Origin of the sequence: Mesorhizobium sp. M0088 (assembly GCF_040322895.1) — a bacterium.
Classification (GTDB): Bacteria; Pseudomonadota; Alphaproteobacteria; order Rhizobiales; family Rhizobiaceae; genus Mesorhizobium.
In genome coordinates, this window is the sequence record NZ_JAMYUI010000008.1 from 173,015 (window position 1) to 227,714 (window position 54,700).

Genomic DNA, 54,700 nt, shown 5'->3' on the forward strand with positions numbered 1-54,700 from the left:
CCGACCCTCAGAAAGCCCTTCCACACCGCGCGTGGCGCAACCATGCCGTTTCTCCTAGACCTCGATCTCGGCACAACGTCAGGCACACGGTTCTGTTCCGCGACGTGCGCCGGCATCTTTCCACCCGATCGCAGGAGCAGACGTCGCTTTCGCAAGCACACGAGGTGCTTAAGGGTGCTTCAAATGCATCGGAGCTCTGGCTCAGTGCGACAAAAAGCGTTCGCGTAAGGGAGTCGGCAGGATCAAGCGGACCAAGCTCGGGTTGAGTGACCGTGCCGACCTTAACTGGACACAAGCGTGGGCCGAATGACCTGACGCATACGCTACCGGCACAAGGGAAATGCTACAATTAAGACTGGAGGACTTGTTGTGAACATGGCGCTATTTATACCCGAGTTGCAACGGTAATCACGTTCCGGACCGAATAGTATCACGGCGAAGCCGTGCTACTCTGGCGTCCCAAGCCCTGCCAACTATTCCCCGTAGGCCATCGGCCGATTCCTCCAAGACATAGCAACTCAGTCGACATTCCGCCCGCAGGATCTCCCCTTGCGCAGAAAGCTCCTTGTGCTGGCGAATAAGATCATCCAGGCGGTCCAGATAAGGTGCGCGGCTCATCAGCCTTCACCCCGCAGCATCTCTTCGAAAGTAGCTTCATCGAAGTAGGCTCCGGAGTGCTGGAACAGCCACATCAGACGGGCGCTCAGTGCCTCGGCCTCGACGCTGCCTTCTGCTAGCGCACGCTCTTTGCAGGCCCGCTGAAACACCTGCTGTAGGAGGGCGAGTTCTTCGGGATTTGCAACGCCGATGGTAGCGGGAGCGGTCATGGCTTCCTCCGTTGGGGCGGAAGCATGTTCTTCGCTCACAGCCGGCGGTGCCCTGAAACTACCGCCGATGAGAGTAGACTACGCTCATATTGGCGAGAGTCGATTGAATAATAATTTAGTCACGACAGGCAGGAGCATTCTAATGCCGCTCTTTCAAAAAACGGGCTTCACGAAGCAGCGAATTCCAATCCGTGCCGATAAGCTTGATCAGACCGCGCGCATCCGGCTCCGAAATGCCGACTTCTTCAGACAAACGTCGGGCAAGCAATTGCTCATTGCCCTTCTTCACACGGCCGTCGCCATCCTTTTTCATTGGTTCCTCCTTGGGAAGCCAACTTACGGAATGACCTTTCGTTTCATGGAATAAGAAAAAAGCCCGCCGTCCCATTAGCGGCAGCGGCGGGCCGTCCCTGGGATAACGGGACTCGCTGGGGTGTTGGTTTCCCCTGCTGTCGCGGGCGGTGCAAAGCAGGTGCCACCTAGGGTGAACCAACACGGCACACCTCGCGTGCGACTCGCCGCGAAACGACAAGACCTTGGTCTGGTATCGACCGCCGTGCCGACCTAGCACGACGGGCGTTCGAGAGCGGCTACACCCTGAGAGTCGACCCCTTTGCATCAATCTGGAACAGGGCAACAGTTCCAAGACACGTCAGCAGCCTTCCGTGGTCTTTTTCATCTGGCCAGGAGCAGCCGAGTTAGCATCGGTATCCTGTTGACCTGGCGCGGCCTGCTTGGCGCTGCCAGTTTGTTGACCTGGAGCGCAGTCCTTGGCGGAGTTCGAGTTAGAGTTCGTTCCACTCGTGGTGGTCGAATCCGTTCCCTGATCGGTCGTAGTGCTCGGCGTTGTCTGGGTCGTCGAGGTCGACGATCCGCCTGTGGTCGTGGTGGTCGATTGCGCAACAGCGAGGCCAGTTGACAGTACCATAATGGCTGAAGCCAAAAGAACCTGTTTCATGATCAACTCCATATTGGAATGTCCCTTCGGTACCGAACTTCGCTGCGAAAAGACGGTTCCAAGAAAAAATTCGCAATCGCATGCACCTCACGTTTGGACGGGCCCGCACCACTTGCGCGCGTCGGGGCGAGCGTCAGCGGGTAAGCGACCTAGCCCTTGGATCGACCTTTCTTGAATGATTGCGAAGCCTTGGCTTCGGAAGCAAGGCGTTGTTCTCGAAGTCGCGCAGTTTTTGTATCTCGCGCCTCTCTTTCGGCCGCGTTAGCAATCTTTGCCTCACGGTCTGCGCGCTCCAATCGGTCTTTGTCGACGCTTCGCCGGGACACATTGGCCTCCTACCAGAAGACCGTTGAATTTACAGTTTGCTAAAATGTTCCCCGCGATACGGCATGTTCCACGCAATGTGGCGGACTTCCCGGCTCTTCCGGGGAACCAGCAATGCAAAAGCCCGCTACCGGGAGGCAGGGGCCTTGAGAGACAGGCAACTTGGAGAAGGGCCGGCCCCAACAAGCTTCCTTTTGTAGTACCAATTAGTGCCGCCTTTAGTCAGTCGGCCCCGAGCTGAGGGGCGATGAGCTGGGCGAAGCCCTCACCGCCGACAGTCGCTCACGCTTGTCAAAATGAGCCTCCTGATAGGTCTTCTTCATTCGCTATCTCCCTTCGGCTACCGCATAATCACATACCGCGTTGCCTCGGCTTGGGTGCGTGTCAATCGCAAGCCAAACGCGAGATGGCCAAGGGATTATCACCCCCTTCTCGCCTGCCGCTTTCTTTCTTGTGGCTTGTGCGGAATTCTGGCGGGCTCAACGGAGCTGGAGCCCCTGATGTGACGTCAAAAATTCGAACCCAGCCTATGTCATAGGTTAATGCGCGGCTCGGGCGGCTCCCTTAAGGGTGCGGCATATTCACGTCGGGAGCGTTGCCGCACCCCAAGCGAGCAACCGAACGGGGCCTCAACCCTCTGGCGCTGGGCATTGAGGTCCCGGCCAAGGTCCTGGGTGCGTTCGCGTCTTGAGTTCCCAACTGCCGACCATCAGTCCGGCGCCTCTTTACGGCTACCCGGAACTTTTGAAGCGAATGCAAGTTCGATAATCAACATCAGCTAGGTAGCCAATTTGTCACCCACCTCATCCTTGGATGTACTTATTCGCAAGCTCCAGAGCATCTCGGATCTCCGAGAGGGCGATATCGAGGTTTTGAAAGGCATCCAGATTCAGGAGAAGGATTTTTTGGCCAACTACGACCTGGTGCGTGAGGGTGACCGCCCTGTCAATTCGTTCGTGGTTTTGGATGGCCTGCTCGGTTCAACCAAACTTACCGGCGATGGCAAACGGCAGATTACATCCTTCTTTGTGGCTGGAGATATTCCCGATCTGCACGGACTGCATCTGTCGGTCATGGATTGCAATTTTACGACCCTGACAGCAGCCAGACTGGGCTTCATGCGACATGACGCTCTTCGCGCCATTTGCGAACAGCATCCTCGAATCGCGACGGCTTTTTGGCGGTCGACGCTGATCGATGCAGCGATTTACAGAGAATGGGTAACGAATGTGGGAAGACGCGAGGCCTATACGCGCATGGCTCACATCTTGTGCGAACTGATCTTTCGCTTGCGCTCGGTTGGACGCATCCAGGATCACGTCGCGGATCTTCCCATTACCCAGGCAGCACTTGGCGATGCATTGGGCTTGTCTACAGTCCACGTCAACCGAATGCTTCAGGAACTTCGACGTAGGGGCCTCATCGCCACGACGGGGTCAAGAGTGCATGTTCTTGATTGGCCCGGCCTCACTCGTGCAGGTGATTTCGACACGACCTACCTGCACCAAAGGAACCCCGCAGCTTAGTGGTGACGGAAGCTCTCGGATGGCGCGATTTTTCTTTGATAGTGGCGATCACGACGTGGTCGTCGAGGACGAAATCGGCATCGAATGTGCCGGTCTGGAGGAGGTGCGCCGCGCGGGCTTCGAGGGCCTTATCGATCTTACGAGAGATGTGCTTACCGAGGTGGACGGGCAGCAAGTATTTGTTGAAGTGCGGAACGAAAACGGCGACAGGATTCTGAGGCTGAGCATCTCGCTTCAGATCAAGTCGATGAGATAACGTGCCTGACTTGCTGCGTCAGAATGCTGCCGACCGGCGAACAAGCTCGGGTTCCCCCACATCGAAAAAAACGGCAAGGCACAGCAGCAGGTCATGGCCCGTCTCATACATGGCCCATCCGACCGATTTTTAATCGGTGTCGCGTATTTTTGTATGAAGTTCTGGAACGCGCATTCTCAGCGCTCGTTCATGTTGTCTCAGCAGTGGGTGTCGACGTGCAAAGAAAAGCGAATGCAAGCCGGGTTGCGAAAGGCCAGGAGCTTGAGGTCGAACATCTTGTCGAGGTCACGGAAATTGACCCCAGGCAGGCCCGAACGCTGCTTCGCAAGCATGGAGCCGATTGGCCGAAGCTCAAAGACGAGGCGGAAGCTCTGAAGAAGGAAGACTAGCCGTCACCGTCCCAGCGGTTGGCGAGAAAGCTGTTCCAGCTCATCCTCATCCGCGCCTGGTAGCAAGCCAGAATACGTGATGCGCGCCGTTCCCTCTCGGTTGCGGTTTCGTTTTTGCTTTTGCTGCGTGCGAAGACGCGACTGAGCAGGGCAAGTTCTGATGGGGTGAAGGCGTCTCTGTGCATCGCATCTCAACTCCCGTGCGTCACCGTCTCTAGAGGGGCCGAGGCGGGCTGAAGCTTGATTGCAGCCTCTGACGCCGGCCAACAAGAGATCGCAGAACGGGTCGTCCGGCGCGCGCTAACGCTGGATAAGAAAGAATGTTCCGCGCGTTTTTCGGACACTAAACAAAAAGGCCCATCCGGCCCCGAGCCAGCAAGGCCTTTTACCGGTCTACGTGTGATCTCCTTCAACTATATCCGGAAAGCCTCTTCCTTGACGGGAATTTCTGGCCTTGGCTGTGCGTTTAAAGTTGAGAAATGGCAGTTATGATCTTGGACAGAAAGAATGGCTTGTCGCGCCGAGTTGCCAGAGCCACGAAAGCCCGCCCCAGACAAAGCCGAGACGGGCCGAAGCTGCTTCGACAGCCTCAAGGCCCAGACAATGAGGGAGGATTGTAGGCCTGCAGCCAAACCTCTTACCGGAGGGAATGTTCCGCGGCTGTAAACTGTCGCTGGGAGTATCATGACCTTCGGGATCGACATTCTCGGCCAGTTACGGCAACTCCTTGTCGGCCGGGTCGAGATGTTGGCACGCGCCATCAAGGCAGCCAGGAGCTCGATCAGCCGCGTGGTCTTCATGTCCGTTGAGAAGGCTGATCTGCAAATCCAGTCCGCTCGGCGCTCTCAAGCTCTCTATGGGCATGCGACGCGGCAATGGCAGCCTGTCCAAAAGCGACGGCTATCTGGTTCAACGCTTTGACAACGTCACCAACGGCGTACATGCCTTGGATGGAAGTCTGCTGATGCTCGTCGACTGTGACATAGCCCTCTTCACAACATCTTGCGCCTACCGCCTCGGCGAGTTGAGAACGTACCTTGCACCCCAGTGCCAGATAAATGGCATCGAAGCGGGATGACGTCCCATCTTTCAAAATCGCCTCGCAACCGTCTGCTGTCGGGCAGAGCGTATCGAGAGCGTCACCGATGACTATGCCTCTTGCCCTCGCCGCACGACGAGTGCTGGGCGAAAAGTCGGATGCGTCGCTCCCAAGCATCGTTATGAGCGATGTAAACCGACTGAGGAAAATGGCCTCTTTAAAGGCTCTCTCGTCGTGCCCGACGACCGCAATCTTCTGGTCGATCGCCTCATACCCGTCGCATACGGGGCAGAGTCGAACGACACCTGCGGCAATTGCCTCGCGTAGACGCGGAATGACGGGTGTCGTATCCATGATCCCTGTCGCCACAAACACCTTGCGTGTCCGGATTGCGCCGATCGAGGTCTCAGCGACGAACCCCCGATAGGCAGCGGCGAGGGAATGGACCTGCCCTCCAACCAGAGTGGCTCCATACAAGGTGGCGTGACGTCGAAGACGATCCAGAATATCGGCTCCACTTATCCCTTCGGGAAAGCCAGGACAGTTATGGCTCGTTGGGATCAAGGCGGCACGAGGATCGCCGGCATCGATCACCAGCACGCGATGGCGAAAACGCGCAAGATATTGAGCGGCGGTCAGTCCCGCCGGCCCGCCTCCAACGATCAGGACATCTTCGGTCTCGGCGGTCGGTCGGCTGACGTGGCTGTTGTGCATGGTTGGGCGCATCACCGGCGAACGATTTGGTTCGTGCGATGTTCAAAGGGCGGTTTTCGGGACATCTGACTCGATGGCAACAGCGTAGAAATCAGGCTTCAACCCGATCGCAAGACGCCAGGCTCCTCTGTTTCCTTGAGCTCTTCCGTATCCTTGGGCGCGGCGACCAGATCCTGGAATCCGAGAGTAGCGACGAGATAGCCTGCCTCATCATAAACCTTCGTCACCCAACTGGTCGGATCCACGCCATCGACAATTCCGTCGAGCATGGCCTCCTTGGCAGCGCGCTTGGCCTCTCTGATAGCCTCATCTCGATCAGCCATATCTGCAAAGATTGCTGGCTGCGACATGCCTTCGATAAACTCGAAGCGAAATTTCGGCATCGGTTGCTCCAGTCACGTGCCAGCGGATCGGCCATTTCTGGCAGGTTTGATGGTCAACGCGGCGGTGTCGAAAAGGATGCAGCGGGTGGTGTGCGCATCACCATCTACCGTCAGGCAGCGTTGCTGCCTGCCATCTCCCAATCGTCCCGCCAACGTGCTCGCACGGCCATCATCAGCGTGGCCGCTTCGGTCATTCCTGTTTGGAATAGCCTGATCAGCTCTCTAGCCACGGCATAGGCGGCCGCCGTGTCAGGCAAAATAGCAAATTCCTGACACAGCGTGTCAAATGCCGCGCGAAGGATGTTCAGGTCACTGGGGTAGAGAGCGTCCGTGTTCATGCGGATGGTTCGATTAAGCATCAGGCTCCTCCGAATGGGCGAGAGTGCGATCGTCGCTCCCAAGCAGCGAAACCCGTTACACAGCCGCTGACCACGGCTTTATGCGGGGCAGCCCACCAACTGTCATTAAACTATGATGCACTCGGCCGGTGTTCATGCATGAAAATCGCCATACGGCCCATTCGTCGCTTAAATCTTCGCGCAAGGATGTAGACGGCGAAGCCCTATACTCCAACGCCTATAACTCTTCGCGACTGGCCGCATTATTTAGTCCGACCAAACCGCGGGCAAAATGGGGGCAACTCACGCGATCGTTCATGCTGCTGACACTCATGCTGAACAACGTGACATAGACGAAGTTGCCGAACGAAAGCAGAAGAGCACCCGCGTCAGACACAGGAGATGGTGTCGGACAGCTCACCCACAGCATCGCGCAACAATATGCCAGCCGTCATCATCGGCGGCTTGGTCCTTGTGCGGCGCAAGCTCAGAAACAGCAATAACAACGTCCACCAACTCGTAACCGGCGCGATTGATGGGGAACAACGCGCAGCGGAACTTACCAAGCGACTGCTTGCTTTTTCTCGCCAGCAACCGCGGGGGCCGAAGCGGCCGAATCCGAATCGCCACGTATCGGACATGAGCGAATCGCTGAACCCACCGCTGCGAGACTATCCAAATCGAGACCGTGCTCGCTGAGAGACTATGGCATGTGAAGGCCGATGCAGGACACCTGGAAAACGCGCGCTGCTCAACTGTACCTTTTGTTGAATCACGGCGGGGCGGTATGATGCCTCGTGGGAACCAGGGGCACTGCCGCGAGTTCTTTGGAATGGCAAATCATCCGGTCACAAGCGTGCTTACCTCAATTGGCACATTGACCTCCCGTCCCGCTGCATTCCTGGTCTTGTTGGCTTACGCAATCCTTTGGATGATCTCCGAGCGACAGAGCTTGGATTGGCACGGAGCCGCAACATTGTTTACTTGGGCGATGACGCTGTTCATCCAGCGCGCGGAGCACCGCGACACTCAAGCGATCCACGCCAAGCTTGACGAGATTCTGCGGGCAGATCACGCGGCTTCAAACATCACGCGGATCGATGATGAAGAGCCCGAGGAGATCGAAAAGCATCGTCATCGCCAGCAGCGGGGCGATTGACGTGCAGCCTTTCGGTTCCGTCGCGTCAGGCGCCCGCAAGAAGACCTCCGGCATTGAGCTTTGGCGAAAGGTGCTCATCTATCTGGCCATCGCCACCATGGCCAGCCTGCTCACGGTGTTGATCATAAATCTTACTCCAGAGCCGCGCGTTCTACGATCAATCGTTCCCCATCGTTTCGACGCTACGGATCCCCAATTTTCCAAGACGATGAGCAGCTATTCGCAAGGGCAGATGTTCGATTCCAATGCGGTCCAAACTCTCATCAACGGAGACGAAATATTTCCGTCTATGCTGCAAGCAATCGGGACGGCTCGATCCAGCGTCGACATGGAGACATATATTTATTGGTCAGGAGCCATCGGCTACGAGTTCGCGATCGCATTGGCGGCGAAGGCCAGCGAAGGCGTGGAAGTCCGTGTGAACGTCGACTGGGTTGGCAGCCTTCCCTTCGACGAGGACTTGATCCACATCATGACCACTGCCGGTGTGAGGTTCGAACGCTATCGGCCTTTACGCTGGTATACGTTGGACCGTGTAAACAACCGAACTCATCGCAAACTGCTGATCGTCGATGGCCGGATAGCATTCACTGGCGGCGTCGGCATTGCCGATAATTGGCGCGGGAATGCACGGAACTCAAATGAATGGCGCGACACGCACTACAGGATCGAAGGACCCGCCGTGTCCGCATTCCAAGCGGCGTTCGCGGAAAACTGGCTTGAGACGACCGGCGAGACATTGCAGGGCGGGAAGTTCTACCCTGCAGTTGCGCCCGCTGGTGAGATCGACGCCCAGTTGATACTTTCTTCCCAGCCAAACGGCTCGGAAAACATGGAGTTGATGATGTTGGCAGCAATAGCCGCGGCCAAGGATCATCTGCGCATCGGCATGGCCTACTTCGTGCCCGACGACATAGCCCTGCAGCAGATTCTTGATGCAAGGAAGCGAGGCGTCTCGGTCGATGTCATCGTTCCCAATTGGCTGACGGATGTGCCCATAGTGCGAAAGGGTTCACGTTATTTCTGGGGCGAATTGCTCAAAGCCGGTGTGCGCATTTTTGAATTTCAACCCACAATGTACCACCCGAAGCTCTTGATCGTCGATGAGGTCTGGGTGAGCGTTGGCTCGGCCAATTTGGATGAGCGTTCCCTGCGCCTCAATGACGAGGCCACCCTGAACGTCTACGGCATGGAATTCGCGCGAACGCAAATAGACATCTTCAACGAGGACCTGAAACGATCAAGGCCAGTCAGTCTGGAAGAATGGCAAGCGCGTCCACTAAGCGAAAAGGTCACCGACTACTTTGCCAGCAGGCTACGCTCGCAGCTCTGACGATGGCGAGCTTGCAGAGATGCAGAAGTCTCCGCGAGATCGCGCGGCATCGTACGCTTAAGACGCTCGCAAGTCGCCTTTGAACGCTGCGCCGTGGATCGTGAAATGACGGTGAGAAAGACTAGCCGACCGCCAAGACCGGCCTTTTTCGCAGCCGCGCCCGCATGATGACAAGAAGAACCGTTTCGTCTTTCATGCCACTCTGGAATAATTTTATAAGCTCGGCCGCAATCTGCTCGGCGTTGTAAGAGATCAGTTGAATCTCTGCTTCCCCGCAAAGCTTCTTTAGGACCGATTCCAGCAATCTCAACCCTTCAGGATAGATAGGTTGATCACTGGCGGTGTCGTAGGTCATGTACGCCCCTTTGACTCGACTTAAATCAAGGCCGCAGATGCTGGGCGGCAAGCCCATGCATGACTCGTTTCTGGGAAGAGGTCATTAACCTATGCAAGTTCGAACATGGCGCCGGATTCACCAACTGCAGGGGGGATGAACCAACAAAGGGCAGCATGTGCACGGATCGAGCTGGAGCAAGTCGTGAAAGCCCCTGCCGCCAGGCCTGTTAAGTCCCGACGGTGTTCCTGCATGGTGCTGTAGGCGAGCGAGAGAGCCTAAAAGAATTCACTCACCTTACGGCTTCTCTTTTTGAGAGCCGGGATGGGTTTGCGATGCATTCGCGGCTGCGCCGGCGGTGACTTCACCGGATGCTGTGCAAGCCTTGCTTGTCTCAGCCGCGCCGTCTTCTCGGCGCGTTCGGCTCGTTCAGCGTCCAGCATCTCTTGGCTGATACGTTTGGCGCGGTCGTATCTTTCCTTGTCGTGATTGCGAGTCACGGACACCTCCTAGCCAGCAACAAAAATCCTGCGAACCTTTTTGGTGACACGCGGCTTGCGTTGGCTGGGACCGGGCGTGATGGCTTGGGCGAGGCGAGCCTCCTTCAACCGCGCCGTCTTGGCGGCGCGCTCAGCACGTTCCTTGTCGATAATGATTGCTGCAGCTGATGTGGTATTCTCGTTGCGACCGTCATGATTGATCCGCGGCATCTCAGTGCCTCGCCCCGATTCTTGTCGCCCGTAGTGCCATTTTGCACCTGCGTCCCGCCCTAAACTGGTCTATCGCCGCTTTGAGTGAGGTTTCGGTTGCATGTTCCGGTTTCTCGCCCGGCTGGTGGTTGTCGTTGGCAGCTTGTGTGATGGCCATCTTTGTTCTCCTACGAGGCCGAACTTCGATATGACACAAGTGTTCCAAGGCAACTCGCAAGCTGCAGGGCTATTTTCGATGTAGGGGCACGCGCGGATGCTCAGGCGCGTGATCGGAGCATTGTGTTGGAGGGCCGTAGCTGGAACTATGAGAGCGCAGATAGCGTGGTCGCCTGAACATGAACGGCGGCCTTCCCCCCTCTCGCAAAAAGCTGTCAGCGCGATATTGTTACCAGGAGCAAAGGAGCCTGGTGTCGACGAGAACTTTTCTCGCGACGAGATCGTTCAGACTTTGCTGCAGTACAGGGCCCCCGCAAGCGCATCAGCTCGGTATTGTAGGGAATTCGGGCGTTAGGGCCGTTGAACCGCTACGGGTGTGTCAGTAGCAAACTTACAGACAGCCGCAGGTCCAAACGAGCAGCACCGTTCCAAGCGCATACGGGACCAGAAGCAAACCTATCGTCACCCAGAAAGCTGGCTCTGCCAAGGCGGCCATGTCCTTGCGAAACTGCTCCATAGGGCTACCCCGGCAACTTCGACAAACGAATAGAGCTAATCTGGTAAGGCCTACGGCCCGCTTTTGGCATCTTCGACCTCCAGCGCATCCATGAGGGCTGCCACGTCGGTGGGTTCGCCATCGGCGTCACCATGCACGCCAGTTCGGGCGTTCTTTAGCGCTTGCTCGATCGCATCTTCAATGTTTCCGAGCTCGTCCTCACGCACCTCGCGACCATAACCGGCCGCTTCGGCATCCTGCTCGAATTGCTGGACCAGCACGGCGAAGCTCACTTCCTCTTTGCCAGCAAGAGTGCCGACATTCTCCTGCAGCCAGGTTTCAAAAAACTCTTTGGTCGCGTTCATCGGATCACTCCTTCGCCGGATTAAGCGCGGCGGCGATCCGAAGTTCCGCAATGCCGTCACTTTCCCAATCAGCAAGGGGATATGCTCATGGTGGGCTTGGCTGATAATCCCGAAAATTCGTCTGCGCAGTGCTGGCTCCGTACCGGGAGCAAGGCCGCCGGATGAGTTCACGCCCACCGAGCGCTCGTCGATCCGCATGCTCTTCGATCGGTCTGCATGGAACTATTGCCCGCTCGGTTGCGCAAGGCTGCCCCGGCGGTGGTTGTTCGCCTTCCCGCTATTCTATCCCGACATTCCGGATTGTATCACCTCATCGGCCGACAACCGGTCAGACATCGCTGCACTGTTGGTCTGGTCCATCCCGAACTGAGCGACCTGAATCATCATAGCCTTGGCCTTTGCAATGAGTTGGTCGTCGGGAAGAGTATGCCCGGCCTGCAGGGTGACTGTAATACACTCGCCTCCCTCTCCGCGGAATTCCACGATCGGAGCCTGGTCTCGGCTGACAACAATTCCCATCATCTGCATAAGAACCTCCTTCGACTGCAGCGGGCAGCGGGCAGCCGAAACTCAACCCAGCTCGGCCGTCTAATCCTTGACATAAGCCCCAGGCTGACGACCGCCTCTGGGCGCCTTGGCGTCTTTCGAATGCTCGGCCATCGCAGGGCCTGCTCCGGAGACTTTCTCTGCGGCCGGTGACGGTGTCGCCGGCTTAGACGAGGTCCTGCCGCCCGATTTTTCGGGGCGTGGTGATATGCCAGTTGAAGAATTGTCTGAAGAAGTCATGGCTCGTTTCCTTAGCTGCGAAACTTCCTTACCAACCTCCGAAATGCCCTGACGTTCCATTGCGATCCCTTCGTGAGATAAGATCTCCGCAGGTGAACATGCCTCGTCCCTGGACGCGCATCAGGTAGGGGTTGATTTCGCAAGCGAACGGTAAAATGCGAAGCCGCTCCGGCGAGATACAGCTTAGCCCTACATGGCAGCGCGGGCATCAGAATACGAGCCGACGCGAAACAGAGGTCCATCCGTCGCCGAACCCGCGACAGGCAGCAGGTTCGGTCATTTCTGCAGAAATGGGTTTGCCAGCTTGGACACAGCGGCAGTGCCCGTACCGCGCTATTCTCTCCTGGTGCCGAGAGCCTGATTGCAGCGCCGACTGGGAAAAGCCTGCGACACAGGCTGACTCCGCAGGTCAAACTATGAGGAACAATATCTCCCTTTGAAAGTTCTGGCCGACCCATGAAGGAGATATGAAATGTCAGAATCGCGCGAATGGCTTGTCCAATGGCTCAGGGATGCTCACGCTATGGAGGAGCAGGCCGAGACCATGTTGAATGGGCAGCTGAACCGAATTGAGAACTATCCTGAGCTCAGCGAGCGGATTCGCCAGCACATCCAGGAGACCAGACAGCAGGCTGCTCGGCTGGAGACCTGTCTCGACCGCATCGGACAAGGCTCGTCCACACTGAAGGATGCCGGCGGCAAGCTGACGGCAATGGCGCAGTCGCTCAGCGGTGTCTTCGCCGGTGACGAAGTGATGAAAGGATCGCTTGCAAGCTACACGTTCGAGCACATGGAAATCGCCTCCTACACAATACTCATCGCCGCTGCCAAATCGCTGGGTGAAGCAGAGGTCGCCCAGGTCTGCGAAGAGAACCTGCGTGAGGAAGTCGCAATGGCGGACTGGTTGAAAAGCCATATTCCAACGACAACCGAGCAGTTCCTGGCGCGGGCCGACTCGGAGAGTGAAAACGCCAAGCGTTGATCAGCCGGTAGCGTATCGCTAAACAAGCTCGCCCCTTGCGCCGAAGCTCGGCGCAAGGCGCATCGAGGTTGAGCCGTTACCGCTGAAAGGCACTTCAAAGTAGGCAGTGCGTGAGTAAGTTTTCCGATTAGCTCTCCGTGCCGCGATAGTATCCTTGGCGCCAATTGAACTTGAAATTCCGGACGGAATTCTCTGCCATGTGCCGCCGCCGAACTGCCCATCATACGGATGTTGCTATCGCCCACTTTTTGGCGACAGTTCCCCATCCCCAACCATCTCCGCCAGCCGGCTGAGGAAGTCCACCAAAGCAGCTTGCGGCTCGTCGATTTCGCCGACCACGACCGAAATGCCCCAACGTCCAAGCACGGCCTCCTCCACAGGGTTTCGGCTGGTCATGAAGATGAACGAGGGCGGGCGATCTTTCTCATAGCCGGACCGATGCCACGTCTGCCAGAGACGGTGCAGCAACAACCGAATGTTTGGGTCGGAAAGGCTATAGCCAATGAAGAGGATCGTGCTGCCGAGCGCATCCGAGCGAAAACGCACGTCCAGCGGAGAATTGAAGGAGAGACGATCGAGGTAGTCCGTTTCGGTGAGGACGAGGGACGAATCCTCGTCGAAATCACCATGGAACTTGACGATGTGGGTAATGCCTTGGCGGGCCTGCGCCACATCGCGTGCATTGGCCACTTTCACGTAGTCCCGACCGTATATCTCATAAGCCAGTTCCAGATTCCGATCATAGTTAGTTGTGTAGATGACAGGGAAGTCGAGCCTCACGATGAGACGATGCAACTCGGATTTCTCGATCCGGTCCTTGGGGACGGACCAGTTTCTGTCCATCCAACTGCGAAGTGGCCCGATGCTGCCATGCTTGATGCGATAGTACTCGGCCAGGGTTTGAAAACGATCGCGTCTCGTGGAAAATTCGTCGTCGACGCCGAGCTCCTTTGCCATTCGCTCTATCAGCTTCTCCCAGGAGGGTAATCCAACGCTGATCGAAACCCCTGCCCCAACAAACAGAATTGCGCTGCGATGCCGAATTGCGTTGGCGAGCGAATCTACAGGGTCATCGTTCATCACGTCTTTCGAGGCCACCCGCGCAGGTGGACCTTCCTCCCTCACATCTGGTCGTTATTAGGCTCCTTGGTGATCCCCACCTGCCTGGCCAGCTCGGAAAACGGTGGCACACTCGCTTCGAACTGCTCGGTGTTAGCCAGCCGCAAAAGCCGCAAAGGGAAACACACTGCGTCGCGGTTAGCCGGCGACATATCCTCGAAGAGGCGCTCATCAACCGTGAAGGAGGCTTCCGCGTTTTTCAACGCCGTGTCGATATCATCGACCGAGAGAAGGCCTCTGCGGACCAAGGCGTTATTGACGGCCGCGACCGCCATAAGCAAACCTTCCAATTGCAGGTTGGCGACGTTCATGGGCCATTGTCCTTCATACCATTGGGAGCCCGTCGATAGATAATCCTGCTCCGGAGGCCTTGTGCCGTGCCGGTGATGGAGTTGCCGGCTTGCTAGAGCGTTTCGGCTGCGCGGCGACGCCGGGATTGGCATCTGGTGGCGCCATGGCTTGGATCTCCGCTGGGCTGCTGGACAACTCTCCACATGCCTCGAGGTTCCGGATCGCCATGGCAACCTTGCAAAGGCAGAGGCAAGGCTTCTCGCTGTCCTACCGTCGGGCGCACTAGGTGATCGCGGTTGGGTCTTCAGACTGCGATTCAAAAAGCGCGTTGCATGGTTCCTCCGCGAGCGCGAGCCGCCTTCGGCAGTAGATGCCTGCCGCGCCCGCTCGTAGCCAAAAGCAACCGCCGCAAAGCGTTCGGCAACTTTAGAGCTCCGACAGTGCCTCCCAGACGGGCCACATAGAAACGACCAAGCTGATGCCTGCTACAGGTCTCGGGATCTCGTTTATCGGCGACATCAGGCAGCGGCGCTCCGCAGGTCAGCAGATCCGATGGATGGGAACAACCCGGCACCGTGATGGTTCGGTGGCATCAAAAGGTGATAGAGAACGATGGGTGAAAAGCTTAAACAGCACACAGAAGCCACAGATCGTGAAAAGGCGATCGAAGCTCTCTACTTTGCGCGCAAGTGCGGCCTCACCAAGGAAGAGGCACTCAAGATGCTCAGGGAAGCCCAAATCAGGATCGATGATGGACCCAAAAGCCGCTCCGGCAACCGAACTTAAAAGCGATCGTTGAGCGCTCATCTCAGCCAGCGGCGGCGCATGATCTTCTTCACCTCCGACACGCATTTCAACGATCCCCGCATTCTGCGGCTCGACCCCCGCCCCTTCAGTTCATTGGTGGCGCACGACCAGGCACTGACTGAACTTTGGAACGAGACTGTTGCTCCAAATGACGAGGTTTGGCACCTCGGCGACTTCGCCAAGGGATCGGCCGAGACAGTGTCTTCGCTGCTGTCCTGCCTCCACGGCACCAAACACCTGATCATCGGCAACAACGACGGCATGGTAACGCTCCGCGCTTCGGCTTGGGCTAGCGTGCAACACTACAAGGAGCTAACTGTCGAGGGCAGTTTCTTGGTTCTTTGCCACTACCCGTTCCGCACCTGGAACAAGATCGGCAAGAAATCGATAAACCTGCACGGCCATTCTCATGGCCGGCTGAAGCCAATGACGCGCCAGCACGACGTCGGCGTCGACGCCTGGGATTTTCGCCCAGTCACCTTTGCTGCCATACAGGCCAGGTGCCGCCGAGATTGAGGTTAGCGCAGCAGATGGCGAACGATCGATGTCTTCACGTGGTGATGCTAGCCGCAAACAGGATTCCAGAATCCTGCCCCTGGAGTATTGCAGCCATGCTGGAACGCACCGCGAGTAAACTGGGACCGAAGAGCGCCCCACCCGTCTGCACAGCCGTGGGACAGGCGCCGACCCCCGTCGTCAACACGGCGCTCCACTGGCGCCCCAATCGTTCATCCACCTCGCTTGAAACGAGCTTCAATCGCCGTCCTTGGCGACCTCAGTGCCACACACTCTCTCTAAGCCACTTAAGAAACCTGTTCCCTCCGATTGCCCGGCGGACTCTAGCGGCAGCCCACTGCCCTCTGAACGTGGTTCCGACATGGCAACTGCAGACGATGTCATGCAACTCCCCGTCAGACAGTTCGAAGAAGCGCTTTGCTGCCCCATAGGTGTCATCCTTCAGGCCTAACGCACGCAGTAGCGGGTCCTCGAAGGCCACAGTAATTGGCGAGCCCTCACCGCGCGCTGCGTCGCGAGCTTCCCGCTTCAGATACTCAGTGCCGGTAAGCGCTGTCAGGCGTCGCTCGGGATGTTGTTCCAGCAACTCTGCCCAGCGCTCAATGCGCTGTTGCCGGGTCATGATCGGGTATGTCGACAGGGGTTCTACTTCTGCAATTGTCTGCAGTTGGCTTAAAGTTTGGTGTTCCATCGTCGGCTCCTTTGGTCGAAGTCCCTTCCCCTCAAAAATTATCGCGCGCCAACGCGCTGACAAGAGCTGGCAAGGCGGCCACTTGCCCGACAATGATTGCGAAACAGCGCATTGCTCCGCCGGCGCGCGAAACGATATCTCATCCCAAATCAGACCGAAGCCGTTCAGAACGAACAGCTCGCCACCCGCCTGCAACAACAAATTAAATTAGTAATGCCTTATGGAACTTTGAGGCTGGCGTTTCATTTGATCGGCATGGAGGCCTCTGTAATCCAAAGTGCCGGGATGAGAGCGAACGTGTCGCTGCGCTACTCACTGGTTCTGCCGATATACAACGAGGAACAAGTGCTGCCTCGTCTGATCGAGCGGATCAGGTTGCTAATCCACCAGCTGGACGGTGAGACAGAGGCTATTTTCGTCGATGACGGAAGCAGCGATGGCAGCGTCACTTACCTTCGGCGTGTGGTCGCCGCCGAGCCTCGTTTTCGGCTAATCGAGCTTTCCCGCAATTTTGGGCACCAGATAGCAATCACAGCCGGTATGGACGCCGCCCAGGGGGATGCCGTCATCGTCATGGATGCCGATCTCCAAGACCCACCCGAGGTGGTTCTCGATCTGGTGGGGAAGTGGAAAGAAGGTTTCGAAATTGTCTATGCCCGGCGCGTCAAACGCGAGGGCGAATCCTGGTTCAAGCGCTTCACGGCAAGTCTCTTCTATCGCTTGCTGGAAAGGATGACGACCGTTGACATTCCGCGCGACGTTGGAGATTTCCGGTTGGTCGGTCCCAAAGCGCTGAGAACCTTCAGGCAGATGCCCGAACAGGATCGCTTCGTCAGGGGCATGTTTGGCTGGATGGGATTCAAGCAGGCGTCGGTGCCGTTCGAGCGCCCGGCACGAGCCCATGGCCAGACCAAATACCCATTCTGGAAGATGGTGCATCTTGCTGTGCACGCCATCGTCAGCTTCTCGGAGCAGCCGCTGCGCCTGGCGCTCTGGGGCGGCTTGGCTATTTCTGCGCTGGCCGTAGCCTTTGGTGCCTACGCCATCTACGCCTGGGCCTTTGAAACCGGCATTGTTGCCGGCTGGACATCCACCGTGATGATCGTGTCGCTCCTGTGCGGCATCAACCTCTTCATGACCGGCGTGGTCGGATTGTATGTCGGCAGCATCCACGCCGAAGTAAAACGGCGCCCGCTTTACGTGATCGATCGCCTCACCGGCTTCGACCGGGCCATGTCTGCCGTCCCCGGCAAGAGCCGCCGCCCGCCTCGAAAATCCCGGATTGGAGTCCCGGCCAATGTCCGAACCCTTCGACAGCTATAGATTCAATTATGGTGAGACGGTCCAGGGATCGATCCGCTTTTCAGGGCTTAAGCACGACTTCTTTCTCATGGCGAAGGCCGAGTTGCTGCGACGCGTTGTGGTCGAGCGGGTGCTTCGTCATGCCGGCTCGGATGTGCGGGCGCTTGATGTCGGCTGCGGCGTAGGTGCGCTCCATCCCTATCTCAAAGGCGTCTTCGAGTCCCTGGACGGCTGCGACATCTCGCAGGAATCGATCCTGCGTGCGAGGCAGGAAAATCCGAGCGTCACATACAGGGCCTGCACCAGCCTGAACCTGCCATACGACAATGGGGTCTTTGATCTGGCCTTCGGCAGCTGCGTCGTCCATCACGTACCGCCAGCTTCCTGGCTCGGGTTCATGCGCGAGATGCGGCGCGTCGTGCGCCCGGGCGGTGTCGCCTGCATCATCGAGCACAATCCCTATAACCCGCTGACGCGTCTGGCTGTGTTCCGGTGTCCCTTCGACCATGACGCGGTGCTGCTCAGCGCAGCCAAAACAGCGTCCCTCCTTCAAGAAGCAGGCTTCAGCAACATCCGATCCGAGCACTTCCTGCTGCTGCCGTCGGGCAGGTCCTTGGCCCGAAAAGTCGAGCGCGCGCTCGCCCCCCTGCCGCTGGGGGCACAGTATGCGTGTAGTGCGCATGCATGAGCATCGGCCTGCCGGCGACGACGCCCTGAAGCTACTGGCACGTTTCGGCCTGGTCGGCATCGCTGCCACAATTCTGTATGCCGCTTTGGTTGCCGCTTTTTCCAAATCGGAATGGCTCGGTTTAACGCCCATCCAGGCCTCACTTGGGGCATATGCCGCAGCCACCCTGTTTTCGTATCTAGCTCACAAATCCCTGACGTTCGTGTCGGGCCGATCGCATCGAACTGAAGCTCCGCGTTTTCTCCTGCTGGGGGCAACAGGCTTGGCCATTGCCTATGGGGCGCCGGCGTTGCTGACGGTAAAGCTGGGCTTGCCGCTCATCATTCCCGTGCTGGTTACGTGCTTGCTTGTCCCCGGCATCAATTTCTTCGTGCTTGACCGGTGGGTTTTTGCCGGACGCATTCCCGGTCGGCACGGCAATCGCTCCCGCCAGAGGCAATAATGCTCTAAATGGCGTCCAGTCGAAACGACACCAATTTGATGGAGCGCTTGTAAATGTCGCTGGCGGCCTGGCTGGGCGGGATCCCGTCGAGATAGTCAAAGGTCATTTCGAACGTGCTGGCGTCCGAAAAAGCTGCGTGCGGAATGACGAACGAGACGGTTATCGGTTGCTTGCCCGACAGTGTGACCTTATGCACGGACACGCCATGCACCGAGATTATTACCCTCTGCGTCATCTGTGGCGGACGAATGACAGCGGCCATTTGTAGCGTTGCCTTGAGACCGTCGCGAAGCGGCGGTATCTGCAGGCGAAGCCGCGAGGTCTCGCCCAGCGAATGCGTGCCGTCGGCTGCCGGCCCCGACCAGCCACAAACTTTCATGCCGGCAACCCGTTTGGCGCCATCGGACCGGAAGGACACTGTCTGGCCGAGTGAGTAGCTGCCAATGGCATCGCGGTTGAGGCATGTCGTCGTGCGGTCGATGTAATAGGCACGATAGTCGGCGTGGACATTCGGATGGAGAGCCAGCGCAAGGATGGCGAGTTCGGACACGGCCAGAACCGCGGCGAGCGCGTAAGCGCCAAGCGAGATAGCGCGTCCATGGGGGTTGAGGGTGTCAGACCAAAGCAAGGTAGCCCCCAATCCATGCCACCGTCATGAAATAGCAGGCGACCAGGAAGAGAACCAAAGCGGCGAGCCAGGTCAGTTTCGACGCCGACAACAGGACGGCCATCAACATTATAAGAGGCGCCAGCCCAATAACGTATCTGACCATGGAGGCCAGATTCGTTATCAATGGCACGAGAATGCAGATCGCGCAGAAGACCCCAGCGCCATATTGCTTGCGAGCCACCAGCACGACTGATAGCGCCAGCCCGACGATCGCTGCGAGCGCACTCCATTGCGGCGCCGTGGGCAGCCACCCGGTCTTGGGAAATGCTGAGAGTCCGTCCCATAGAAACAGGAGCGGGTTCCCAGCCACTCGTCCAAAGGCGCGTTGGACGTGCAGAAACGCAAAGCCGTCGCCGACAGTGACATACAAAAACAGGATGTAGGCAAACAAGCCGGCAGGCGAGATAAAGATAGCGACGAGCTGATCCGGTCGACCGAGCACCCAACGCGGAAAGGAGAGTGGTGAGCCGCCCCGTTCGCGATGCTGCTGGAACATTTGAATGACGGTCGCAAAGACGACAAGGACCCCAACGAGCCTCGTTGCCGAGAGGAGCGCTGACGAGACGCCAGCGACGGGATAGCGGGAGCGTTTGAGTGCCAGGAAGACAATCGAGGTCAGGAGCACGAAAAGAGGTTCGGAAAGGAAAGTTGTGAAGTGGAAGGAGAACGGGCCGCTAAGCAGAAAAGCGCAGTACAGTACATAGGCCCGCATGTTCTTCTCCAACAGCGGCCATGCCACCAGACACGCGGCGTAGCTGCATGCAATCGAAGTGATCGTCGCGACCAGTATCGTGGCGAAGGGGAAAATCGCCCGGATCACCGCTACCAGCATCGGATAGAATGGAAAGAAGCCCCATCGTCCGACGTTGCTTTGGTTTGGGATGGGAAAGCGCTCGTAGCCGCGTTCGGAAATATCCAGATACCAGTGGCAATCCCATCGGCAGAGCGCACGAGCATAAGACTCGAAGCCTGGTTCCGCCAACGTTGAAGCAACAGCGGCATAACGAATAGCAAGTCCGGCGACACCGAACAGGAGCGGGACTGTCACGACCGCTGCCGCTACCATGTGGCGCTTGTTGATCGTCGAGCCGTAGTCGGGGAAAATCTCGAACTGCTCTGGGTGGTCTTTCGAGGGTGCATGGCGGGGGCTCTTGATGGCCGTGACGAGATTCTCAGTCCCGGATTTTCTCATAGCAGAGCACCGGCGCGGCACGTTTCCATCCTCTGATGGGGGCCAAATTCCGCCGTGACCAAACCGCCGACCGTGGCCTTGCCATCTTCATTGTCAACCGGCGGGGCGTGTCCGATGGGGTTCAACTTGTCCGGCGCCGTTGCCTTCTTCGGCGTGTCGATCGAGAAGAGGAAGTTGTAGGTCGCAACGCCGACGCTGGCCCGACGGTCGTCGAGCAGTTCCAGATTGGTGACGCCTATCGTCACCTCGTGGCCAAAGTCGATGCCAGTCTGTTCCCGCACCATGTGAGGGATTCTGGAGCGCGGCTGGCGATCGTCAAGAGGTTGCTAATATTCGAGCGGCGAAGGGCAACAAATCTTTGGCCCTGCTTCTAAGCGAGCGTTTGGAGAATACCCGCGGTGCGTGGAAGGCGCCTTTGAAGCGCGTCGAGAACACGATAATCATGCATGCCTCGGCGGCCGGACGAGCTATTGCGCAGCCTTGACACCGGGATGGTCGCCCGACAAATCAAAGGTCCGCACCGAATGCTCCTTCTGTGCGACGTCGAATGCCCACAGGCGGAGGCGCAAAGACCGAGATCGCCTTTGGGTGGACCTTGAAATGAGCTGGTGTCGAGGTGACGATCTCACCATCGGTGTTGACCGGCATCGGCTTCTCCGTCTCGATGTCGAACTCGACGCACCTAGCCGTCCGAACCTCTCGCCAGGCGCCATGCGTCCCAGAACGGAAGGAGCGGAGCATCAGCGCCAGTTTCCAGAGGTTCGTCATTTCCAAGCTATAGAGATCGAGATGTCCGTCATCGATCTCGGCCGTCTCTTCCACCACGTTGCCGCCCCCGTAGTGACGACCGTTTCCCACCGCAATCTGGTAGGTTTCGACGTCGGTCGCCGCGCCTTTCTCAATAATCTTCGCGTGGAACCGCGTGGCCCGCGTCAACACTTTAACCGCCGCCAGCGCATAGCCGAGCCTGCCGAAACGCTTCTTCAAAGTGGGATCTAGACCCTTCGCCAGTTCAGTGCTGAGTCCGATACTCGCGACGTTGAAAAAGGCATTGCCATTGACCGTGCCGATATCGATCTGCCGAAGTCGGCCCCGCACGATCACGTCAGCGGCCTGCAGAAGATCCATGGGGATGTCGAGTGTGCGAGCGAGGTCATTAGCCGTTCCCATAGGGATAATGCCCATCGGCAGGCGGCTTTCCACTACAGCCATCGCCGCCGCCGACACCGAACCATCGCCACCGCACACGACCACAAGGTCGGCCATTTGGCGTAGGCGAACTATGTCACTGGCAATCTCCGGCAAGGCCTCGAACGTTTCGACAGTGACGGAAAGCCGGCCGCGCTCCAGCCGCTCCACAATCGGGGCGATCATCTCCTGGCCGCGCCGCGCCTTTGGATTGAGGAGCAGCAATGCGCGCCTTGTGGCTAATTTGCTCATTCAAAGATCGATCCGATGGTCATGACGCATGCACATAGGGCGGTTGCTCATTCGACCGCAACCGAAGCTTTCGACTCAAACCGGACCTACCTCCGCCGCGACGTTGCGAACGGCGCAATTTGCGACATCCAGCGGTCCCCAGGATCGCTATTCGAGTTCGTGGACCGTCACGCCGGCACAGCCGTCTTGGCAATCGCATAGGTGCTGGCGATGCGTGAGATAGGCCACTTGGCCAGCACATGTCATTCCCCAAACAACTTGAAACCTCCTCGGAGTGGACATGGTCGAAGGTTTCCATGATCATCGGCGCGCCTATCTATCGCGCGAAAGCTTGAAAGCGCGGTCGATCGCATCGCGGATATGTCCCGGGGCGGATTTCAGATCGTCCTTCGGCGCGCCGCTTTGCTCCGGAACGTCGCCGCGCCCCGCTGGAGCCTGCGACAGAAGATGCGCTCAAGCCCATTGCCGGAGAGATTTAAATCGGCAGGACCAGATCGGCCTGGCTCCTGTAAAATCTGGAGCCGGGTCGCGATTGGCCGGAACCAAACAGAACAGCCGTAATTATCAGCCGAAGGGACCGCAACCGCATAGAAGGGGAACGATGGCTGAAATTCTTGATTTCGAACTTGGCAGTTCAAGGTTGCGCGTCAAACGTGCCGAGAAATCGTTGAAGCGCGCAAAGGAAGAAACGGACAGGAAAAATGGCGTGGTGAATCCGCGGCACCCGTGCGCTGCTGGTCGAGGAAAGGCACGGGCCGTTCGTCCAGCGCATCCACGCAGCTTTTTTCTGGAAGTTTAATGCTTCAGTATCTGGCTGAGGAACAACTTGGTTCGATCATGGCAAGGGTGGCCGAAAAACCCGTCGGGCGTGCCCTCCTCGACGATCTGCCCAGCGTCCATGAAGATCACCCGGTCGGCAACCGCACGCGCAAAACCCATCTCATGCGTCACACACACCATGGTCATGCCGTCCCGAGCCAATCCCGTCATCGTCTCTAGCACCTCGGAGACCATTTCCGGATCGAGGGCGGAGGTCGGCTCATCGAACAGCATGACAGCCGGTTCCATGCACAGGCTGCGGGCAATCGCCACGCGCTGCTGCTGTCCGCCGGACAGCTGGATGGGGAACTTGTTCGCCTGTTCGGGAATGCGGACCCGCTCAAGGAACTTCAGTGCGGTCTTGCGCGCCTGCTTTTCCGATACGCCCTTCACCCACATTGGGCCGGCCATGCAGTTCATCAGCACCGTCATGTGCGGAAACAGGTTGAAGTGCTGGAAGACCATGCCGACGTTGGAGCGCACGGCGGCAACGTTGGTCATCTTGCCATGTAAGGCAACGCCGTTGACGACGATGTCGCCCTCTTGATGCGCCTCCAGGCGATTGAAGCAGCGGATGAGCGTTGATTTGCCGGAACCCGAGGGCCCGCAGATCACGATCCGCTCGCCCTTGTGGACGATCAGGTTGATGTTCTTCAGCGCCTGGAATTGGCCGTACCATTTGGAAACGGACTTGGCTTCAATGATGGCCGGAGCGCTCATCGCACCTTGCTCCTGTGGTAATGCCGTTCGATCCGCGATTGGACCAGTTCGAGGCAGATCGACAGCATCCAGTAGATCATGGCTGCCGAGATCAGCATCTCCATGTGCTGGAAGGTCTTCTGTCCGAGGGTGCGCGCCAGGAACATCAGCTCCCACACGCCGATGACCGAGACCAGCGAGGAATCCTTCAGCATCGAGATGAACTGGTTGCCCGTTGGCGGAATGATGACCGGCAATGCCTGCGGCAGGATGATGCGACGCATGGTCAGCGTGAAGCCGAAGCCCATGGAGCGCGACGCCTCCCACTGGCCGCGATCGATGCTCTGTATGCCGGAGCGGAAGATCTCGGTCATGTAGGCGCCGTAGCAGAGCGATAGCGCCAGGATGCCGGCCGGAACCGCATCAATGACAAAGCCGAGCTGCGGCAGCCCGAGATAGATCAGATAGACCTGCATCAGTAGCGGCAGGCCGCGGAAGAAGGAGGTGTAGAAGCTGGCGATGGCGTAGGCGAAGCCATTGCTGGAAAGCTTGGCCACCGCACCGGCGACGGCGATGACGGAAGCGATAACGATCGAAATGGCCGAGACGTAGAGTGTGGTGACAACGCCCTGGCTAATCAGGAACGGCAGCTTCTCCCTGATAAAGGGCAGGCTGAGATGGAACGTTTCGAAGAAGGCGATGAACAGGAGCAGCAGTTCGAGCCAGACGATGCCGATCTGGAACTTGAGCGGCGCGAAGCCGATCAGCACGACGTTCAAGGTGAAGATCACTGCGATGGCAAAAGCAATGGCAAAGCGGCCGTAGAAGCCACTCACCGACGGTTCGCCGATCACGGGGCGCATCAGTTCGGCAAAGCTGGTGCTCGACATGTTGAAAGCCATGAAGAGAAGCAGAACGACGCCGAACATCGTAGCCACGAACCAGGGTTTGTGGACGAGGATTTCGGCTTCGACGGTATCGGGATAGAGCATCTTTGAGCACCGGCTGTTCGGCGGCCTGCCGGGGGGCAGGCCGCCTTTGAAAGGGGCTAGTTGGTCTTCGAATAATCCTGCCCGTACCACTTTTCGGAGAGCTTGCTCAGCGTGCCATCCTCCTTCATCGCTTTCACGGCGTCGCCGATCTTGGCGGAGAGTTCGGGATCGCCGCGTTCGATGGCAATCGCCAGCGGCTCGTAGAATACCGGATCGCCTAGTTGCTTGATCGGGTAGCCGGCCTTCTCGGCATCGAGGATCGACGGTAGCGAAGAGACCACCGCGTCCAGGCGCACGCCGTCGCCGAGGCGGAGGTCGTCAAAGGCGGTCGTCGAATTCTCGTAGGAGCGGACCTCCTTCGGGTTGAGCTTGTACTCGAATGGCGGCGCGCCGGCGGCGTCGAGCGTCAGATCCTTCTTGGCATAGGCCTCGAAGGTGGAGGTGCTGGTGGCGCCGACCACCTTGCCGTCGAGATCTGCCAGCGTCTTGGCCTTGCTGTCCTTGTGCACGGCAACGGCCGCCGGCGTGTAATAGTAGACCGCCGGAAAATCGAAGATCTCGGCGCGTTTCTTGGTCGGCGTCATCGAGCCGGCATGCATGTCCCAGCGCCCCGCCCAATGGCCGGCGGTGATGATGTCCCAGCCGGGCGTGATGAACTCGACCTTGACGCCGAGGTGCTTGCCGATGGCTTTGGCGACGTCGACATCGAAGCCGTCCAGCTCGTTGCTGGAATTCACGAAGGACTGCGGCGCCCAGTTGGCATCGGTCGCCACCTTGAGCGTGCCGGCCGCCACAACGCGGTCGAGCACCGCGCCTGCGTGAGCAGGATATGCGCCAAGCGCAAGCGCCATCGCGGCCAACGTCAGCTGTGGTCTGTTCCAGAATGTCATATCCGTATTCCCCTGTTGTTGTTCAGTTCCTTGCAGTCACTTCCGTTCAGCCGGTCGTGACGTCCCAATTTCGTGCCGACCTGGTCGGCGTCCTCTCCCAAAGGCCCGCCGATTTAGCGACGTCGTGGCCGGTCCGGTCTTCCGATGTCGCGGAGGATGTTTGCCGTCGCCATTCCCCCGATCACAGGGAAGGTCTCGGCCCGCTCCCTGCGAGGTGTCGTGCAGCCAGTGGTGTCCGGCGTTCGCTTTCGCATCGCGAAGGCTGCTATTCATCGGCGCCGCCCCCTTTCCCGCGGTCAGCGTCCATCAGGAAATCGCCCATCAGGGTGGCAACCCGAGCCGGCGCCTCGATCAGGATCGAATGACGAAGTCCGGGCAGGATGGCGAGTTGCGACCCTTGCACCTGTTCGTGCATCAGCCGTGCCATCCGCGGGCTGGAGCCCTGATCGTCCTCCCCGGTCACGATCAGCGTCGGGCAGGTGATGCGGTCGAGAATGCCGCCGAAATCGGTCTCGGCCAGAACGCGATAGGCGGCCGCATAGCAGTCGCGGTCGTTTTCAGCGTCACGCCGGCGCAACTCAACGATGACCTCCGGGTTGCTGTCCTGAAAATCCTCCGTCAGCCAGCGCGACAGCGAGGCTGCATGATGCACTGAGGCATCGCTCGCCATCAGCGCCGCCAGCCGGCCACGCACCGCGTGCCGTTCCTCGGTCGTGCGGCCGGCGACCGTCGACAGCAACACCAGTTTTTTCAGGCGCTCGGCATGCGTCAGCGACAGGCGCTGTGCGATCAGGCCACCCAGTGAAAACCCGGCCAGATGGAAGGTGGCAAACCCGACATGGTCGGCCAGCGCCAGCGTTTCCTTGACGAAATCATCGATCTCGTAACGGCCCTTGATCCGGCTGGAGCGGCCATGGCCGCGCAGGTCGAAGGTGAGAACCGAGAAGCGATCTTTCAGTTGGCCCGCCACGCCACTCCAGGCTTCGAGATAGGAGCCGACTCCATGGATGCAGACCAGCGGCAACCCACCCTCACCCTCAAGGCGCCAGTTGAGCAGTACGCCCTCGACATCGAGCTGGCCGGAGCGCGCCATGGTCACGCCCTCGCCGCCTGGCGCGCCCTTTCGCGCTCGCGCGCGGCGAAGACCGGCATCACCTCGTCGACCCACAGCTTGATCGTCTTCTTCTGCAGCTCGAACGGCAGGTTGAACGTCAGGCCGAGGCAGTACTGGTCAACGCCCGCGGCTTCATAGTCGAGCAGCTTCTCGATCACCTCGTCGGGCGTGCGAACATCAGGTTGCGACGGATGTTCTCGGGATTGTAATTGTCTTTGCCCTTGACGCTCTCGTAGGGGATAGCTTCGGGAAAGCCGTTTTGCACGGTGCCGATGTTCTGGAACAGGTTCTCGAACGCGCGGCCATAGTCAATGGCATGCCCGACCGCGATCTCCCAGTCCTGCGCTCGTTCGTAGACGCAGGTGCGCCGCTGCATCATCAGGCGCGGGCGCGGCACCTCTGGATGATCGGCGACGGCCTTGCGGAATTTCTCGCCGAGCACGGCGATCTCGGCGGCCGGCGCCGACAAGGGCGTCGACAGGATCGAAGCGCCGATGCCGACCGCCCAGTCGAAGGTTCCCGGGTCTCGCGCGGCCACCCAGATCGGCGGATGCGGCTTCTGCAGCGGCTTCGGCACGCCGGCGGCGAGTGGGAACTTCCAGTAATCGCCGTCATGGGCATAATCCTGTGCCCACAGCTTCTTCACCGCCGGCACCAGCTCCTTCAGATAGGCAACGCCTTCTTGCTGCGGCATGCCGCCGGCCATGCGGTCGAACTCATATTGGTACGAACCGCGCGCGATGCCGAACTCCAGCCGCCCGCCGGTAAGGTGATCACAAAGTGCCGCCTCCCCTGCCAACCGGATCGGGCTCCAGTAGGGCGCGACCAGCGTCGAGGTGCCGAGGCGGATCTGCTCGGTGTGCTGGGCAAGCCAGGTCAGCGTCATCAGGGGATTGGGCGAGATCGTGCATTCGATCGTGTGATGCTCCGCCGTCCACAGCGTCTCGAAGCCACCCTCGTCGGCCATGCGCGCCAACTCGAGGAGATTGCTCTTCACCTTCGACATCGGCATGTCGGGCGAGAAGCGTTCCATGGTCAGCGAAACGGCGAATTTCATGTCGGTCTCCCCAGTGCGTCGGGTTTGGTCAGCGAAGGCGGATAATGAAGGGGTCCTGCATGGCGCCCGAATAGTCGATGACGACGTTCTTCAGCCGCGAGAACTCCTCCATGGCGTCGAAGCCGCCGCGCCGGCCATAGCCGCTCTCCTTGAAGCCGCCATTGGCGGACATGAAGGAGGAAGCGCGATAGGTATTGATCCAGACCGTGCCGGCCTCGACGTTCCTCGCGAAACGCAGCGCGCGGTTGATGTCCCGGGTCCAGATGCCGGAGGCCAGCCCATAGCGGGTGTCGTTGGCGAGACGGATCATCTCGTCTTCCGACGAGAAAGGCATGATGCCGACGACGGGACCGAACAACTCCTCCTGCATGAAGTCCATGCCGTTGTCGGCATCGGTCATCACGGTCGGCTCGAAATACCAGCCACCGGCAAGCTCGGCCGCCTGCGGCCGCCGGCCGCCGGCCGCGATACTCGCGCCCTGACGCACGCCCGAGGCGACGTAGCCTTCCACCTTGGCGAGTTGCGCCGACAGCGCCAGCGGACCGATGTCAGTTTCCTCCAACATTGGCAGCCCGACCCGCACCCGCCGCGTGCGCTCGACCAGTGCCTCGACAAAGCGGTCGTAGACGCTGGCCTCGACGAAACAGCGCGAACCGGCGACGCAGGACTGCCCCGCGGCCGCGAAGACACCGGACACGACGCCGTTGACGGCATGGTCGATATCGACATCGCCGAAGACGACATGCGGCGACTTGCCGCCGAGTTCCATCGAGCACGGAATGAGATTCTGCGCCGCATTGGCGGCAATCCGCCGGCCCGTCACGGTCGAACCGGTGAAGACGAGTTTGGCGATGCCAGGATGGCGCGTCAGCGCGTCCCCAGCCACGGCGCCGGTGCCGGTCACGACATTGACGACGCCGGCCGGGAAGCCGGCCTCCATGATCAGCTCGGCCAAAGCGAGCGTGGAGGCACTGGCATGCTCGGACGGCTTGACGACGACCGTGTTGCCGAGCGCCAGGCATGGCGCGAGCGTGCCGGTGAGCAGCATCAGCGGCGAGTTCCATGGCGTGATCATGCCGACGACGCCGATCGGCTCGCGCAGGTTGAAGTTGAGCATGTCGAGCTTGTTGACCGGGATGGTGTCGCCGAGCAGCTTGTCGGCCATCCCCGCGAAATAGGTGTAGCTGTCGGGCATGGCGCGCATCTGCGCCCGCATTTCCTTGAGCAGCTTGCCGTTGTCGCGCGTCTCGATCAGCGCCAGCGCGTCGGCGTGCTCCAGCACCAGTTCCGCCAGCCGGCGCACCAGCCTGCCGCGGTCGGTCTGGGTCATGCGCCGCCAGGCCGGAGCGGCGAAGGCAGCGAGTGCTGCCTCGACGGCCGCGCCGACATCCTCGGCGCCGGCCTCGGCGAACTGGTACCAGGGCTTGCCGGTGGTCGGGTCGAAACTGTCGATATACTGCCCGCCTTTCGGCGCCACGAACGCACCGTCGATGAACAGGTTCTGGCGTGAGCCTTCGAGCGATCCGACCGTCGTTTTCATGCTGTCTGTCCTGGGTGAAGCATCATTCGAATGCGGCTTGCGTCCACGATTGCGACTGGCCGTCGATCATGGCGACGCGGCCGCCGTCGCCGGTGTCGATGTAAATGCCGAAGCGCTTGTCCTGGCGCTCCCGCGCATAGCGGCGCAGCATGGCGCGCAATTCATGGGTGGCAACCCGCTCATAGGGCAGCGCGTCGACGGAAAAGAAGGCGTGGCCATCCGGAAGTGCTGCTTCAGCGCTCTCAAGGCTCAGTTCGGCGCGGTAGATGAGATAGCCCGGGTCGCTGTCGGCGACGTCGAAGACCGAATAGAGGAAGGTGTTTTCAGGGACGAGGGTCAGCGCGTCGCCGCCATCGAGGACGAGCTGACTGTCGGCCTTGCGGCGCCGCGCCGTCGGCAGCACCCAGCTTCCCTTGCCATCCGTGCGCAAGAGGATGCGGTCGCCGGCTTCGACAAGATAGCCGATGATCATGTCCTGCGAGGCCAGCCAGCCGGCGGGCAGCGGATCCTTCACGCTGGCGTAACGGCCGCGGCAAAACCCGAGCGGCGCCGATGGGCTGGTTCCGAAAGCCTGGACCTGGCCGACCAGGATGATGTGGTCACCGGCCTCGAGGCGGCTGTGAACGGTGCAGTCGAACCATGTCAGGCTGTCGGTCAGGATCGGCGCGCCGGTGTGGGCGCGGTCATGGTTGACTGACTGGAACTTGTCCGCCAGGAGAGCTTTGCAAATGGTCGCCGAGCCTTGCCAATCTCCGAAGATGCCCGTCCGGCACGCCGATCTTGCGAACAGCCTTCAGCCGGTTGACGCCAGGGCGAGCGGGGCGGAACGACGTACCATTTTCGGCATACATGTTGGCGGGGCCGGGACCCGCGTCGATGGCTAGAAGCGACACCTGGCGCGCGCCAAATTGGCGACAGCCAGGTCTCGTGGCATTCGCCTCGTCGACACCTAGACCAGCATGAAGGAAACCGCGCGCTTGCACCTCCTCCAGCGTTGCGAGTACGCCCTGAGGACCAAGATCGAAGGCGTGGTTGTTCGCGAGGGCAAGCGCGTTGAAGCCGATCGCCTTCAAAGCGTCCAGCACCTCAGCGGTGGAGTAGCCGAAGTACTTGCCCTTGGTTGGCCAGCCGCCGTGCTTGCCGAGGATCGTCGACTCGAAATTGGTGAAGACGAGGTCGCCTTGCCGCAGGAAGCGGACCACGTCCGCGAACCGTTCGTCTTGAATAGTGCGGACGTCATGGGTGATCAGAGATTGGCCAGTTACGACCGCGCAAAAATGGTCTTTCATGGTACACGCCTCAAGGGATGAGAATATCTGGCGCCGGCCTCGGCCAGCGCCACGTCGATGCGGGCTATGCCGCTACTTCGATATGGCTGGCGCGATATCCGTCTTGAACCATTTCACGCTCAGGGCGGAGAGCGTCCCATCCTTGGTGGCCGCATCGATGGCCGCGTTGAACTTGGCGAGCAACTCGGCATCGTCCTTGCGCATGCCGGCACCGACGCCCGGTCCCCAAAGGCCGCCCTTCAGTTCCGGACCAAAAAACACCGCGATCGAACCGGAAGGCGTCTCGAGGAAGTCCCGCCATGTGAAGTAGTCGGCAAGCCCGCCGTCGACGCGCCCTGCGGCCAGATCGAGCTTCAGATTGTCCAGGCTGTCATAGCTGCGAATGGTCACGACATCGCCGAGGAGATCTTTCAGGACAGCCTCCGAATTCGATGAGCGCAGTACGCCGATGGCCTTGCCGGTGAGCACGGTCCTGACGTGGTCGATGGCTGCCTTTTCCTTGTCCCCGACCGCCGAGAGGTTGACCCTCTGTTTGGTGTCCCCTGCGTCGAGCCCCAGTTCCTTGCGCACCACGAACTGGTTGAAGCCGCCGGCGTAGGGAACCGAGAATGCGATTGATTGCTTGCGCTTCTCGGTGATCGCCATGCCAGACATGATGATGTCGAACTTGCCAACGACCAGAGCAGGGATAATCCCGTCCCAGTCCTGCGCCACGAACCTGCATTTGATGGCGATGCGGCGGCAAAACTCGCGCCCGACATCGACGTCGTACCCGTAGAGTTCGCCGTTCGCGTCGGTGCCGTCCCAGGGGGGCGAAGCGCCTTCCGTCGCGATCGATATCGCTCGCTCGCTTTCGGCTCGAACCGGCAAGGCCGAAATCACTGACGCGACAGAAATAGCAATAGCCAAGGGTATGCGCATGGAGCACCTCTTTCATTGGTTTCGATGGGATGCAGCCGGCAGGCCGCAAGGTCACGGCGTGAGTGTCGTGATGTCTGGTTCGCAGAGCGCCTGCTTCGGTCGCAGCCTGCGTCTTCCGCCGGGAGGACCGTCGGTCGAGAGCCGCCACTCGAGGAACTGAGTTGCTTTCACAGCGACCGTGGTCAGCGACAGATAGATCGCGCCAGCGACGATGAAGATTTCGAAAGGGGGGAATGTCGTCGACACCATCTGTCTCGCCATGCCGGTGACCTCGAGAAGCGTCACGGTGCTCGCCAGGGATGAACCCTTGATCATGCCCACGACTTCGTTCCCATAGGCCGGAAGCGATATCCTGAAAGCGATCGGAAAGGTGACAAGGCGGGCGATTTGCAGGCGTTTCAAACCGAGGGCCTTAGCAGCCTCAATAAGGCCCTTCGGCACGGACTGAAGACCCCGACACAGTATCTCGGTCGTATGCGCCGCGCTGTTCAGAGAGAAGGTCAGCAAGGCGCACCAAAATGGGTCGCGAAGCAAGACCCAAAAGATGCTCGCCCGCACCGCTTGGAATTGGCTAAGGCCGTAGTAGAGCAGAAAGAGTTGCACCAGCATGGGTGTGCCGCGGAAGACATAGGTGTAGCCCAACACCGCCATTGACAGGCTCGGGCGTGCAAATGCACGAACGAATGCAAGCGGCACCGATAGAAGAAATCCCGTCATCAGCGACAGCACCGTGAGCGTCAGGGTGAGCCCAACCCCTGAAGACAGCAGCACCAACGCATCGAGCATCAATTGGAGGTTCATCGGCAGTTCCCCCTATTGACCGAATGCGGGGTAGCGACGCTCGGCCAACCGGATCGACAGCAGTGTTATCGTTGTAAGAGCGAGATAGAGGGCAGAGGCCGCGAGATAGAAGGCCAACGGCGCGTGCAGAGATCCGGCGCCGACAAAGGCAACGCGCATGATGTCGGTCAGGCCGACGATCGACACCAAGGCGGTATCCTTGAAGAGCGAGATCCAAAGATTGCCGTAGGCTGGCAGCGCCAACCGCAGCATCTGCGGCCCGACGATGAATGCCCAGCGCTGCCAGGCATTCAACCCTAGTGACCTGGCGGCTTCCGTTTGCCCCGCCGGCACGGCGGCAATCGCGCCGCGAAACACTTCGGTTGCATACCCGCTGAATACGACCGAGAGCGCGATCACCCCTGCGGTGAACGCATTCACCTCGACGTACCGGCCAGCGACTATGCTGGCAAACGTGGTTCCCCCGAAATAGATGAGCAGGATAATGACAAGTTCTGGCACACCACGAACGACCGTCGTGTAGGCCGTCACAACCCGTCTTAGCCGTGGCGCGGCAGCGCCTTTGGAAATGGCCAGCAACAGCCCGAAAACTGTACCCACAGACCCGCTGACAAGCGCAAGGCTGAGCGTGACCGTGAATGCGACAAGAAACTGAGCAGCAAAACCGTTCATGGCGCACCTTTCGGCCCGCAATTCGAGCAGCGCGTGGCTTTTCCAGCGGTGTTAATTCTGATGATTACCTAGAGTAGCAAAGTATTCTAGCAGCGCTCTAAAGGTCATTTGCGCTTCGAGTCAAAATAGCCCCTACAGTCGCTCGATCAATCTATAATTTTTAAGATTTGCCCTATAACTGACCGTTATAGGATCGAGGTGCGGTCAACGCAGATCGTTGGCATATAGGGGGTCAAACAGGAGCCCGACGCCAGCCCTGTTCTGCTGCTATTTCGCAAGCTGCTACCCTGACGAAGTTGAGCTGAACAACGTCACCGGATCGGTGTCCAATACCTTTGCGATCCTCTCGGCTACGTCGAGGCTAGGGTTTCTTTGCCCTCGTTCTATGCCGCCCATATAGCTGTACGCGAGCCTTGCTTCTGTAGCCAAGGATTCCAGGGTCATGCCGCGTTTCAGGCGGACCCTGCGAACGTTCGCTCCAAAAATCTCCGCCAGTCGCATGCGCGCATAGCGATAAGCAAACGACCCGCTTTACCAGTCACTATAATGACCATATTATAGTGGATTCAAAGCTTGCGTGATGATCCGGATAATTGGTCTCGAACCATCGCGCCTGAGGCAACCAAATCGACGGTCGCCTCGTCACGGAGCGGGAAAGGAATGCAAAAGAATGGAGTTGCTGCAAAGCGGCTTGAAGCTCCGACAACTGCAGGTTTTTCGCGAGGTGCTGCGGGCCGGTTCCACGCGCAAGGCCGCACGGTCGCTGGGGATCAGCCAACCGGCAGTCAGTCAACATGTGAAGCAACTTGAGGCGACGGTTGGGATCGTACTGTTCAAAAGATCAACCAACCGCATCGTCCCAATGCAGGAAGCATGGGAACTGCTGCGGAACATCGAGCTTGCTTTGACGTCTCTGGATCGACTGGAAGCGTCCATTTTCGCTATGAAGAACGATGAAAAACATCGGATCGCGATTGCAGCGCCTTCGGTCTTCGGCTTTGTGACATTGCCCAGAGTGGTGGCGACCATTCATTCAAAAACCGCTTCGAATGTCCGATCGATCTCGGGGAGCCACGACCAGATCGGAGAGCACATCCTCGCCGGACGGGCAGATCTTGGAATCTCAAGGCTGCCTCTTGATCCCCAGTTGTTCGAATGGGCGGCCCTGGGTTCGGCTCGCAACGTATGCATCTTTCATCCGGACCATCGCTTCTCAAAACAGTCGCGCATTGAGGCTCATGACCTCGCCGGAGAAACGATAGTCGACATCGATCCTCAATTCGCCTCCCATCAAATGAACTTCAACGCCTTGCGCTTCGAGGGTGTTGAGCCAAACATACTGGTGGAATTCGACTGCAACGGGCACGAAGCGGGCTACGTCTCCGCAGGGCTGGGCATCGCAATCACGAACGAGATTATCGCGCGTGAATATGCAGCGTTTAATCTTGGCATAAAACCGGTGGAACCCTCCGCGCTCTATCATTACGTGGCGGTCTGGCAGAAAGGCAGGACATTCTCAAACGCCTTGAATGTTTCACTCGAGGCGATCGTGTCTGCCTTTGAGCCGACAATGTCCGCCGCCGCGTAACAATCAAAGGCAACTGCCTGTGGTGCAACAATGCGCTGGCGGCGCTGTAGATCGCCCTGCTCCACGATCTCTCGATCTAAGCCTTCCGCTCCTGCTTGGCTTTGGCAAAGCCGCGATCCGTCGCGATGAAACGCTCCAGCATGGGCACGATCAAGCGCACAGGATCGGCGGCGCCTTGCCCCGACTCGCGTCCTAGGATCTCGGCATATCTCGACAGATCGCGGTGCAGTGGCGCCGGCAGTTCCACCGTGACCTTGACGGGCTTGTCGTCGGCAATCGGACTGAGCTTCAGCTTGGCCATTTCAGTCTCCATAGGGCTCGAGCACGAGATCGCGCGTAACGACGACACGCACCGTGAAACCCGGCCGTATGGTCAGTGTCGGCGCGATGTTGAGCTGGCGCTGGACGATCTGTTGCCCGGTCTGGCTGACACTCTCCGACGCCCCTTGTCGAAGTGCGCGCACGATGTCGCTCTCCTGGCCCGACGAGCCAGCCTCCGCTCCGACGCTGAGAATGGTCGACAGCGCCGCTGTCTTGAACAGGTCGGCCCAATGGTAATCGACACCATCCTCTACGCCGGCATAGCCTTGAGCGTCGGCGCCGGGCTGGCGCTCCAGCACAATCGACCGTCCATTGGGAAAGATCAGCCTGTTCCAGGCAAGCAGAACCCGTCGCTGACCAAAACCAACATCGTTGTCGTATTGCCCGACAATGCGCGCGCCTTGCGGGATCAGCAGCGCCCGACCAGTCGGACTGTCGTAGACATTCTCGGTCACCTGCGCGGTGATCTGACCTGGCAGGTCGGAACGGATGCCGGTGATCAGCGCAGCAGCGATGACGGCGCCTGCCTGCAAGACATAGGGCGACGCCGGCGGCATGACGCGATCCGGCACCACGGTGCGGCGATCAGCGGCCGCATTCAGGAAGGCAAGCTGGCGATCCTGCGCGGTCGGCTGGCCGATCTGACCCGTAAGTTCAGAGCCGGCGAGGTTCTGCGGGGCAAGTCCAGCAGGCATTTCGGTCATCGCCGCGTGTACCTGTCCTGCCTGGAAGAAAACACGCGAGGTTCTGGCCGCCTCGTCCTCGGCCCGCCGGCGTTGCTCAGCCTCATCAACCATGGGGGTGGCGATCGATGGCGGCACGACGGGCTGCCCCTTGTTTTGGGCGTCGAGAATCGGCCGGCCGAGATCGCCAGGAAGCGGCGGCCCAAGAACCGGGCCGGTGTAGTCGCGCGGCAGGCCGGCTAGTCCATCTGCGGGCTGTCGGTTGGAGGTCGAGTATAGCTCCTGGCTCCGCGTATCTTTGTTGCTCACCTGAAGCGCGTATATCAGCGCGCCTCCTATGCCGACCGACGCGGCGAAGCCGATACCAGCTATCACCTTGCGGGACAGCCGCGTGACGCGGGGCGGGTCGGCGCGAAGCCGCATCGGGGCGGCAGCGATTTCGGTCTCGTTCATGACTGTTCCCCTCCTCTTTGCCGCGGTGTGTCGGTCGAGTTCGACCCCGCGCTAAAACTTGACATCCACAGGCCCCTCCTCTGCCCATCGGTGCGGATGATCCTTACGGTTTGTTGGCGCTTGCCGCCGCCAAGGCGCAATTCGGCCGCCCCGAAGAGACGGTCGACGATCAGGGTGTTCTGGTAGACACGGCTGTTGGCGATCTGCGCCTCGCCGTCCGACCCGATGACAAAGAGGGGCGGCATCTCGCCCTGCACGATGCCGCGTGGGAACTCGACTTTGATGCGCCGGACGTTGGTCTGGGCGAGCACCAGCTTGTTGAAAGGAATGTCGCGCGAGGACGACAAGGTGATCTTTTGAACGGCAGTAGCCATGGTATTTTCTCCGCGACGGTCGCCGAGAGCCTCTCTCTCGACCCAAACCCGTCATGAAATACCGGTACCCCTCTCACTCTCATGGCCACCGAACCGGAAGCAGGCGAAGCGCGGTCCGGACTCCGGTTCGGCGTGGCCCCATCACGCCGCCTCCCGTTTGTCATTTGCTGCTGCCGCGGTCGCTTGCTGATCCACGCCAGGCTGGAAGCCAAGGATGAATTCGGCGGCTTTCGAGGCGGCGCTGGCGGCACGGACAATGGCGCGATTGTCCTCGCGCAGGACCGCTAGCCACGAGCCGATGTAGTCGGCATGGCGCACCGTCGGCACGATGGCGAGAGAAGCGCAGACAAAGGCCCCCGCCATCTCTGCCACCAGTTCCTCCCGCGCGTAGGATTTGGAACCGAAGGAACCGGCCATATCACGGCCGAGCCGGGAGGAATGACCCGACCAATGCCCCAGTTCATGGAATGCGGTGCGGTGCCAATTGATCGGTTCGAAATAGGCGGCTGGCGGCGGGACCTGCACGAGGTCGCTCGCAGGGCTGTAGAAGGCGCGACTGCCGCCGATCCGAAAATCCGCGCCCGTGGCCCAGATCAGCGCCTCCGCCTGCGGTTCGATCATGCCCGGCGGAGGCGGTGGTGCGACGGCGGCGATGTCCTCCGGAAGGTTCTCGCATTGATCGGCGTTGAAGACTGTGAAGCGTTTGAGGAATGGAATTGCCTGTGCCTCGTCCCCGCTCTCACGGGCTCGCTTGCGCTCATCTTCGGGCACGAAGCGATCGGCGTAGACGACGGTCGCGCCATGCTCTCCCTTCCTGACGTTACCGCCGAGGGCAAGCGCCTGGCGGAATGTAAGCCAACTCTGGCCGGTAAATCCGTGCTCGATGACCGCGCCCCACAGGATCAGGACGTTGATCCCAGAGTAGCGCCGGTGGGTCGACGCGTTTTCCGGCATGGCGAGCGGCGCCCGTGCCGCCGCCGTCCCCCAGGGCTGCACCCACGGGATGCGTCCGGCTTCCAACTCGGCGATGATCTTGTCGGTGATTTCATGATAGAGGCCCGTGCGGTCGTTGCCGGAACGGGCGCGAGCGGTGTCTCTGGACATCGCGGTTCTCCGCGACGGGCGCCAGGAGCCTCTCTCCCGACCTTCAACCCGTCACGGCAAACTCGGTCCGCACTCTCACTCTCATCGACCCGTCTTGATATCCACCGGCCGAAGGAAGGACCGCCGGCGTGACCGATCTCGCGTCAGGGATGGAAGCCCGTATGGGCGAAGACCCGTCGCAGGCGGGACTTCAGCTTTGCCCACAATCCGGCCCGTCAGGGGACGCCCGATAGGATCTCGAAAAACGACGAAAAATCGCTAAGCTAACGGTCATGTGCAACGACTACGAACAACACATCCGGTGGGCCGAATACTGCAAGATGATGCAGGACCTGGAACTCGGCATCCCCACGCAACAGACAGAACTCGACCTGCCTCAGTCGGACGACGTCAAGATCAACGACATGGGGCCGGTCATGCGCGCGGCCGGCAATCTGATCGAGCTGGTTCCAATGAATTTCAGCTTTCCGCCTTCGGGCAAAGGCGGGCCGGTCTTCAACTTCCGTTCAGAAGGGCGAAGCTTCGCCAACAGCAATCGCTGCCTGATTCCGGCAAGCGCTTTCTTCGAGTTCACCGGTAAGAAATATCCGAAAGCCAAGCACCGGTTCACCCTGACGAGTGCCCCTTTTATGGCGATCGCAGGCCTTTGGCGTGAGGGCCAGGGCAATCATCCGCCCGCCTTCACGATGCTGACGACCGAACCCGGCCCAGACGTCGCGCCCATCCACAATCGCCAGATTGTCGTGCTGCGTCCGGAAGACTGGGCGGCATGGATCCATCTCACAAAACCGGAGGCCAAGCTGCTGACGGCCCTGCCGGCCGGGTCGTTGGCGGTCGAGGCCGTTCGAGAAGGGAGCGACTGACTCTGCACCAACGCCGGCACTCGTCGACCCAAGGGCTATAAGGGCCAAAAACAACCGTTTACCAGTCCCGTTCTGAGCCTCAGCACGCTACGAAGTGAAGCCCGCATGACTGTTTTGCGCCCAATGGCAGTCATTCCGGCGGTCCCGTCCACTCACGAAGATCGGACATAGCCATGCGCAGCGCACACAGCTTCGCGTCTCAAAGTTGCCATTGCTGGCAACTGCCGCTCCCTACGTGTCGAGTCCTATCCAGCCAATACTCCTCAAGGCAAAAAGCCCCTTCATCTGAGATCATGAGAAATCAGCAGCGTCGATGGGCACCGAGAAGCCAACCTTAACGCGGTCGATGACTGCCCAAGGTGGTGGCGATCATCCACGCAAAGATCGCTTCGAATGTCCGGTCGAGTTCGGGAAGCTACGACCAGATCGGCGGGCACATCCTGGCCGGGTGGGCGGATCTCGGGATCTCGAGGTTGCCCTGGATCCACGGCTGTTCGAAGGGCCGCGCGGCTCGGCACGAAACGTATGCATCTTTCACCCCGACCATCGCTTTTCCAAACAGACCTGCGTCGAGGCAGGCACGCGGTGCCATTGTGCCGTCAGCCCGACGGTCTCGACGCCTGGTCGACCAACCAGTCGACGAACCGGCCGATCACCGGATTAGCCAAACCTTCCTCATGGCATATGCAGTAATAGCTTCGGGATGCCGCGACACTGAGCGTCAAGGGTTGAACCAGTCTGCCCTCATCCAGGTCCCTGAAGGAAATGATGTCGTTTGTAAGGGCAACACCATGACCGTCACGCGCAGCCTGAAGCACCATGGCAAAGTTGTCGAAATAGATATCGGATTCCACTGAACGTGGCACGCGCGCTTCGGTTAGCCAACGCCTCCACTGGTCGCCATCGTCTTCGTGGAGCAGGCGGTGTTTCAGGACGTCGCGCGGCTCACGAATGGCGTTTGGGCCGCGAAGCAATTGTGCGCTACACACTGGCGCCGCGTAGATGCTATGTAGTATTCGCCACCAGAATCCGGTCCATGGCGGTTTGCCATAGACGATGGCGACGTCGCTTTCCCGCCAGTCCACCTCTTCGAAGCCCACCGCCGTGCGCATCCGCATGCGGATGTCCGGGTTCGCGTCTAGAAACCGAAAAATCCGCGCCGCTAGCCAGGTCGTTCCGAAAACCGAAGGCACCGATACGGTCAGGGTCGCCTTCGCGGCGGCGCTATAGGCATCCGCCGATATTTCGCGGATAGATTCCGATATCTGCTGCATGGCAACACCCACGCTCTTCTGTAGCGCGGTCCCGCGGCCCGTCAGCACAAGGCGGCGGCCGTGCTTCTCGAACAGGTCGAGACCGAGCGACAGTTGCAATGCACGCAATTGCTGACTTACCGCGCCCGATGTCACATGAAGTTCGGCGGCAGCGGCAGCGATGCTCCCCAGTCGAGAAACGCTTTCGAAGGTGCGAAGCGAATGAAGCGATGGGAAAGCCATTTGACACCATTGTTTAGAAAAACTGCTCGTGTTTTCGCATAAAGATTTAGCTTGTTTGCCAAATACTCGCAACATAACGTTCCCTGCACTGCCGGCCGCGCAAAGCCATCACAAAAACAAGGGGAACCTAGAAATGTTTAACGCGCCGATTTCTGCCTCAACCAAACTCGCTCTCGGCGGGATGATCGCTACGATGCTGTCCGCCACAATTCCGGCTGCACAGGCCACCGACATAAGTCTGGTGCGCGACGGTGTGCTCAACGTCTGCACAGGCGGCGACTTTCCGCCGATGCAATACTACGCCAACCCCGGAGACGAGAAGCTTGTCGGTTTCGAAGTCGATGTCGTCGATGCGATCGCAAAGCAATGGAACGCCACAACAAATTACGTCGTTGGTGACTTCAAGGGTTTGCTACCATCACTCGGCGCCGAGCGGTGCGATCTCGTCGCTTCTGGGATCATGGTCACGGCGGAGCGGCTCAAGGCCTACGATGCCGTTCCCTACTTCATTTCTAACGTCGTGATGGTGACGGCTGTCGCCGACGAAACAACCAAAACCCCGCAGGATCTGAGCGGCAAGGTACTAGCGATCGAGGCTGGCACCACCTACGAAAAGACAGCTGCCGATCTTAACGCCGAATTGGCGAAGGCCGGTCAGGCGCCAGCGCAGATACAGACCTACCCTTCCGCTTCTGGGGTCATCGAGCAGATTCTGGTCGGCCGGGCAACGGCGACGATCACCCAGGACACAACCGCAGCATTTCGAATCAAGCAGATGCCAGGCCGCCTGCAGGTGCCGTACAACTATGGCGACGGCGAAACCTATGGGATCTATCTGAGAAAAGGCGGTGACAACCGCGCGGCATTGGTGAAGGCCATCGAGGCATTGCAGAGCAGCGGCGAGATGAAGACGCTGCTGCAGAAATGGAACCTTCCCGAGACCGCCACCAACGTCAAGCATACGACCAATTGAGGGAAGGACGGCCGTGTTCGACACCAAGCTCTTCCTGACGGCACTGTTCGGCTGGCCCCTCGCCAAGGGTGCCTTGCTGACCTTGACGCTTTCGCTCCTCGTGATGACCGTCGCCCTGGCGATATCCCTGGCGACGGCGGCGCTGGCGACGTCCAAGCGGCACTGGATCCGCTTGGGGATAGCCATCTTTGTCTGGCTCTTTCGTGGTGCACCGGCGCTGCTCGTGCTGCTGTTCATATGGAATGGGCTGCCGCAGATTTCGGCGGTCTTCCGGTCTAGCTGGTTCACTCCTTTCATCGCCGCCTTTTTGGCCCTGACGTTGATCCAGATCGCCTACCTGACCGAGATCCTACGCAGTTCCTATGCATCCATCGGCAAGGGGCAATCGGAAGGTGCGGCGGCCCTTGGCCTGCACCGGGGCCAGATATTCTTCCTGATCATCTTGCCGCAGGCTCTGCGCGTTGCACTGCCGGCGCTGGTCAACGAGTTTATTTCGCTACTGAAGGCAACCTCGCTGGCGACGGTTATTTCCTTGAAGGAGCTTATGACTGTCACTCAGTTTGCGATCGCCACCAGCTTTCGCTTCCTGGAATGGTATGGCGCAGCGCTGATCTACTACATGTCCATGGTCTCGGTTCTGACCGTCTTTCAGATGAAGATCGAGCAGATACTAGGGCGGGGACATCGTTGATGTCGCTTGCCGCAACCGGCGAAGTGCACCGTGCTGCCGACTGGTTCTCACGCGAAACTCTGGGTCGGGGAATCACGCGGATATGGGAGCCGCACGTTCATCCCTATTTCAGAAGCAATGTCTTTCATATTCGCGGGCGCGACGTCGATCTTGTCATCGACGGGGGGATGGGTCTCGTGCCTCTCAGACCCGTGCTGGACCTGCCGACTGGCAAGCCGGTCGTAGCCGTTGCAACGCACATCCATGTCGATCACGTCGGCGCATTGAGCGAGTTCGAGACGAGACTTGGCCATCGCGAGGAGTCTGCTTTTTTCGAAGACATGCCTGATGAACACACATTGGCTCATCTCTTTCGTGCGCAGCGCGACGCCGTCAGCAAGTCACCGCATGAGGTATGGTCGCCGCTGCATTTCCAGATCAGACCAGCGCCATTGTCCCGAATTCTGGACGAAGGCTGCACCATTGAGACAGGAGATAGGTCGTTTCTGGTTCTTCACCTCCCTGGCCATTCGCCGGGGTCGCTCGGGCTGCTCGATGAACGCAACGGCGACTTTCTAGCCGGCGATGCGATTTATCGTGGGCGATTGGTCGATGATCTTCCGGGTTCGGACGTGCACGTTTATCGAAAGACAATGCTGCGGCTTCTGGAGATAGAGTTCAACAGGGCATACTGCGGACACGGTGAGATAATCGACGAGAATGAACTGCGATCGATTGCAAGAACTTATCTGGCTAGCTGAACGTCACTTCGCCAGGAACGGTCCGATCCGCTCCGGCCCGCGCAGTCTGACCGTGGCAGTGCAGGTCCGTGATCTGGCGTATCCGCCAGGCTAGATGCTGCTCCAGTGCCCCCATCTGGCAAAGCTCTGCCTCGCTACCACACTCAATGAGAACCCCTCCTCAGGGCCAGCACCCGCCTCAACGTCGGCTCAGAGGTCGTCTGCCGAATGGCAGCTACCCGCCGACCTCGCCCCGATAGCGGACCAACGGGTTACGGCCCAATTTCAGTCGTTCGATGGAGCCTGTGCATTGCCACACGGCACTCAGACCTATTTGAAATCCCGTGTCTTCACCTTGATCTGGTCGATGTGAAGATAGGGATCGATAATGTTGCGCGGCCTCGGTCCCTTCGGCGTGCCACGCGGGTCAGGCGTCGGGCTGCCATGATGAAACTCGTCGCCGCGCCCGTGCGGCATTGGGAAGGCAGCATCGCGATCGCCAACGCTGGCTAGGTCGGCGGAGAGATCACTCAGCCGATGCGCAACAAGATGGACCACCTCGCCTTCTCTCTGAATCCGCCCATAGACGCCGATCATGCCGGCGCCGAGCACGACCTTGCGATATTTTTCGAAGACCTTGACCCAAACAACCAGATTGGCGATCCCGGTTTCGTCCTCGAGCGTGATGAACATCACGCCCTTGGCTGAGCCAGGCCGTTGTCGGACCAGCACGAGCCCGGCCGCCTCAAGCCATTGTCCGTCGCGCGCCTGCATTGCTTCTCGACAAGAGACCATGCGCTTGCGTCGCAGGTCGGCGCGCAGGAAGGAAACAGGATGATCGCGGAGAGTAAGCCCGACATGCCCGTAGTCTTCGACGACCTCGCCGCCGGCGGTCATGGCACGCAATGTGACGCCGGGCTCCTGGATCTCCGGCACCGTCCGCTGCTCGCGTTCAGATGCGGCTGCAAACAACGGCAACGGCTCGTCGCGTAGGGCCTTGATCGCCCATAGGGCCTCACGTCGCGCCAGCGATAGTGACGGTTGAAACGCGTCGGCCTGGGCGAGTTCAACCAGCGACGCGGCGGGAACACCAGCTCGATGCCAGAGGTCGTCGACGGACGCAAAGGGTTGATCGGCTCGGGTGCCGACCATGCTCGCCGCGTCGGCATTGGCCAGGCCGCGGACCATCCGCAGGCCAAGCCGAACGGCAAACCGATCCTCTTGCTCAGTGGGCTCCAGCGTACAGTCCCAGCGCGAAGCGTTTACACAGACCGGGCGCACCTCAACACCGTGGTCGCGCGCATCGCGAACGATCTGCGCCGGGGCGTAGAAACCCATCGGCTGAGCATTCAGAAGCGCGGCGCAGAAAACATCGGGGTGATGGCACTTCATCCACGACGAGGCGTAGGCGATCAGCGCAAAGCTCGCCGCATGACTCTCCGGAAAGCCGTAGCTGCCGAAGCCCTCGAGCTGCTTGAAGGTCTTTTCGGCGAACTCGCGCTCGTAGCCGTTCTTCACCATGCCGCCGATCAGCTTGGCGCCGAAGCTGGAGACGCCACCGGTATGCTTGAAGGTTGCCATGGCGCGGCGCAATTGATCGGCCTCGCCTGGCGTAAAGCCGGCGCATTCGATCGCCACCCGCATTGCCTGCTCCTGGAACAGCGGCACACCCAGCGTCTTTCCAAGCACCTTTTCCAGCTCGGGCTTAGGATAGACGACCTCTTCCTTGCCCTCTCGCCGGCGCAGATATGGATGCACCATGTCGCCCTGGATCGGCCCCGGCCGCACGATCGCGACCTCGATGACCAGATCATAAAAGGTCCGCGGCTTGATGCGCGGCAGCATTGACATCTGGGCGCGGGATTCGATCTGGAAGGTGCCGAGTGTATCGGCCTTGCGGATCATGGCGTAGGTGCGCGGATCCTCGGCAGGGATCGTTGCGAGATCGAGCATGATGCCCTTGTGTTGCGAGAGCAGATCGAAGCTGCGCTTCATGCAGGACAGCATACCGAGCGCCAGCACATCGACCTTCATGAACTTCAACGCGTCGATGTCGTCCTTGTCCCATTCGATGACTTGGCGATCCTTCATCGCGGCCGGTTCGATCGGCACCAGGTCGTCGAGCCTGTCACGAGTCAGCACGAACCCGCCAGGATGTTGCGACAGATGGCGCGGCGCGCCGATCAATTGTCGGGCGAGGTCCAGCGCCAGGCGCAGGCGGCGGTCACCGAGATTGATGTTCAGGTCCTCGGCATGTTTTGGCTGAACGCCTTCGGCCGACCAGCCCCACACTTGCGACGACAGCATCTTGATCAGGTCTTCGGGCAGTCCAAGCGCCTTGCCGACATCGCGCAAGGCGCCCTTCGAGCGATAGCGGATAACGGTCGAGCAAAGTGCGGCGTGTTCACGGCCATAGGTGTCGAACACCCATTGCATGACGATTTCACGCCGTTCATGTTCGAAATCGACATCGATGTCGGGAGGCTCGCGGCGTTCCTCCGAGACGAAGCGCTCGAACAGCAGATCGTTGCGGTCGGGATCGATCGAGGTGATGCCAAGCACATAGCAGACGGCGCTGTTGGCGGCCGATCCCCTGCCCTGGCAAAGAATGTCCTGGCTGCGGGCAAAGCGCACGATCGAATTGACCGTCAGAAAATACGGCGCGTATTGCAGCTTCTCGATGAGCTGCAATTCATGCTTGAGCGTGCCAACAACCTTGTCCGGCACGCCCTCGGGAAACCGCGCCGTCGCGCCTTCCCAGGTGAGTTTCTCCAGCGCCTGCTGCGGCGTCAGGCCGGGCAGCATCCGCTCCTCGGGATATTGATAGGCAAGCTCGTCGAGCGAGAACCGGCAGCGCTCGGCGATCTCAAGCGTCCGCGTAATCGCCTCGGGATAGCGGCCAAACAGCCGCGCCATTTCCTCCGGCGGCTTCAGGTAGCGGTCGGCATGCCGTTCGCGCCGAAACCCGGCATCGTCGATCGTGACATTGTGGCGGATGCAGGTGACCACGTCCTGCAGGATGCGTCGTGACGGTTCGTGGAAGAGCACATCGTTGGTGACGACCGTTGGCGCACCGGCCTGCCCGGCAAGGTTGGACAGATCGTGCAGCCGCAGCGCGTCATTGGGACGGCGCCGCAAGGTTAGCGCCATGTAAGCTCGGTCGCCAAAAGCCTCGCGCAGCCGCCGCAGCCACATCGAGGATGTGTCGTCGACCTGGTCGGGGATGAACACCGCAACGAGGCCCTCGCCATAAGCGACAAGGTCGGCCCAGTGCAGAACGCATTTTGCTTTGCCGCCACGCTTCTTGCCCAGCGACAGCAACCGGCAAAGCCGGGAGTAGGCCGCGCGATCGGTCGGATAGACGAGGATGGAAATCTCTTCCGCCAGATCCAGCCGGCAGCCGACGATCAGTCGGACACCGGTCACCTTCGCCGCTTCATGCGCGCGGACAATGCCGGCCAGGCTGTTTCGATCACAGATGGCGAGAGCCGGCATGTCCATAAGGGCGGCCTGCGCAAACAATTCCTCGCAGGAGCTGGCCCCGCGCAAAAAGGAAAAATGCGAGGTGCATTGCAGTTCGACGTAAGGTGCGGTCATCCGAAGATGCCGTGCAGGAACCAGCGATGCGAACCAGTTGCGGCGTCCTCGCCGTCACCAGCGCGATAGATCCAGAACCGCTCGCCGGCATCGTCTTCGACCTGGAAATAGTCGCGCACGGCGGCGAGCTCGGCGTCGCGCTTCCACCACTCGCCAAAGACCCGCTCGGGACCGTCGGCGCGCTTCACCCTTCGACGGATGCCTTTCCAGGTAAAGCTTGCCGGCGGATGGTCCGGCAGCAGCGCAATGGCCTCGATCGGTTCGGGCACGGCAAACAAACGGGCCGGGCGCGGCCAATGGTCTGGCCAGGCGTCGCCGGTCTCAACGGACGCGGGCGCTACACGGCGGAACGATCGCTCGGGCACGTCACTGGCAACCGGGGCAAACCGATAGAGCTTTTCCTCACCAACACGATTGCCGAGTATGTCGATCAGGTCCGAGATGTCAGCGTCGCGTTGCTCGATGAGCGATGAAATGGTTTGCCTGGGTGTCAGCGGTTCAGCCAGGGGCGCAGACAAGCGCATCAACTCGATGCCGAAACCCGGATCGATCTTCTCGATCTTGTCGCAGAGCAGTCGTGTCAGCCGCTTCACATCGCAGACCGGCAAGGCCGTGCCGACGCGAATGGCTTCGACCCGGTTGTCGACGCGGTAGAGCAGCAGATCGAGACGCCGGGCACCGAGGCCCTTCGTGTCCAGCTCGACACACAGCGCCTGAACAAGCTTGCCGACATAGCGCGCAATCGTCTCAGCCGCACTGATGGGCTCGCCGAAGGCGCGCTTCACTTCGACCATATCGGCTGGCCGCACCGGCTCTATCGGTTCGGCAAGGCGTCCAGCGGCCTGGTCAAGGCGGCGGCCGGGTTCCGGCCCGAAGCGCAGGGTCAGTGGCGCGCGCGGCTGCTTCAGAAGCTCGCCCACACTGTCGAAGCCCAAAACCCGCAGACCGCTGACGATCGCATGAGGCAACCGGAGTGCCGCGATGGGCAGAGGAAAAATCGCATCGCAGGTTTCATTGACGGCGACAACGCTGACGCCCTGCTTGACGTATCGCGCAACGGCATGTGCGGCACCCCAGCTGTCGGCTACCGCTGCCCGCGCCGCGATCCCGACCTCGCCGAGGCGGTCGACCATATCGGCCAGCATCAGTTGTTCGCCGCCATGAAGGTGATCGGCGCCGGTGGTGTCCATGACCAATCCGTCCGGAGTATCTGCCGCGACAATCGGCGCGTAGCGCCGCAATGCCCATAGCGCCAGCCGCTCCAATGCCTCCGCATCCGCGTCGGGCTCAGCGTCCATAACGGCCAGCCCCTGCACGAGGGCCTGCGCCTTGGTCGCCGGCATGCCGACGCGTAAGCCCGCTTCTTTGGCTGCGCGATCAGCGGCAACCACAAGGCGACGATTGCCTTGCCGCCCGACCAGCACCAAAGGACTATCCGGTGGCGGCGAGACGTCGCCCAATTTCCTTCTGAGCCGGTCGGTCGACCAGCTTGGAAAGAAGAGCGATACGACCCTTTGCATCACAAGCCTCCACTTCGATATCGAGCGTTTCCCCTCCGCGAGACCGGATCAATTCCAGTTGCCATCGTGCCCGACCGACGCCCGGCACTGGAAGCGGCCGCGATGGCAGGACAGAAACCCGCCAGCGGGTGACAGACGCCGTCGGCTGCCCGAAATCGGCAGCTTCGGTCTGGCGGCGCCAGCGGCGAATGGCGATGCCCATCGCACCGGAACCTTCGGATGCAAGCTGCAGGCGGCGCGAAGCCGTCATCGACAGACGGGCAACCTCGGCAACTACAGCCCCAAGCCCTACGTGCCGCAGACCTTCCTCGAAGCAGGCGAGCAAGGATTTGTCGTCACCCGCCTCGACATAGATCACCCGATCCGGGTGAAGTCCGACTTGGGCAATTGCCGGCGCAAACAGATCCTGGCGCGTGACACACCACAGCACTTTGCCCTGCGTCCTGGCCGCAATCCCGGCGGCAAACAATGAGGCGGCAGCGCCGTCGATCGCACCGTTGCCGCCGCCGGCAACCTCGTGCAGAGCACCAAGCGCCACGCCACCTCCGGGCAAATGTCTATCGATAGACGCGATGTCGAAAGGGAGCACCGCTCGCTCGCGCGGATTTCGGCCTTCGAGACGCGCAATGCGATCGCGAAGGTCGGAAATGGCAGCAGTTGGCGCCAATGCACTCATCTGTCCTTGAACGCGAAGTGGTTGCGGTGTGTTCCTCATTTGTTCTCTTCCCGGCAAAGAGTCAATGGGACCATGTAGGTGTCGCCGCGTCAGGCATTTGTCTGCGACCTGCTCAGATATGCACTGATATGCCCCGGCGACCGATCAGCGCTGTCTTGCGATCCGCGCCGACGACAGTCGGCGCCCAATGAAAAAACGGCGTATAAACCGCAGTCCTGCGCGCGTCCGCAATAGCGGACAATTGTCGCGCGTTGGACGGAGGAAATTCGCCCCCGCCGCGGGCGGTTAACGGGACAGCCGTAGGAGCGTCAGCATAGCGACGGCCGCAGGCCGGGACGCGGGACCGACTGTCCCCGACCGCGGCGGTCCGCTCCGGCAATCGCCTGACATTGGCGATAATGCGCGGCCAGTCCATGCATTTCGACAAGCAGGAAGAGGACGCAGCGGAGTGCTCGGTGACGCGTGTATGTCCTGTCTGTACTCAATTTTCGCCGTTTCCACGACGCCTCCCAAATGCGCCTTTTCTTGATGATCGATTGAATCCAGACTCTTCGAACGCTCGGACAGGAGGTTTTCATGATTTCAAAGAAAGACGCGACAATGAGTCGGACCATTCGGCGTAAGGAATTGCGGAACATCGTGCCTCTGGCCGACAGCACAATCTACGAGATGGAGCAGCGGGGGGAATTTCCTCGACGCTTCGCCTTGACCCCGCGCTGCGTCGTTTGGGACCTGAGCGAGGTTCAGGCCTGGTTGGCGGCCCGTCGCTCAACGCCAATTCTGCGCGCTGCCGGTCCCAACGTGACCCAACGCCAAACCCGACCCGTCAAAGTCCTGGATCAGGTTCAAAGAGCGGCATCGACGGCGGGATGAGCGCCGGCATGTGCTTCTTCCCGTTTACCCATGCATCGACAATGTCTGACCACTCTTGCATCATATGGCGGCGCTGTAGCCCATACTCTGCCTTGTTGTAGACACCTCGCGATGAGCGCCCGTCCTCGTGGGCCAAGCATTTCTCGATCCAATCGCTGTTGAAGCCAAGCTCATTCAACAGGGTCGAGCCCGTTCGCCGCAGGTCATGAACCGTAAACGGTTCCAGAGGCAGTCCGTTCGCCTTCGCCCGTTCGACGACTGCGTAGGTGATCCGATTAAACGTGGCACGCGACATCGGGGCGTCCGCATCGTACCGCGATGGAAGAAGGTATCTGGAATTTCCCGCACAAGTCCTCAGGGCAATCATGATGTCGAGAGCCTGACGCGATAGGTAGACGTTATGCGCCTTCGAGCGCTTCATCCGCTCCTTCGGGATCGTCCAGACCGCATTCTCGAAATCGACCTCGTCCCACACCGCGTCCTGCAGCTCGCTCTTGCGCACCATGGTGAGCAGATAAAGCCGCATTCCCAAACGGATCGTGGGAATTGTGGCGACGTGCTCCAGCTGCTTCAGCATCACGCGAATTTATGAGGGCGAAAGCGAACGGTCCTTCGGCACGAAAGTAGCAATTGACGCGGGCCCAACTTCATCAGCCGGATTGGTCACCTTCTCCCCGTGCAAAATCGCGAAGCTGTAGATTTGCTTCAAGATGTCTCGAACGTGGATGGCGGTCGCCGGAGCGCCACGCTCAACGATAGCGCCGCAACGGGCCCGCAGGTCATCCGGCGTAATCTCCGTCAGCAGGCGATTGCCCCAGGTCGGAAGAAGCTCCCGCTCGAAGATGGCTCGCCGCATGGCGCGGGTGCTGTCGGCCATAGGCGCGGCAGTGAGCCATTTCTCCCCGAACTCGCCAAAGCTCTTTGCCTCTTTCAAGCGACGCTTGTCGCGCTGCTTCTCGATCGCCGGCGATCGGCCATCGCCAATAGCGCGCTTTGCGTCGAGGCACTTTTCTCGTGCCAACGCGAGCGAGATCCCATCTCTCCCATATCTGCCTAGATAGACCGTCTCGCGGCGTCCATTCAGCCTGTAATCCAGCCGAAACGAGATCGCGCCACTGGGCATGACGCGGACGTACATGCCGTCACGATCAGCAATCTTGTAGATTTTAGCTTTTGGTTTCAGCGCCTTAAGAGCGATGTCCGTCAACATTCCCATTGCCTCCTGAAAAGTACCGTCAGGACAATTTAGAGGCTTCGTGGCAGGAAATTCCCTTTTTCTTCAATGCCTTAAGGCACAAAAAGTACCGTCACGAGCCTCATTGACTCTGACGGTACTCAGAAAAAATCGGGTGGGCAATATGCGGAAGGTCCGTCAAGCGGTCCGTCAAAGCCAATCCTAGCGCACCGATTGTCGCTGATTGTCTCTGAAAGGATTTACTTTTGTTTTCAGTACATTACGTCGCAGATTGGCGTATTTTCGGTGGCGCCTGAGTGGGCCTGAATCATTCCCACTCGATTGTTCCCGGCGGCTTCGACGTCACGTCGTAGACGACACGGTTGATGCCGCGGACTTCGTTGATGATGCGGGTGGCGGCGGCGCCGAGGAAGGCCATGTCGTAGTGGTAGAAATCCGCCGTCATGCCGTCGACCGAGGTGACGGCACGCAGCGCGCAGACGAACTCGTAGGTGCGGCCGTCGCCCATCACGCCGACCGTCTGCACCGGCAGCAGCACGGCAAAGGCCTGCCAGATGGCGTCGTAGAGGCCGGCCTTGCGGATCTCGTCGAGATAGATGGCGTCGGCCTCGCGCAGGATCTCCAGCTTTTCGCGGGTGATGCCGCCGGGGCAGCGGATCGCAAGACCGGGACCTGGGAACGGATGCCGGCCGATGAAGCTTTCGGGCAGGCCGAGCTCCTTGCCCAGCGCCCTGACCTCGTCCTTGAACAGCTCGCGCAGCGGCTCGACCAGCTGCATGTTCATGCGCGCCGGCAGGCCGCCGACATTGTGGTGCGACTTGATCGTCACCGACGGGCCGCCGGTGAAGGAGACGCTTTCGATCACGTCGGGATAGAGTGTGCCCTGCGCCAGGAATTCGGCGCCGCCGAGTTTCTTGGCCTCTTCCTCGAACACCTCGATGAACAGCCCGCCGATGGTCTTGCGTTTTTTTTCCGGGTCCGACTCGCCCTCGAGGGCGTCGATGAAACGGTCCGAAGCGTTCACCAGAATGAGCGGCAAATTGTAGTGCTCGCGGAACATCGCCACCACGCCCGCGGCCTCGTCCTTGCGCATCAGGCCGTGGTCGACAAGGATGCAGGTCAGCTGGTCGCCCACCGCTTCGTGGATCAACAGCGCCGCAACGGAAGAATCGACGCCGCCCGACAGCGCGCAGATGACCTTGCCCTTGCCGACCTGCTTGCGGATCGTCTCGACCGCGTGCTCGCGGTAGGCGCGCATGGTCCAGTCGCCCTCGATGCCGGCGATGTTGTGGACGAAGTTGCGCAGCAGCCGGGCGCCGTCGGGCGTATGCACCACCTCGGGGTGGAACATGATGCCGTACATCTTGCGCTCGATGCTGCCGAAGATGGCGAAGGGCGAGCCTTCCGACTTGCCGAACACTTCGAAGCCCTTGGGCAAGGAGATGACGCGGTCGCCATGGCTCATCCACACCTGGTGGCGCTGGCCGGGTGCCCACAGGCCCTCGAACAGCGGGCTGTCCTTTTGGATCTCGACGAAGGCGCGGCCGAACTCGCGATGGTCGGAGCTTTCGGCAACGCCGCCCATCTGCACGCACATGGCCATCTGGCCGTAACAGATGCCAAGCACCGGCACGCCGGAATCGAAGACGATCTGCGGCGCGCGCGGGCTGCCTATATCGCCGGTCGAAGCCGGACCGCCGGACAGAATGACGGCCTTCGGATTGATGCGCTTGAATGCCGCTTCGGCCGACTGGAACGGCACGATCTCGGAAAACACGCCGGCCTCGCGGATGCGGCGGGCGATGAGCTGGGTGAACTGGCTGCCGAAATCGACAATCAGGACGGTGTCGGGATGATTGGCTGTTTTCATGGCGAGCGTTTAGAGAAAGAAACGAGTCGGCGCAATGGGTTGCGTAGCCCGACTTTCAGGCTGGTCTGGCATCTTCATGGGATGGTTCCGTCCGAAGGGCGCCGTCGCCGATCGCCCGTTCGAGCCGCATGACGGCGTCCGCCAGCTTCTCGTCGATGACTTCAAGATATTCGGTCCAGTCGCCGACATGCCGCAGATCCGCCGCCCCGTCGGAAATGCCGCGCAGACCGATCAGCGGAATGTCGAACAGTTGGCAGGCGCGCAGGCAGGCGAAGGTCTCCATGTCGACCATGTCGGCGCTAACAGCATCATAGGCCGCGCCGGTGATGATCGCTGCGCCGGTCGACAGGGTCGCCTGCCTGATCTCCGGTATCTTGAAGGGCAATGGCACGGTTACCGGCAGGTCGAGGAAGGGTGTCGCACCCTTTTCGAAGCCGAGCGGCGAAGCGTCGATGTCACGGTAGCTGACCGAAACCGCCTGGTAGATCTCCGTCTGCTCCAGCGTCCGACTGCCGGCTGAGCCGAGCGAAACAACGAGATCCGGCAGTGCCTTTTGCGATTTCAGCCAGGAGAGTTCCGCACCCAGCCTGACGCCGGCCTCGACGGGACCGACACCGGTTATCAATGGCGTGAACAGTTGCTTGAGGTGCGGGCCGTATTCGGCCTGCGCCGCCATGACGAAGAGGACGTCCTTGCCCGACAGGCGCGACACTTTACCGGTCATGATGATTTGCTCCTCTCCGCCGGATCATCTGCTTATCTGCACCGCCGCTCGCCGGGACCCGCTGCCTCCGGCAGCTCCCGGCGTTCGTGGCCTTCCATCGTGCCACCGGCACGATGGATTCGCCTGCGGCGAACCGGCCACTCACCCTTCTATGCCATCACGCCCGACCACGGTCATCATGGTGCCGGTCATGGTGGCGATCAGCTTGGCCTCGCCGTCGGCGGCAAAGGCGTAGGCCTGGCCGTCGGCGACGATGATGGTGCGGCCCGGCTTGGTCACCGAGCCGCGGAACAGGAAGCGCTCGCCCCTGCCCGGCGCCAGGAGGTTGACCTTGAACTCGATGGTCAGCACGCCGGAATTTTCCGGCATCAGCGAAAAGGCGGCATAGCCGCAGGCCGAGTCCAGCGCCGTCGAAATGACGCCGGCATGGAGGAAGCCATGCTGCTGGGTGAGTGCCGCCGAATAGGGCATCTCGATCTCGATGATGCCGGGGGTCACCAGCGTCAGTTCGGCGCCGATCGTGGCCATCGCCTTCTGGCGCGCGAAGGAGGTCCTGACGCGATCCTCATAGTCCGGGGCGGGTACGATCTTTGCTGCCATTGCCGCTGCCTTCCTTTACGCGGATAAGCTTATTGCAGAGGCATGGGCGGCAGGCAAATGCTTTTGCTGCACTGCACAATCGACTTGGCCTGCCGGCCGGCGCCGCGCATCCGTCAGGATTCAGGCCGATCTGCGTAACGCACAGAGATAAAACCCATCGGTGCCGCTGAGCGCCGGCGACAGCGAGATGTCGCCTTTGGCGCCGATGCGTGCGGCTGCCTCATGGCCGGGAAAACGGCTGTCCCAGAGCTTGCGGTGGTCGACCGGGGCAAAACCGCTGTTACGGTCCCGAAAGGCCGCGATCTGCTCGCCATTTTCCTCATCGAAGACCGAGCAGGTGATGTAGACCAGCAGGCCGCCCGGTTTGACATAGGCTTTGGCCGCATCGAGGATCGCCGACTGCTCGCCCTTGCGGGCATCGAGCTGCCTTTGCGTCAGCCGCCATTTGGCATCGGGACGGCGGCGCCAGGTGCCGCTGCCGGTGCAGGGGGCGTCGACCAGCACGATGTCCATGTGATTGCCGAGCGGCGCGAGTTCCGTGGGCTTGGTGACCACCTGCACATTGCGGTTTTCCGAACGACGGATGCGGTCGAAGATCGGCGCCAGCCGCGCCTTCTCGGCATCGTGGGCAAAGATCTGGCCACGATTTTCCATCGAAGCCGACAGTGCCAGCGTCTTGCCGCCGGCGCCGGCGCAGAAATCCAGCACCTGCATGCCGGCTTCGGCCCCGGCAAGGGCGGCCGCGATCTGCGAGCCTTCGTCCTGGACCTCGAACCAGCCCTTCTGGAAAGCCGGCTCGGCCTGCACGTTCGGGTGCCGGCCGTCGCCGTCGATCGGCGGGATGCGGATGCCGTGTGGCGCGATTGCCGAGGGTTTCGCGCCGGTTCCCGTCAGTTCGGCCAGCACCTTGTCGCGATTGGCCTGCAAGGTGTTGACCCTGAGGTCGAGCGGCGGGCGCGTTGCCAGCGCCGCGCCCTCGTCGGCCCAGGTGGGCCCAAAGGCTCGCTCGAAAAGCGGCGCGCACCAGTCCGGAACATCCGCCCGCACCGCGTCCGGCGCGTCGCCGAGCCGATGGTCGGCGATGGCCTGAAGCTCGGCGGCGGTCAGCAGCGGCGGTGCGAACTTGTCGCCATCAAGCGCCTCGTTGAGCGATTGTGCCGTCTGGCCCCATTCGAGCAGCAGCGCGCCGAAGCCGATGGCGCGCGGCGTGTCCTGCCCCAGCAGCCAGCCGGCGGAACGCTTGTGGCGCAAGGCGTCATAGACGATGTTGCCGATCGCCGCACGGTCGCCGCCGCCGGCGAAGCGATGCGACAGGCCCCAATCCTTCAGCGCGTCCGCCACCGGCCGGTGGCG

58 protein-coding genes and 4 pseudogenes (2 of these 62 cut by a window edge) are annotated in these 54,700 nt (G+C 60.1%); 18 read left to right on the forward strand and 44 right to left on the reverse strand.

Translation table 11 applies throughout. From position 1 onward, the window contains the following. The 4 genes from ku to NKJ67_RS12020 form a co-directional block, all read right to left on the reverse strand. Nucleotides 1-44: the beginning of a non-homologous end joining protein Ku gene (gene ku / locus NKJ67_RS12005; RefSeq protein WP_352581434.1), read on the reverse strand. Its footprint begins 781 nt before the window's first position; only the first 44 of its 825 coding nucleotides appear in the window; it begins with the start codon at nt 42-44; its stop codon lies off the left edge, out of view. A gap of 573 nt (nt 45-617) precedes the next feature. Next, nucleotides 618-827, reverse strand: coding sequence for a hypothetical protein (locus tag NKJ67_RS12010; RefSeq protein ID WP_127266476.1), 210 nt, complete (start codon nt 825-827; stop codon nt 618-620). A gap of 139 nt (nt 828-966) precedes the next feature. Continuing rightward, a complete protein-coding gene (locus NKJ67_RS12015) occupies nt 967-1,140 on the reverse strand; it encodes a hypothetical protein (RefSeq protein ID WP_127266475.1) in 174 nt (57 codons plus the stop codon). A 339-nt stretch (nt 1,141-1,479) separates the two neighbouring features. Then, entirely contained in the window at nt 1,480-1,785 is a 306-nt protein-coding gene (locus NKJ67_RS12020) for a hypothetical protein (protein ID WP_128289054.1), read from the reverse strand. Between the two features lie 1,115 nt (nt 1,786-2,900). Between NKJ67_RS12020 and NKJ67_RS12025 the strand changes: the two genes are divergently transcribed. The 3 genes from NKJ67_RS12025 (at nt 2,901) to NKJ67_RS12035 (ending at nt 4,280) form a co-directional block, all read left to right on the forward strand. Then, nucleotides 2,901-3,635 carry a Crp/Fnr family transcriptional regulator gene (locus tag NKJ67_RS12025; protein ID WP_127331628.1) on the forward strand — a complete coding sequence of 245 codons (735 nt, stop codon included), beginning with the start codon at nt 2,901-2,903 and terminating at the stop codon, nt 3,633-3,635. 19 nt (nt 3,636-3,654) lie between these two features. Next, entirely contained in the window at nt 3,655-3,891 is a 237-nt protein-coding gene (locus NKJ67_RS12030; protein ID WP_352581435.1) for a DUF6894 family protein, read from the forward strand. Between the two features lie 149 nt (nt 3,892-4,040). Beyond that, nucleotides 4,041-4,280 (forward strand): hypothetical protein, encoded by a 240-nt coding sequence (locus NKJ67_RS12035; RefSeq protein ID WP_164898455.1) that lies wholly within the window; start codon nt 4,041-4,043, stop codon nt 4,278-4,280. Nucleotides 4,281-5,076: 796 nt separating this feature from the next. Here the strand turns inward: NKJ67_RS12035 and NKJ67_RS12040 are convergent. From NKJ67_RS12040 to NKJ67_RS12050, 3 genes are all read right to left on the reverse strand, one after another. After that, entirely contained in the window at nt 5,077-6,033 is a 957-nt protein-coding gene (locus NKJ67_RS12040; protein WP_352581436.1) for an NAD(P)/FAD-dependent oxidoreductase, read from the reverse strand. Nucleotides 6,034-6,131: 98 nt separating this feature from the next. Continuing rightward, the gene (locus NKJ67_RS12045) at nt 6,132-6,416 is read right to left on the reverse strand and encodes a DUF6894 family protein (protein WP_127266470.1); all 285 of its coding nucleotides are present in this window, start codon (nt 6,414-6,416) and stop codon (nt 6,132-6,134) included. A gap of 110 nt (nt 6,417-6,526) precedes the next feature. Further along, nucleotides 6,527-6,775, reverse strand: coding sequence for a hypothetical protein (locus NKJ67_RS12050; protein ID WP_352581437.1), 249 nt, complete (start codon nt 6,773-6,775; stop codon nt 6,527-6,529). An 811-nt stretch (nt 6,776-7,586) separates the two neighbouring features. On the opposite strand from NKJ67_RS12050, the gene NKJ67_RS12055 reads away from it, so the two are divergent. Then, nucleotides 7,587-7,913 carry a low affinity iron permease family protein gene (locus tag NKJ67_RS12055; protein ID WP_352581438.1) on the forward strand — a complete coding sequence of 109 codons (327 nt, stop codon included), beginning with the start codon at nt 7,587-7,589 and terminating at the stop codon, nt 7,911-7,913. Continuing rightward, complete coding sequence (locus tag NKJ67_RS12060) at nt 7,855-9,246, forward strand: phospholipase D-like domain-containing protein (protein ID WP_352581439.1); 1,392 nt, start codon at nt 7,855-7,857, stop codon at nt 9,244-9,246. Before NKJ67_RS12055 ends, NKJ67_RS12060 begins: the two co-directional genes overlap by 59 nt. Before the next feature lie 121 nt (nt 9,247-9,367). On the opposite strand, the gene NKJ67_RS12065 is transcribed toward NKJ67_RS12060, so the two are convergent. The 5 genes from NKJ67_RS12065 to NKJ67_RS12085 all read right to left on the reverse strand — a co-directional run bounded on the left by NKJ67_RS12065 (nt 9,368) and on the right by NKJ67_RS12085 (nt 11,835). Next, nucleotides 9,368-9,601: a hypothetical protein gene (locus tag NKJ67_RS12065; protein ID WP_352581440.1), complete on the reverse strand. Its 234-nt coding sequence runs from the start codon at nt 9,599-9,601 to the stop codon at nt 9,368-9,370. 257 nt (nt 9,602-9,858) lie between these two features. After that, on the reverse strand, nt 9,859-10,080 hold the full coding sequence (locus NKJ67_RS12070; protein ID WP_352581441.1) for a hypothetical protein: 222 nt from the start codon (nt 10,078-10,080) through the stop codon (nt 9,859-9,861). A gap of 9 nt (nt 10,081-10,089) precedes the next feature. Next, complete coding sequence (locus NKJ67_RS12075; RefSeq protein ID WP_352581442.1) at nt 10,090-10,290, reverse strand: hypothetical protein; 201 nt, start codon at nt 10,288-10,290, stop codon at nt 10,090-10,092. Nucleotides 10,291-11,013: 723 nt separating this feature from the next. Further along, complete coding sequence (locus NKJ67_RS12080) at nt 11,014-11,505, reverse strand: hypothetical protein (RefSeq protein WP_352581443.1); 492 nt, start codon at nt 11,503-11,505, stop codon at nt 11,014-11,016. An 84-nt stretch (nt 11,506-11,589) separates the two neighbouring features. Then, complete coding sequence (locus NKJ67_RS12085; protein ID WP_127331622.1) at nt 11,590-11,835, reverse strand: hypothetical protein; 246 nt, start codon at nt 11,833-11,835, stop codon at nt 11,590-11,592. 730 nt (nt 11,836-12,565) lie between these two features. Here NKJ67_RS12085 and NKJ67_RS12090 point away from each other — a divergent pair. After that, nucleotides 12,566-13,075: a ferritin-like domain-containing protein gene (locus NKJ67_RS12090; RefSeq protein WP_256747074.1), complete on the forward strand. Its 510-nt coding sequence runs from the start codon at nt 12,566-12,568 to the stop codon at nt 13,073-13,075. Between the two features lie 234 nt (nt 13,076-13,309). Here the strand turns inward: NKJ67_RS12090 and NKJ67_RS12095 are convergent, their stop codons facing one another. Continuing rightward, nucleotides 13,310-14,155 (reverse strand): SIR2 family NAD-dependent protein deacylase, encoded by an 846-nt coding sequence (locus NKJ67_RS12095; RefSeq protein ID WP_127266463.1) that lies wholly within the window; start codon nt 14,153-14,155, stop codon nt 13,310-13,312. Between the two features lie 41 nt (nt 14,156-14,196). Next, the gene (locus NKJ67_RS12100) at nt 14,197-14,505 is read right to left on the reverse strand and encodes a hypothetical protein (protein ID WP_127266462.1); all 309 of its coding nucleotides are present in this window, start codon (nt 14,503-14,505) and stop codon (nt 14,197-14,199) included. 592 nt (nt 14,506-15,097) lie between these two features. Here NKJ67_RS12100 and NKJ67_RS12105 point away from each other — a divergent pair. Further along, entirely contained in the window at nt 15,098-15,271 is a 174-nt protein-coding gene (locus NKJ67_RS12105) for a hypothetical protein (protein ID WP_127395634.1), read from the forward strand. Nucleotides 15,272-15,310: 39 nt separating this feature from the next. Then, the gene (locus tag NKJ67_RS12110) at nt 15,311-15,808 is read left to right on the forward strand and encodes a metallophosphoesterase family protein (protein ID WP_352581444.1); all 498 of its coding nucleotides are present in this window, start codon (nt 15,311-15,313) and stop codon (nt 15,806-15,808) included. Nucleotides 15,809-16,067: 259 nt separating this feature from the next. Here the strand turns inward: NKJ67_RS12110 and NKJ67_RS12115 are convergent, their stop codons facing one another. Then, nucleotides 16,068-16,499, reverse strand: coding sequence for a hypothetical protein (locus NKJ67_RS12115; RefSeq protein ID WP_127807737.1), 432 nt, complete (start codon nt 16,497-16,499; stop codon nt 16,068-16,070). A gap of 285 nt (nt 16,500-16,784) precedes the next feature. On the opposite strand from NKJ67_RS12115, the gene NKJ67_RS12120 reads away from it, so the two are divergent. From NKJ67_RS12120 to NKJ67_RS12130, 3 genes are read left to right on the forward strand one after another with little or no spacing between them, the layout of a single operon-like run. Next, nucleotides 16,785-17,822: a glycosyltransferase family 2 protein gene (locus NKJ67_RS12120; RefSeq protein WP_352581491.1), complete on the forward strand. Its 1,038-nt coding sequence runs from the start codon at nt 16,785-16,787 to the stop codon at nt 17,820-17,822. Beyond that, nucleotides 17,797-18,489 (forward strand): class I SAM-dependent methyltransferase, encoded by a 693-nt coding sequence (locus NKJ67_RS12125; protein ID WP_127318152.1) that lies wholly within the window; start codon nt 17,797-17,799, stop codon nt 18,487-18,489. The genes NKJ67_RS12120 and NKJ67_RS12125 overlap by 26 nt, the downstream gene beginning before the upstream one ends. Beyond that, nucleotides 18,467-18,931 (forward strand): GtrA family protein, encoded by a 465-nt coding sequence (locus NKJ67_RS12130; protein WP_352581445.1) that lies wholly within the window; start codon nt 18,467-18,469, stop codon nt 18,929-18,931. Before NKJ67_RS12125 ends, NKJ67_RS12130 begins: the two co-directional genes overlap by 23 nt. 4 nt (nt 18,932-18,935) lie before the next feature. Here the strand turns inward: NKJ67_RS12130 and NKJ67_RS12135 are convergent, their stop codons facing one another. The 4 genes from NKJ67_RS12135 to NKJ67_RS12150 all read right to left on the reverse strand — a co-directional run bounded on the left by NKJ67_RS12135 (nt 18,936) and on the right by NKJ67_RS12150 (nt 22,233). Next, nucleotides 18,936-19,559, reverse strand: coding sequence for a hypothetical protein (locus NKJ67_RS12135; RefSeq protein ID WP_127318154.1), 624 nt, complete (start codon nt 19,557-19,559; stop codon nt 18,936-18,938). Further along, nucleotides 19,546-20,793, reverse strand: a complete 1,248-nt coding sequence (locus NKJ67_RS12140; RefSeq protein WP_352581446.1) for a putative hexosyltransferase — start codon at nt 20,791-20,793, stop codon at nt 19,546-19,548. Before NKJ67_RS12140 ends, NKJ67_RS12135 begins: the two co-directional genes overlap by 14 nt. Next, the gene (locus NKJ67_RS12145; RefSeq protein ID WP_352581448.1) at nt 20,790-21,077 is read right to left on the reverse strand and encodes a hypothetical protein; all 288 of its coding nucleotides are present in this window, start codon (nt 21,075-21,077) and stop codon (nt 20,790-20,792) included. The genes NKJ67_RS12140 and NKJ67_RS12145 overlap by 4 nt, the downstream gene beginning before the upstream one ends. 223 nt (nt 21,078-21,300) lie before the next feature. Further along, entirely contained in the window at nt 21,301-22,233 is a 933-nt protein-coding gene (locus tag NKJ67_RS12150; protein WP_128307173.1) for a lipid kinase, read from the reverse strand. 601 nt (nt 22,234-22,834) lie between these two features. Between NKJ67_RS12150 and NKJ67_RS12155 the strand changes: the two genes are divergently transcribed. Further along, nucleotides 22,835-23,032, forward strand: coding sequence for a hypothetical protein (locus tag NKJ67_RS12155; protein ID WP_352581449.1), 198 nt, complete (start codon nt 22,835-22,837; stop codon nt 23,030-23,032). Here the strand turns inward: NKJ67_RS12155 and NKJ67_RS12160 are convergent. The 12 genes and pseudogenes from NKJ67_RS12160 to NKJ67_RS12215 all read right to left on the reverse strand — a co-directional run bounded on the left by NKJ67_RS12160 (nt 23,029) and on the right by NKJ67_RS12215 (nt 33,528). Beyond that, a complete protein-coding gene (locus tag NKJ67_RS12160; protein ID WP_352581450.1) occupies nt 23,029-23,772 on the reverse strand; it encodes an amino acid ABC transporter ATP-binding protein in 744 nt (247 codons plus the stop codon). The two genes, NKJ67_RS12155 and NKJ67_RS12160, sit on opposite strands and share 4 nt — an antisense overlap. Further along, entirely contained in the window at nt 23,769-24,743 is a 975-nt protein-coding gene (locus NKJ67_RS12165; RefSeq protein WP_127332355.1) for an amino acid ABC transporter permease, read from the reverse strand. Before NKJ67_RS12165 ends, NKJ67_RS12160 begins: the two co-directional genes overlap by 4 nt. 56 nt (nt 24,744-24,799) lie before the next feature. After that, nucleotides 24,800-25,633 (reverse strand): transporter substrate-binding domain-containing protein, encoded by an 834-nt coding sequence (locus tag NKJ67_RS12170; RefSeq protein WP_352581451.1) that lies wholly within the window; start codon nt 25,631-25,633, stop codon nt 24,800-24,802. A gap of 265 nt (nt 25,634-25,898) precedes the next feature. After that, nucleotides 25,899-26,726: an alpha/beta fold hydrolase gene (locus NKJ67_RS12175; protein ID WP_292460146.1), complete on the reverse strand. Its 828-nt coding sequence runs from the start codon at nt 26,724-26,726 to the stop codon at nt 25,899-25,901. Nucleotides 26,727-26,728: 2 nt separating this feature from the next. Further along, nucleotides 26,729-27,804, reverse strand: a pseudogene (locus tag NKJ67_RS12180) (LLM class flavin-dependent oxidoreductase). A 28-nt stretch (nt 27,805-27,832) separates the two neighbouring features. Next, the gene (locus tag NKJ67_RS12185) at nt 27,833-29,344 is read right to left on the reverse strand and encodes an aldehyde dehydrogenase (RefSeq protein ID WP_352581452.1); all 1,512 of its coding nucleotides are present in this window, start codon (nt 29,342-29,344) and stop codon (nt 27,833-27,835) included. 22 nt (nt 29,345-29,366) lie between these two features. Further along, a pseudogene (locus NKJ67_RS12190) lies at nt 29,367-30,053 on the reverse strand (flavin reductase family protein); the annotation flags it as partial. Then, nucleotides 30,028-30,633 (reverse strand): CapA family protein, encoded by a 606-nt coding sequence (locus tag NKJ67_RS12195; RefSeq protein ID WP_502905204.1) that lies wholly within the window; start codon nt 30,631-30,633, stop codon nt 30,028-30,030. The pseudogene NKJ67_RS12190 and the gene NKJ67_RS12195, both read right to left, overlap by 26 nt. A 72-nt stretch (nt 30,634-30,705) precedes the next feature. Beyond that, on the reverse strand, nt 30,706-31,554 hold the full coding sequence (locus tag NKJ67_RS12200; protein ID WP_352581453.1) for a transporter substrate-binding domain-containing protein: 849 nt from the start codon (nt 31,552-31,554) through the stop codon (nt 30,706-30,708). Nucleotides 31,555-31,605: 51 nt separating this feature from the next. Then, nucleotides 31,606-32,355, reverse strand: a complete 750-nt coding sequence (locus NKJ67_RS12205; protein WP_352581454.1) for an ABC transporter permease — start codon at nt 32,353-32,355, stop codon at nt 31,606-31,608. A gap of 12 nt (nt 32,356-32,367) precedes the next feature. After that, nucleotides 32,368-33,027 (reverse strand): ABC transporter permease subunit, encoded by a 660-nt coding sequence (locus NKJ67_RS12210; protein ID WP_352581455.1) that lies wholly within the window; start codon nt 33,025-33,027, stop codon nt 32,368-32,370. Between the two features lie 282 nt (nt 33,028-33,309). Further along, on the reverse strand, nt 33,310-33,528 hold the full coding sequence (locus NKJ67_RS12215; RefSeq protein WP_352581456.1) for a helix-turn-helix domain-containing protein: 219 nt from the start codon (nt 33,526-33,528) through the stop codon (nt 33,310-33,312). Nucleotides 33,529-33,697: 169 nt separating this feature from the next. On the opposite strand from NKJ67_RS12215, the gene NKJ67_RS12220 reads away from it, so the two are divergent. Further along, entirely contained in the window at nt 33,698-34,615 is a 918-nt protein-coding gene (locus NKJ67_RS12220; protein WP_352581457.1) for a LysR family transcriptional regulator, read from the forward strand. Between the two features lie 76 nt (nt 34,616-34,691). On the opposite strand, the gene NKJ67_RS12225 is transcribed toward NKJ67_RS12220, so the two are convergent. From NKJ67_RS12225 to NKJ67_RS12240, 4 genes and pseudogenes are all read right to left on the reverse strand, one after another. Then, on the reverse strand, nt 34,692-34,916 hold the full coding sequence (locus NKJ67_RS12225; protein WP_352581458.1) for a DUF2274 domain-containing protein: 225 nt from the start codon (nt 34,914-34,916) through the stop codon (nt 34,692-34,694). 1 nt (nt 34,917) lies between these two features. Then, nucleotides 34,918-36,072 carry a TraB/TrbI/VirB10 family type IV secretion system protein gene (locus NKJ67_RS12230; protein ID WP_352581459.1) on the reverse strand — a complete coding sequence of 385 codons (1,155 nt, stop codon included), beginning with the start codon at nt 36,070-36,072 and terminating at the stop codon, nt 34,918-34,920. Beyond that, nucleotides 36,069-36,362: pseudogene (locus tag NKJ67_RS12235) on the reverse strand (TrbG/VirB9 family P-type conjugative transfer protein); the annotation flags it as partial. The gene NKJ67_RS12230 and the pseudogene NKJ67_RS12235, both read right to left, overlap by 4 nt. A gap of 225 nt (nt 36,363-36,587) precedes the next feature. After that, the gene (locus NKJ67_RS12240; protein WP_352581460.1) at nt 36,588-37,550 is read right to left on the reverse strand and encodes an ArdC family protein; all 963 of its coding nucleotides are present in this window, start codon (nt 37,548-37,550) and stop codon (nt 36,588-36,590) included. A gap of 272 nt (nt 37,551-37,822) precedes the next feature. On the opposite strand from NKJ67_RS12240, the gene NKJ67_RS12245 reads away from it, so the two are divergent. Then, nucleotides 37,823-38,413, forward strand: a complete 591-nt coding sequence (locus tag NKJ67_RS12245; RefSeq protein WP_352581461.1) for an SOS response-associated peptidase — start codon at nt 37,823-37,825, stop codon at nt 38,411-38,413. Nucleotides 38,414-39,012: 599 nt separating this feature from the next. Here NKJ67_RS12245 and NKJ67_RS12250 read toward each other — a convergent pair. Continuing rightward, nucleotides 39,013-39,909: a LysR substrate-binding domain-containing protein gene (locus tag NKJ67_RS12250; protein ID WP_352581462.1), complete on the reverse strand. Its 897-nt coding sequence runs from the start codon at nt 39,907-39,909 to the stop codon at nt 39,013-39,015. A 133-nt stretch (nt 39,910-40,042) separates the two neighbouring features. Here NKJ67_RS12250 and NKJ67_RS12255 point away from each other — a divergent pair, with 133 nt between their 5' ends. The 3 genes from NKJ67_RS12255 to NKJ67_RS12265 are packed head-to-tail and all read left to right on the forward strand — an operon-like array spanning nt 40,043 to nt 42,313. Then, entirely contained in the window at nt 40,043-40,882 is an 840-nt protein-coding gene (locus tag NKJ67_RS12255) for a transporter substrate-binding domain-containing protein (RefSeq protein WP_352581464.1), read from the forward strand. Between the two features lie 13 nt (nt 40,883-40,895). Beyond that, nucleotides 40,896-41,573, forward strand: coding sequence for an amino acid ABC transporter permease (locus tag NKJ67_RS12260; RefSeq protein WP_352581465.1), 678 nt, complete (start codon nt 40,896-40,898; stop codon nt 41,571-41,573). Next, nucleotides 41,573-42,313, forward strand: coding sequence for an MBL fold metallo-hydrolase (locus NKJ67_RS12265; protein ID WP_352581466.1), 741 nt, complete (start codon nt 41,573-41,575; stop codon nt 42,311-42,313). The genes NKJ67_RS12260 and NKJ67_RS12265 overlap by 1 nt, the downstream gene beginning before the upstream one ends. A gap of 309 nt (nt 42,314-42,622) precedes the next feature. Here NKJ67_RS12265 and NKJ67_RS12270 read toward each other — a convergent pair whose 3' ends face one another. The 3 genes from NKJ67_RS12270 to NKJ67_RS12280 are packed head-to-tail and all read right to left on the reverse strand — an operon-like array spanning nt 42,623 to nt 48,085. After that, nucleotides 42,623-45,889 carry an error-prone DNA polymerase gene (locus NKJ67_RS12270; protein ID WP_352581467.1) on the reverse strand — a complete coding sequence of 1,089 codons (3,267 nt, stop codon included), beginning with the start codon at nt 45,887-45,889 and terminating at the stop codon, nt 42,623-42,625. Beyond that, a complete protein-coding gene (locus tag NKJ67_RS12275; RefSeq protein ID WP_352581468.1) occupies nt 45,886-47,409 on the reverse strand; it encodes a DUF6504 family protein in 1,524 nt (507 codons plus the stop codon). The genes NKJ67_RS12270 and NKJ67_RS12275 overlap by 4 nt, the downstream gene beginning before the upstream one ends. Beyond that, a complete protein-coding gene (locus tag NKJ67_RS12280) occupies nt 47,321-48,085 on the reverse strand; it encodes an ImuA family protein (protein WP_352581469.1) in 765 nt (254 codons plus the stop codon). The genes NKJ67_RS12275 and NKJ67_RS12280 overlap by 89 nt, the downstream gene beginning before the upstream one ends. 576 nt (nt 48,086-48,661) lie before the next feature. Between NKJ67_RS12280 and NKJ67_RS12285 the strand changes: the two genes are divergently transcribed. After that, nucleotides 48,662-48,958: a helix-turn-helix transcriptional regulator gene (locus NKJ67_RS12285; protein WP_352581470.1), complete on the forward strand. Its 297-nt coding sequence runs from the start codon at nt 48,662-48,664 to the stop codon at nt 48,956-48,958. On the opposite strand, the pseudogene NKJ67_RS12290 reads toward NKJ67_RS12285, so the two are convergent. The 5 genes and pseudogenes from NKJ67_RS12290 to NKJ67_RS12310 form a co-directional block, all read right to left on the reverse strand. After that, a pseudogene (locus NKJ67_RS12290) lies at nt 48,912-50,168 on the reverse strand (tyrosine-type recombinase/integrase). The gene NKJ67_RS12285 and the pseudogene NKJ67_RS12290 sit on opposite strands and share 47 nt — an antisense overlap. A gap of 292 nt (nt 50,169-50,460) precedes the next feature. Further along, nucleotides 50,461-52,023 (reverse strand): glutamine-hydrolyzing GMP synthase, encoded by a 1,563-nt coding sequence (gene guaA, locus NKJ67_RS12295; protein ID WP_352581471.1) that lies wholly within the window; start codon nt 52,021-52,023, stop codon nt 50,461-50,463. Between the two features lie 55 nt (nt 52,024-52,078). Beyond that, nucleotides 52,079-52,747 (reverse strand): 5'-methylthioadenosine/S-adenosylhomocysteine nucleosidase, encoded by a 669-nt coding sequence (locus NKJ67_RS12300; protein WP_352581472.1) that lies wholly within the window; start codon nt 52,745-52,747, stop codon nt 52,079-52,081. Between the two features lie 141 nt (nt 52,748-52,888). Beyond that, nucleotides 52,889-53,347, reverse strand: coding sequence for a PaaI family thioesterase (locus NKJ67_RS12305; protein WP_013530371.1), 459 nt, complete (start codon nt 53,345-53,347; stop codon nt 52,889-52,891). 120 nt (nt 53,348-53,467) lie between these two features. Further along, nucleotides 53,468-54,700: the 3' portion of an RsmB/NOP family class I SAM-dependent RNA methyltransferase gene (locus tag NKJ67_RS12310; RefSeq protein ID WP_352581473.1), read on the reverse strand. Its footprint extends 57 nt past the window's final position; 1,233 of the gene's 1,290 nt are visible here — the last part of the coding sequence; its start codon lies beyond the right edge, outside the window; it ends in the stop codon at nt 53,468-53,470.

Bases quoted from the DNA above. Each gene is read 5' to 3' on its own strand.
- NKJ67_RS12010 (WP_127266476.1), bottom strand. From the start codon at position 827: ATGACCGCTCCCGCTACCATCGGCGTTGCAAATCCCGAAGAACTCGCC.
- NKJ67_RS12015 (WP_127266475.1), bottom strand. From the start codon at position 1,140: ATGAAAAAGGATGGCGACGGCCGTGTGAAGAAGGGCAATGAGCAATTG.
- NKJ67_RS12020 (WP_128289054.1), bottom strand. From the start codon at position 1,785: ATGAAACAGGTTCTTTTGGCTTCAGCCATTATGGTACTGTCAACTGGC.
- NKJ67_RS12030 (WP_352581435.1), top strand. From the start codon at position 3,655: ATGGCGCGATTTTTCTTTGATAGTGGCGATCACGACGTGGTCGTCGAG.
- NKJ67_RS12040 (WP_352581436.1), bottom strand. From the start codon at position 6,033: ATGCACAACAGCCACGTCAGCCGACCGACCGCCGAGACCGAAGATGTC.
- NKJ67_RS12045 (WP_127266470.1), bottom strand. From the start codon at position 6,416: ATGCCGAAATTTCGCTTCGAGTTTATCGAAGGCATGTCGCAGCCAGCA.
- NKJ67_RS12050 (WP_352581437.1), bottom strand. From the start codon at position 6,775: ATGCTTAATCGAACCATCCGCATGAACACGGACGCTCTCTACCCCAGT.
- NKJ67_RS12055 (WP_352581438.1), top strand. From the start codon at position 7,587: ATGGCAAATCATCCGGTCACAAGCGTGCTTACCTCAATTGGCACATTG.
- NKJ67_RS12060 (WP_352581439.1), top strand. From the start codon at position 7,855: ATGATGAAGAGCCCGAGGAGATCGAAAAGCATCGTCATCGCCAGCAGC.
- NKJ67_RS12065 (WP_352581440.1), bottom strand. From the start codon at position 9,601: ATGACCTACGACACCGCCAGTGATCAACCTATCTATCCTGAAGGGTTG.
- NKJ67_RS12075 (WP_352581442.1), bottom strand. From the start codon at position 10,290: ATGCCGCGGATCAATCATGACGGTCGCAACGAGAATACCACATCAGCT.
- NKJ67_RS12080 (WP_352581443.1), bottom strand. From the start codon at position 11,505: ATGCGGATCGACGAGCGCTCGGTGGGCGTGAACTCATCCGGCGGCCTT.
- NKJ67_RS12085 (WP_127331622.1), bottom strand. From the start codon at position 11,835: ATGCAGATGATGGGAATTGTTGTCAGCCGAGACCAGGCTCCGATCGTG.
- NKJ67_RS12090 (WP_256747074.1), top strand. From the start codon at position 12,566: ATGTCAGAATCGCGCGAATGGCTTGTCCAATGGCTCAGGGATGCTCAC.
- NKJ67_RS12095 (WP_127266463.1), bottom strand. From the start codon at position 14,155: ATGAACGATGACCCTGTAGATTCGCTCGCCAACGCAATTCGGCATCGC.
- NKJ67_RS12100 (WP_127266462.1), bottom strand. From the start codon at position 14,505: ATGAACGTCGCCAACCTGCAATTGGAAGGTTTGCTTATGGCGGTCGCG.
- NKJ67_RS12105 (WP_127395634.1), top strand. From the start codon at position 15,098: ATGGGTGAAAAGCTTAAACAGCACACAGAAGCCACAGATCGTGAAAAG.
- NKJ67_RS12110 (WP_352581444.1), top strand. From the start codon at position 15,311: ATGATCTTCTTCACCTCCGACACGCATTTCAACGATCCCCGCATTCTG.
- NKJ67_RS12115 (WP_127807737.1), bottom strand. From the start codon at position 16,499: ATGGAACACCAAACTTTAAGCCAACTGCAGACAATTGCAGAAGTAGAA.
- NKJ67_RS12120 (WP_352581491.1), top strand. From the start codon at position 16,785: ATGAGAGCGAACGTGTCGCTGCGCTACTCACTGGTTCTGCCGATATAC.
- NKJ67_RS12125 (WP_127318152.1), top strand. From the start codon at position 17,797: ATGTCCGAACCCTTCGACAGCTATAGATTCAATTATGGTGAGACGGTC.
- NKJ67_RS12130 (WP_352581445.1), top strand. From the start codon at position 18,467: ATGCGTGTAGTGCGCATGCATGAGCATCGGCCTGCCGGCGACGACGCC.
- NKJ67_RS12140 (WP_352581446.1), bottom strand. From the start codon at position 20,793: ATGAGAAAATCCGGGACTGAGAATCTCGTCACGGCCATCAAGAGCCCC.
- NKJ67_RS12145 (WP_352581448.1), bottom strand. From the start codon at position 21,077: ATGGTGCGGGAACAGACTGGCATCGACTTTGGCCACGAGGTGACGATA.
- NKJ67_RS12150 (WP_128307173.1), bottom strand. From the start codon at position 22,233: ATGAGCAAATTAGCCACAAGGCGCGCATTGCTGCTCCTCAATCCAAAG.
- NKJ67_RS12155 (WP_352581449.1), top strand. From the start codon at position 22,835: ATGGCTGAAATTCTTGATTTCGAACTTGGCAGTTCAAGGTTGCGCGTC.
- NKJ67_RS12160 (WP_352581450.1), bottom strand. From the start codon at position 23,772: ATGAGCGCTCCGGCCATCATTGAAGCCAAGTCCGTTTCCAAATGGTAC.
- NKJ67_RS12165 (WP_127332355.1), bottom strand. From the start codon at position 24,743: ATGCTCTATCCCGATACCGTCGAAGCCGAAATCCTCGTCCACAAACCC.
- NKJ67_RS12170 (WP_352581451.1), bottom strand. From the start codon at position 25,633: ATGACATTCTGGAACAGACCACAGCTGACGTTGGCCGCGATGGCGCTT.
- NKJ67_RS12175 (WP_292460146.1), bottom strand. From the start codon at position 26,726: ATGGCGCGCTCCGGCCAGCTCGATGTCGAGGGCGTACTGCTCAACTGG.
- NKJ67_RS12185 (WP_352581452.1), bottom strand. From the start codon at position 29,344: ATGAAAACGACGGTCGGATCGCTCGAAGGCTCACGCCAGAACCTGTTC.
- NKJ67_RS12195 (WP_502905204.1), bottom strand. From the start codon at position 30,633: ATGAAAGACCATTTTTGCGCGGTCGTAACTGGCCAATCTCTGATCACC.
- NKJ67_RS12200 (WP_352581453.1), bottom strand. From the start codon at position 31,554: ATGCGCATACCCTTGGCTATTGCTATTTCTGTCGCGTCAGTGATTTCG.
- NKJ67_RS12205 (WP_352581454.1), bottom strand. From the start codon at position 32,355: ATGAACCTCCAATTGATGCTCGATGCGTTGGTGCTGCTGTCTTCAGGG.
- NKJ67_RS12210 (WP_352581455.1), bottom strand. From the start codon at position 33,027: ATGAACGGTTTTGCTGCTCAGTTTCTTGTCGCATTCACGGTCACGCTC.
- NKJ67_RS12215 (WP_352581456.1), bottom strand. From the start codon at position 33,528: ATGCGACTGGCGGAGATTTTTGGAGCGAACGTTCGCAGGGTCCGCCTG.
- NKJ67_RS12220 (WP_352581457.1), top strand. From the start codon at position 33,698: ATGGAGTTGCTGCAAAGCGGCTTGAAGCTCCGACAACTGCAGGTTTTT.
- NKJ67_RS12225 (WP_352581458.1), bottom strand. From the start codon at position 34,916: ATGGCCAAGCTGAAGCTCAGTCCGATTGCCGACGACAAGCCCGTCAAG.
- NKJ67_RS12230 (WP_352581459.1), bottom strand. From the start codon at position 36,072: ATGAACGAGACCGAAATCGCTGCCGCCCCGATGCGGCTTCGCGCCGAC.
- NKJ67_RS12240 (WP_352581460.1), bottom strand. From the start codon at position 37,550: ATGTCCAGAGACACCGCTCGCGCCCGTTCCGGCAACGACCGCACGGGC.
- NKJ67_RS12245 (WP_352581461.1), top strand. From the start codon at position 37,823: ATGTGCAACGACTACGAACAACACATCCGGTGGGCCGAATACTGCAAG.
- NKJ67_RS12250 (WP_352581462.1), bottom strand. From the start codon at position 39,909: ATGGCTTTCCCATCGCTTCATTCGCTTCGCACCTTCGAAAGCGTTTCT.
- NKJ67_RS12255 (WP_352581464.1), top strand. From the start codon at position 40,043: ATGTTTAACGCGCCGATTTCTGCCTCAACCAAACTCGCTCTCGGCGGG.
- NKJ67_RS12265 (WP_352581466.1), top strand. From the start codon at position 41,573: ATGTCGCTTGCCGCAACCGGCGAAGTGCACCGTGCTGCCGACTGGTTC.
- NKJ67_RS12270 (WP_352581467.1), bottom strand. From the start codon at position 45,889: ATGACCGCACCTTACGTCGAACTGCAATGCACCTCGCATTTTTCCTTT.
- NKJ67_RS12275 (WP_352581468.1), bottom strand. From the start codon at position 47,409: ATGCAAAGGGTCGTATCGCTCTTCTTTCCAAGCTGGTCGACCGACCGG.
- NKJ67_RS12280 (WP_352581469.1), bottom strand. From the start codon at position 48,085: ATGAGTGCATTGGCGCCAACTGCTGCCATTTCCGACCTTCGCGATCGC.
- NKJ67_RS12285 (WP_352581470.1), top strand. From the start codon at position 48,662: ATGATTTCAAAGAAAGACGCGACAATGAGTCGGACCATTCGGCGTAAG.
- guaA (WP_352581471.1), bottom strand. From the start codon at position 52,023: ATGAAAACAGCCAATCATCCCGACACCGTCCTGATTGTCGATTTCGGC.
- NKJ67_RS12300 (WP_352581472.1), bottom strand. From the start codon at position 52,747: ATGACCGGTAAAGTGTCGCGCCTGTCGGGCAAGGACGTCCTCTTCGTC.
- NKJ67_RS12305 (WP_013530371.1), bottom strand. From the start codon at position 53,347: ATGGCAGCAAAGATCGTACCCGCCCCGGACTATGAGGATCGCGTCAGG.